This is a genomic window from Anoxybacillus thermarum (assembly GCF_000836725.1).
Classification (GTDB): Bacteria; Bacillota; Bacilli; order Bacillales; family Anoxybacillaceae; genus Anoxybacillus; species Anoxybacillus thermarum.
Genome location: NZ_JXTH01000005.1, coordinates 1 through 57671, shown reverse-complemented (window position 1 = coordinate 57671; position 57671 = coordinate 1). Strand labels below are relative to the sequence as shown.

Sequence of the window (57671 nt, the reverse complement as noted above, 5' to 3'; positions counted from 1 at the left end):
CAAACAATGGATCCCAGCCGATGTTTTTTAATTCATATTCTAGTCCGGCTTCTTTCATGACAGCTTTTAATAAATCGACATCAAAACCGACAATTTCCCCTTTATCCATGTATTCAAATGGGGCGAACGCCGCATCTGTGACGACAGTAATTTTCTTTTCTGTTGTCGCCGTTTTTTCTGTCGAACTGCCACATCCGACAAGCGCAAACATAAGCATAAAGACAAGCGTTGCAATCATCCCTTTTTTTATCATTGCTATTCCCCCTTACTATTTTCTGTGAAATAATAAATGCTTGTGTATAAACATGTTATGCTCCTCATGTTTCACATATTATCAGCTTTTTTGTTTTTATGCAACAAATTTTATAAAAATAATTTTTGGAAAAATCTTTATTTTAAAAAATGTTTTTGATCAACTTTTCACAAATTCTTCAATCCTTTATGCTCCTCACCTTGTCAAAAAGTAGTATTCTTTATATAGGGGATATTTTTATTATTCCTGAATGAATGGGAGGAGATTATAATGGCGCTACTGACTGTACATGAAGCATTAATGGACGCTTGGAGAACGTTTAAAGGTGATAAATGGAAAAAGGAAATTGACGTTCGCGATTTTATTTTAAATAACGTAACCGTTTACACAGGGGATGAATCGTTTTTACAAGGTCCAACGGAAGCGACGGAAAAGCTTTGGGAACGAGTGATGGAACTTTCTAAACTAGAACGCGAAAAAGGCGGCGTTCTCAACATGGATACGGAAATCGTATCGACCATTACGTCGCACGGACCTGGCTATTTGAATAAAGAACTTGAAAAAGTCGTCGGTTTTCAAACAGACGAACCGTTTAAGCGGGCGCTTATGCCATTTGGCGGTATTCGCATGGCCGAGCAAGCATGCGAAGCGTACGGCTACCAAGTAAGCGATGAAGTAAAGAAAATTTTCACTCAATATCGTAAAACGCATAACCAAGGCGTATTTGACGTATATACGGACGAAATGAAAGCGGCGCGCAAAGCAGGAATCATTACAGGACTTCCTGACGCGTATGGACGTGGTCGCATTATCGGTGACTATCGTCGCGTTGCCTTATACGGTGTTGATCGCTTAATTGAAGAGAAGAAAAAAGATTTACGCAACACAGGTGCGCGTACAATGAGTGAAGACATCATTCGTCTTCGTGAAGAATTAGCTGAACAAATTCGCGCCCTTCAAGAATTAAAAGAAATGGCCGCAAGTTATGGCTATGATATTTCTAAACCAGCGCGCAACGCACATGAGGCGTTCCAATGGCTATATTTCGCTTACCTTGCGGCGATTAAAGAACAAAACGGCGCAGCCATGAGCTTAGGCCGCGTCTCTACATTTTTAGATATTTATATTGAACGCGACTTGCAAGAAGGAACATTAACAGAACGCGAAGCACAAGAGCTTGTTGACCATTTCGTCATGAAATTGCGTCTCGTCAAATTCGCAAGAACGCCAGAATACAATGAGTTATTTAGCGGCGACCCAACATGGGTCACAGAGTCCATTGGCGGTGTCGCGATTGACGGTCGTCCGCTTGTGACGAAAAACTCATTCCGCTTCTTGCATACACTCGATAACCTAGGTCCGGCGCCAGAACCAAACTTAACGGTGCTTTGGTCAACACAGTTGCCAGAAGCGTTTAAGAAATATTGCGCGAAAATGTCGATTCAAACAAGCTCCATTCAATACGAAAATGACGATTTAATGCGGCCTGAGTTCGGCGACGACTACGGCATTGCATGCTGCGTATCCGCGATGCGCATCGGCAAACAAATGCAATTTTTTGGTGCGCGTGCAAACCTTGCAAAAGCATTATTATATGCGATCAATGGCGGCGTAGATGAGAAATTAAAAGTGCAAATCGGCCCAGAATTCGCGCCAATCACATCTGAATACTTAGACTACGATGAAGTGATGCGCAAATTTGACAACGTCATGGAATGGCTAGCAGAATTGTATATTAATACACTAAACGTCATCCATTACATGCATGATAAATATTGTTATGAAAGAATCGAAATGGCGCTTCACGATACGCACATTTTGCGCACGATGGCAACTGGTATCGCTGGGTTGTCCGTTGTCGCTGACTCATTAAGTGCCATTAAATATGCGAAAGTAAAAACGATTCGTGATGAAAATGGCTTAGCTGTCGACTTTGAAATTGAAGGCGACTTCCCGAAATACGGCAATAACGATGATCGCGTTGATGCGATTGCAGTCGATATTGTTGAACGCTTTATGACAAAATTGCGCAAACATAAAACGTACCGTGATTCGAAACATACGACATCCATTTTAACGATCACATCAAACGTTGTATACGGTAAAAAGACAGGAAATACACCAGACGGTCGTCGCGCTGGTGAACCGTTCGCCCCTGGTGCGAATCCATTACACGGTCGCGATACAAAAGGTGCGCTTGCATCGTTAAGCTCTGTCGCAAAATTGCCGTATGAATATGCATTAGACGGCATTTCGAACACGTTCTCAATCGTACCAAAAGCGCTTGGGAAAGATGAAGCGACACGCATTCAAAACCTTGTCGCGATTTTAGATGGCTATGCGCAAAAACGCGGTCATCATTTAAACGTCAACGTCTTTAACCGCGACACGTTGCTTGACGCGATGGAACATCCTGAAAAATATCCGCAATTGACTATTCGCGTATCGGGTTATGCGGTGAACTTTATTAAATTAACACGCGAACAACAAATTGACGTCATTAATCGGACGTTCCATGAAACAATGTAATGGAAGCTCCCACGCATCGTGGGAGCTTTCTACCTAGGAGGAAACAACATGAACGGATTTATTCATTCAATCGAATCGTGCGGAACGGTGGATGGTCCCGGCATTCGTTACGTCATCTTTACTCAAGGCTGTTTATTGCGCTGCCAATATTGTCACAACGCAGATACGTGGGAGATTGGCAAAGGAAAACAAATGTCTGTTGATGAAGTTATTGCTGATGCAAAGACGTACTTGCCTTTTATGCAAGCATCCGGCGGCGGAATAACGGTTAGTGGCGGAGAGCCGCTTTTACAAATCGATTTTTTAATTGAGCTATTTCGTCGTTGTAAACAGCTTGGCATTCATACAACGATTGATTCGTCTGGCGGATGTTATACGACGGAAGCATCATTTCAACAAAAATTAGATGAATTGCTTCAATACACAGATTTAATTTTGCTTGATTTAAAACATATCGACGACAAAAAACATCGTAAACTAACAGGAAAAACGAATGAACATATTTTAGCATTTGCGCGCCTATTATCAGATCGAAACGTACCTGTCTGGATTCGCCATGTGCTCGTTCCAACGGTCACAGACGATGAAGAAGATTTACGTCGCTTAGCTAACTTCATTCGCACGTTAAACAACGTCGAAAAAATTGAAGTTCTTCCGTATCATCAACTCGGTGTATACAAATGGAAAGCACTTGGACTTACGTATCCGCTTGAAGGCATCCCGACGCCATCAGAACAACTTGTTGAAAAAGCAAAACAAATATTAGGAGCAAAATAAGCTGGTCGTCATTGACCAGCTTTTTTCATAAATTTTACTTTCAACTCATCCCATGCCAATTGCTCCGTCCGTTGCACGAGCCAATCGGGAGATAAAGATGCCAAATGATTCCCGATACCGACGGAAAACATATTTGTTTGCTTAATCGCCTTCATCCCTGCCTCACCGTCTTCAATGGCAACACAAAAGCGCGGATTGACATAAAGATGTTTAGCGGCCGTTAAAAAGATTTCTGGATCGGGCTTCATGCGCGTAATTGTTTTTACGTCGACGATGACGTCGAAAAATGAACGCACACCAAGCCGCTCAACAACGACACGTGCGTTTGAGCTTGACGATGCGAGCGCCATCGGGACACCGTCGCGTTGAATGTCGCAAAGAAACTCCCTCATTCCCGGCAACACGTCACTGGGCGACAATTGCTCGATCAACTCGCGATAATATCGACCGCGCCGGTCGCCAAGGGCTCGTTTTTCTTCCTCCGACCATTCATGCGCCTTTTCCCCAAGAAGCGTCTCAACCATCGCCTGTCTGCTCATGCCTTGTAACTTCTGATTGAGCTGTCGATCAAAGGGCACTCCGATTTCATCAGCGACACGTTTTGTCGCGATATAATACAGTTCAACTGTATCAGCAATGACGCCATCTAAATCAAAAATTACTGCTTCAATCATTGCGTCCTCCCATTTTCCTTTCCACCATTTTTCTTAATCGTGGACTGAGCGAAAGCTTCATCCAATGTTCGTATATTTCTTTCTTTTCCGCTAGCGACAAATGATAACGCTCCCCTGCCACTTGTTTCGCCCGCTTCGTGATTTCGTAAAGGGAAATCGCTGCTGCGACAGAAATATTAAAACTTTGCACAAATCCGTTCATCGGAATGATAAACTTTCCGTCCGCTAAAGCTAGAGCCTCTTCAGATACTCCACGATGCTCATTTCCGAATAAAAGCACTGTCGGTTTCGATACGTCAATTTGTTCAAGCGGAATTGTTCCTTCTCCTAAATAGCTCGCATATACTTGATAGCCGTTTTGTTGGAGATGGCGAATTGCCCGCTCAATCGATGAATGTTTATGCACGGTTAACCATTTGTCCGCATGTCGCGTCACCCATTTATTCGGTTCAAACGGAGCCGCTCCGGTGACGACATGAACGTCTTGAATACCGAACGCTTCCGCCGAACGCAACACGGCTGCTTGATTGTGTGGGTCGTCTACCGCTTCCGTCAAAATGGTAATATACCTCGTCCGTTCGCTTAACACATCGTACATCCGCTTTAAGCGACTTGGCAAAATCATTTCCCAAAGCAAGCGATTGTCGTCAGTTAACAATCCTTCTTCTATACGTTGTGCTAACCATTGCTGTTCTTCCTCTTTTGCCATTCGCATGCGACAACCCTCCTACGCTTTAATGACATGTGCGGTTTTCCCATTTGTCAACTTTAATAAGTCTTGAACAGAAAGCTTCATTTGCATGCCAATTTTTCCTGCGCTCACAATGATTTGCTCGTGCGCAAGAGCTGATTCGTCAACATACGTGTCGTACATTTTTTTCATCCCAATTGGTGAACAACCGCCGCGCACATACCCTGTCATTTTTTCAATGTCTGCCACAGGCAACATATGCACGCTTTTTTCTCCAACAACAGCCGCCGCTTTTTTTACATGCAACTCCGCTGCGACAGGGATGACGAACACGTAAAGTTGTCCGCTCGTCCCTTTTGTCACAAGCGTTTTATATACAATCTCTTCACGTTGTCCAATTTTTTTCGCAACCGATCTCCCATCAATTTGCCCATCGGCATAGTCATAAGTGAGCAATTCATATGGCACACGTGCGCGATCGAGCATGCGCACAGCATTCGTCTTCGTTTGTTTCACCATCCGTCCCTCGCTTTCCCCTATTAGTGTACCATAAACAAAAAGAAGGGACATCCTTTACGGGACGCCCCTCATTCACTTACACTCCCTTATACGCTTGACGATAAATGTCAGCGAGGTCGCTCACTAACGGCAATTTTGGATTGGCTGTTGTACATTGATCTTCAAACGCTAATTCAGCGAGTTGTTCGACTTTGCTTTCAAACTCTTCTTTTTTCACACCTGTAGCTGCGATGCTTAGCGGCATATCGAGTTCTTTTGCTAGCTTAATGATTGCTTGAACAAGGCTTTCGACACCTTCTTCTGTCGTTTTTGCTGGCAAGCCAAGCAGACGAGCAATTTGAGCATAACGCTCATCAGCTACGAAATGTTCATACTTCGGAAACGCGGTAAACTTCTTCGGTTTTTGTGCATTGTAACGAATGACATGCGGCATTAAAATCGTATTCGCCCGTCCGTGTGGGATATGGAATTCTGCCCCAAGTTTATGCGCTAAGCTATGGTTAATTCCTAAAAATGCGTTCGCAAATGCCATACCAGCAATGGTTGATGCGTTATGCATTTTTTCGCGTGCGACTTCATCGTTTCCATTTTTATATGCACGTGGCAAGTATTCGAACACAAGTTGAATGGCTTTTAGTGCTAATCCGTCCGTGTAGTCGTTCGCCATGTTCGATACGTACGCCTCAATGGCATGTGTTAATACGTCCATACCTGTATCCGCTGTAATATGTTTTGGCATCGTCATCACAAATTGTGGGTCAACGATGGCGACATCCGGTGTTAATTCATAATCGGCAAGCGGGTATTTCACATTATTTTTCTTATCTGTAATAACCGCAAACGATGTCACTTCTGAACCTGTACCAGACGTTGTTGGAATCGCGACAAATTGCGCTTTTTGACCGAGTTTTGGATATTTGAATACACGCTTACGAATATCTAAAAACTTTTGTTTTAAGCCGTTAAAGTCTGTATTTGGATGCTCATAGAACAACCACATCGCTTTCGCCGCGTCCATCGCCGAACCACCACCGAGAGCGATGATGACGTCTGGTTGGAACGCATGCATCATATCGGCACCTTTCATGACTGTTTCAATCGATGGATCTGGCTCAACTTCTGAGAAAATTTCGCAATGCACATAATCTGGGCGTTTGCGTAAATAGTACAACACTTTATCAACATAGCCGAGCTTCACCATACCTGGGTCTGTAACGATAAAGGCACGCGAGATGTTTGGCATTTTCGCTAAATATTGTGTCGCATGTTTTTCAAAATAAATTTTTGGCGGAACTTTAAACCATTGCATGTTTACATTCCTTCTCGCTAATTTTTTGATGTTAATTAAATGTGTCGCCCCAACGTTTGTCGAAACAGAGTTGCCACCGAACGTACCGCAACCGAGCGTCAATGACGGAATGTATGCGTTGTAAATATCACCGATCGCTCCTTGTGAAGATGGGGCGTTCGAAATGATCCGTCCTGCTTTCATTCGCTTACCGAATTCAAGAATGACTTCTTGATTTTCTGAATGAATGACAGCCGAGTGACCAAGTCCACCGAATTCAAGCATTTCTTCTGCTCGTTTTAATCCTTCTTCTGTACTATTCACCTTATAGCACGCCAATACAGGGCTTAATTTTTCACGAGAAAGAGGCTCTTGCGGACCAACGCTTTTTAGTTCTGCCACAAGAATTTTCGTATCAACTGGCACATCGACGCCTGCCATTTTTGCGATTTCATATGCTGGTTTACCGACAATATTCGCATTGACTGCGCACGTATTTTCATTAATGACAAGCTTTTCAACTTTTTTCTTTTCTTCTTCATTTAAGAAATAACATTTGTTTGCGATCATTTCGTTTTTTACAGCATCATAAATTTCTTTATCAATAATGACCGCTTGTTCAGATGCACAAATCATACCGTTATCAAATGTTTTTGAAAGAATAAGATCGTTCACGGCACGTTTTATATTTGCGGTTTTCTCAATATAGCAAGGCACGTTACCAGGTCCAACCCCTAATGCTGGCTTTCCTGAGCTATATGCCGCTTTAACCATGCCTGCTCCACCTGTCGCAAGAATAAGCGAAACACCAGGATGATGCATCAATTGTTGCGTCGCTTCGACAGAAGGAGTTTCGATCCATTGAATACAATGCTCTGGCGCGCCAGCTGCAATGGCTGCATCGCGTAAAATGCGTGCTGCTTCGCTGCTACATTTTTGCGCAGATGGGTGGAACGCAAAAATGATTGGGTTGCGCGTTTTAATTGAAATAAGCGCCTTAAACATCGTTGTTGATGTTGGGTTTGTTACCGGTGTAACCCCAGCAATCACCCCAACAGGCTCGGCAATTTCAATGATCCCTTCTTGTTCATTTTCTCGGATGACGCCAACCGTTTTATCGTATTTAATGTTATGATAAATGTATTCTGTCGCGAAAATGTTTTTAATAATTTTATCTTCATACACGCCACGTTTTGTTTCTTCGATCGCTAATTTTGCTAAATACATATGCTTATCAAGTCCAGCTAACGCCATTTGTTTGACGATATGGTCAATCGTTTCTTGATCGTAATCGCGAAACGCTTTTAACGCCTTTTGCGCATTAGCCACAAGCGTGTCAATCATTTTCGTAACTTCTTTCTTTTGGTCTAATACTTTTTCATCAACAGCCATATAAGACCCTCCTATATTGTTCTTGTGAAATTTTTCACAAGTAAATTGAAAAAAATAAAATTGTGATTGTTTTCACATTTTCATTATAGCGAAAGGAATTTCGTTCGTGTGTGTCAACTTTGTGAAATATTGAGCAATTATGTTTTATAAGAGAACCGCTTCTTCATAAAGAAGGCGGTTACTCACATACTGGATTGCGCGGAATTTTCGTAAACGAAATATCGTTGTACATGCGCGTATTTCGTTTGACAATGACAACATAGTTTACTGTCCATATATAAGAAGGAATTTCTTGATCATCTTCAAACATCATCGCTTCAAATTCATCGCCAATCATTTCTTCAAATAGCTCTAGTGTATATGTTTCCGCATCTGTTGAAAAGTTTCTCCATTCGCATACAAGCATTGTTTATCACCTCAACTTTTCTTTTGTTACCATCATTGTAACATTCTTTTCTCTATTATAGATTGTGAAATATTGAACAAATCATGAATATTACTTATTCGTCATATATGCTTGTTTCGGATGATTTGGTTGTTCTGGATACTTTAACCTCATTTTTCCTTCTGCTAATAACTTTCCTAAATAGTTGTTTCGTAAACCGTCTGGCGTTCGATCTAATAAATACGCTAATTGTTTTAACATTAACGGTCGATGAGCGCATAGTTGCAAAATGATTTCTTCCATTTTAGTCGGTGCAAGCCTTTTTTTCTTACGTGCAATTTCAGCAATGTTCCATAGCTCCTGATCGACATTCATTTCTTCTTCCTCATCCGATTTATTTACGGAGTCGAAAGATATATTTACGGAGTTATCGTATTTATTTATGGAGCTTTCCTTATTATTTATGGAGCTTATCCGTTTGTTTACGGAGTTCAACTCACTATTCACGGAGTTCTCATCTTTATTTATGGACTTAATCTCTTTATTAATGGAGTTTTTTTCGATATTATAGAAGTTGTCATCTTTATTTACGGAGTCCGATAATGGCACATCTTCCGTCCAATCACTTACTGCCTCGATCTCCTCTATATGTTCGTGTCTTTCTGGAAAGGACACAATAGGCAATGTAACGACCGTTCGTTTTTGAAAATCATATTGCTCAACAGCAAGTTGTTGTAAGCAAATCGCCTCTATCGTTTTTAAACCGACTCCAGCACGTTTACAAAATTGAATGTAAATAAACATTTTAAACATATTCGGATTGCGCAAATGGCTAATTCCGCCGCCATACGCTTGTTCTAAAGGAATGCCGAAAAGCCCAGGATTAGAAAATTGTATATATGATCGCTGCCGTTCAACAATAATACCTCCATGACCGTTGTAATCAGCATGGACAATCGCGTTGATGAGCGCTTCATGCACAGCTTCTTTTTCAAATGTAGATACATCTTTAAACTCGTTCATCACTTTAAAATAAAAATCATAAATATTTCCCGACCACGTTCCGTCTTGTGAAGTGAAACGATTTGACCAATGCATATCATTGTCGTCATGCTCACGATATTCTAAAAAGTATTGTGGTAAAACTTCTGTAATCATTCGCTCTTCGCTGAACATAAGGAGCCCTGCTAATGTGAGCCCTTCTTTGTTTGTATCTCGTATTTTTCCCCATGCCCCAATTTTATATAAAAAATCTTTCGTTTCTAACCCGTTCCATGGATGGTTTGGCTTTGCTTTTGCAAATTGTTCGCGATAATGACGAACTGATTCTAAATGCAACTCATTAAGCCCATAATGTTCTAACACCACGTTATCTTGTAAACGAATGTTTGCATCTTTATTCACTTTCAATCTCCCTCTTACGTTATGTTATAAAAACGTTTCTATACTCGTCTATTTCCATTTTATCATCTTTGCAAATGTTCATCATAAACTTTTCGATTTGGGGAAAATTAAGAAAAACATGGGTATGGAGGAACAAAAACATGTCTTTACCAAAGTTATCTCAATCGTATTGGCTACAAACAACAACAATTCCGTCTTTTCCATCTTTGACACAACCGATTGAAACGGATGTAGCGATTATTGGTGGAGGAATAACAGGCATTACAACGGCTTATTTGCTTGCTAAACAAGGCGCGCGTGTCGCCGTCATCGAAGCAGACCGGCTATGTCACGGCACAACAGGGCATACAACCGCAAAAATAACTGCCCAACATGATCTCATTTATCATGAACTGATTGCCCACTTCGGTGAAGATAGCGCCCGTCAATATTACGAAGCAAATGAAGAAGCGCTGCAATCGATTTTGTATATCGTAAAAGAACACGATATTCATTGCGACGTATCTCTGGAAGATGCATACGTGTATACAACTGAAGAAACGCAATTACATAAGCTTGAGGCGGAATGGAAAGCGTATGAAACGCTCGGCATCGACGGGGCATATGTCGATCAACTATCGCTTCCTTTCTCTATCCAAGGTGCAGTCATGATGCGAAACCAAGCGCAATTTCATCCGCTCCATTATATAAAAACATTAGTCGAGCTTGCTGTAAAATATGGGGCATCTTTTTACGAACAAACTGTTGCACAACATATTGAGACAACGACGCAACCGATTGTACAAACGAAAAATGGAGCAACGATCACTTGTGACACTGTTGTCATTTGTACCCACTTTCCGTTTTTTGACCCTGCTTTTTACTTTGCACGCTTGCATGCAGAGCGATCTTACGTCATTGCGGTCGAAGCTCACGAACGATTGCAAGGCATGTATTTAAGCGCAAATGAACCAAAGCGGTCGCTGCGCTGTACAACGATGGACGGCAAACCGCTTCTTCTAATCGGTGGCGAGTCGCATAAAGTCGGACAAGGAATCAACATGATTCACCACTATGAAGCGTTACAATCGTTTTGCAAACATACGTTCGGACTATCACATGTGCTATATCGTTGGTCGGCGCAAGATCTCGTCACGTTAGACAATCTTCCATACATCGGTCCGATTCGCAAAAGTCTTCCGCACATTCTTGTCGCGACAGGGTATCGAAAATGGGGGATGACGACAAGTATGGTCGCTGCTCGTCTTTTGACAGATTTAGCGTTACAAAAAGAACATCGTTATGCGCATTTATTTGCTCCTTCACGATTTGTTGCTGATCCTTCGTTAAACAATTTGTTGACTGAAGGCATCGATGTCGCTAAACATTTTTTAACAGGAAAGGTTGAATACGCCCTTCGTACCCCTCGTGACATATCGCTAGGAGAAGGGGCAGTAGTCAATGTAGACGGAAAACGAGCAGGTGCCTACCGCGACGAACAAGGCACACTATATGTCGTCGATACAACGTGTACGCATATGGGTTGCGAGCTTGAGTGGAACAATAGTGAGCAGTCATGGGACTGCCCGTGCCACGGTTCACGCTTCTGTTTTACTGGAAAAGTACTAGAAGGACCAGCTATCGAACCACTTCAACAGCTTAAAGGGGATGAATGATGAACGGAATACAACAAACCGTCACGCACTCGCTCGATATGAACGAACAAACGTTGCGTGATTATTTTACAAAAACGCCTGATCTCATATATTGCCATCTATTTATTGGGGAACCAAAAAGGCGAGCGTTGCTTATTTATTTCAATACGCTCGTTGATAAAAACTCGATTAACAATAACATCATTGATCCACTTTTATTTGAAACGAGGCAAATTCACACGATTGCGGATATCCAACTGCCAATCGGCTCAAAATCATATACAACAAAATGGGAACATGTGATTCAACGGGTGTTTCAAGGAGAAACAGCACTATTCCTAGACGGCGATGACCACGTGTTACTGTTGGATACGCAAGGATGGCCGCAACGAGCAATCGCAGAACCGCAAATTGAGTCATCTCTGAAGGGATCACACCAAGGATTTATTGAAACGTGCGAAAAAAATATTGCGTTAATTCGCCGTTATTTGCCACATCAACAATTAAAAATTGAAGAAACGACGGTCGGCAGACGCGGCCATACGCCCATCTCTATTTTATATTTAGAAGATGTTGCTCACCCCGAGGTAGTACAAGAGCTGAAAGATCGCATCGAGCAAATCGACGTCGATACGATCATCAATACCGGGGAACTGATGCAACATATTGAAGATAATCCATTTTCACCGTTTCCACAATTTTTGTTGACGGAACGGCCAGATGCAGCAGTAAGCAACTTACTGCAAGGTCGCATCGTTATCGTTGTTGACCGTTCGCCTAGCGTGATGATTGGACCGATGACGTTTATTACGTTTTTCCAAACCGTTGATGATTACAGTACACGTTGGATGATCGCCTCGTTTTTGCGGCTTTTGCGCCTGCTTGCTTTTTTCATGGCGATTTTTCTACCGTCTACTTACATCGCAGCCCTTTCGTTTCATTACGAAATTATTCCGCTCAATTTATTGTTAACCGTTGGCGAATCGCGCGAACGCGTCCCGCTTCCACCGCTTTTAGAAGCCATTTTAATGGAACTTGCGATTGAAATGTTACGTGAAGCGGGGCTGCGTCTACCTGCCCCAATCGGTCAAACGGTCGGCATCGTTGGTGGTGTCGTGATCGGACAAGCAGCTGTTGAAGCTGGCATCGTCAGCAACATTATGGTTGTTATCGTTTCTTTAACAGCCATCGCATCGTTTATTATTCCGAACCCAGATATGTCCGAGTCCATTCGTTTATTACGGTTTCCAATGATGGTTGCTGCTTCTTTGTTTGGTTTAGTCGGCATGGTAATCGGGTTCATGCTGATTATCGGCCATTTGATTTCATTAGAGTCGCTTGGCACGCCTGCAGGAAGTCCATTTGCTCCTGCACGATTGCGCGATTGGAAAGATACACTTTTGCGTTTCCCGCTTTGGATGATGCGCACACGACCGCTATCTGCCCGCCCAACACAACTAAGGAGACAAAAAAAATTTCGTAAATAAGTGGTGTGTATGAAACGATATCAATTTAACGAAATCACAACGATGCAATATATTTTTCTTATTTCAGGTACACAAGTTGGCATCGGCATTTTATCGCTTCCAACCCAACTTGCCGATCTCGCCAATACAGACGGATGGATATCCATTATCATCGGCTGGATCATTTCGATTATCGCCAGTACGATCATTATAAAAACGATGGAAAAGCATGAACAGGATACGATTTTTGATCTTTCTCGTCGCTACTTTGGTCGTATATTTGGAGCGTTCATCCATATCGCTTTTGTCGCTTACGCTTCATTAGCGTCAACTACCGTCATTTTTACTGCCATTCACATCATACAAGTATGGGTTTTACCGAACACACCAAACTATCTCATTATGATGTTATTTATGCTGCCTGGCTTTTTAATTACACGAAACGGGGCACGTGTGCTTGGACGTTATGCTGAATTTGTCTTTTATTTGACGCTTTGGATGCCAGTTCTTATTGCTGTGCCGTTACAAAAAGGAACGATTTTGCATATGCTCCCTATGTTAAAGGAAGGATGGGCTCCGATTATTCAATCGGTGAAAACGACGGTTTTATCTTTTTTAGGATTTGAATTAGCGTTCGTGTTTTACCCGTTTTTAAAAGAAAAAAAGCATGCTGTGAAAGCGATGGTCATCGCCAACAGCATCTCAGCTTTTACATTTTTGCTTATTACAATCACATGTTTTATTTTCTTTAGTCCCGATGAAATACCTTCGCTCATTTGGCCGACGTTGTCACTACTGAAAACGATCGAATTTTCGTTTATCGAACGGTTTGAAGTGATTTTTTTATCGTTTTACTTGTTCGTGATGTCAACGACAGGCATCCCATATATTTTCACAACTGTTTTTGGCATTAGTCAACTCATTGGAAAAAAGGATCATACGATCATATTGCTCGTTGTCGTTTGTATATTTATTTTTACTTCCTTTTTATACACCCCACCTTTTTCCCATATTCAAATGATGGGATCGTGGTGGGAAAGATACGGTTTATGGGGAGCCTACTTTTTCCCTATCGGTTTATTTATTTACACCTCCATTGCACGATGGTTTCAAGGAGGGAAAAAGAAATGAAAAAGTGTATGTATGTCATACTTTGTTTTTTTATAGCTACCGGATGTGGCATAAGAACACAGCTCGATGAATTGACACTTGTATTGACGGTTGGCTTAGATGAAGGAAAAGATGGAAATTTACTCGTTTACTCGATTAGCCCTGTATTTAATAAAGAATCTAAAAACATTTACGAAGTCATTCGTACAGTTGGAATGACGCCGCGCAACGGACGGTCAAAAGCAAACGCGTTCGCGTCTGGAAAAATTGTTGGTGGAAAAGCGCAAAACATTATCGTCAGTAAAACGTTCGCGAAAAATCACGACATGTTTTCCTATTTGGATGTGTTTTTTCGCGATCCGAAAAATTCAACAACAGCGAATTTTATCGTTTTTGATGGTCCGTTAAAAGATTTAATGTACGTTCGTCTTGACGATAAACCGCGTTTATCTGTCGCTATTCGCGATGTGATATTAACAGCCCATGCGAACAAACAAACGACAAAAATCAATATGCTTGATTTTCGGCGTTCATCGCTTGATCGTGCCCAAACTCCATTTGCACCCATCTTAAAAGTGCATAAAGGGGATTTAGTAGCAGGTGGCATTGCTTTATTTAATCGACAACGAAAATATGTCGGTAGCCTTTCCCAAAAAGAGAGTCCGTATTTTGCGATATTGAAAAAAAATGTTAAACCTGCTACATCGCTTACGTTTCAAACGAAAGAATTGACTAAACAAAAAGAATACGTAAGCATTTCGATTGAACATGGTGATTTTTCATATAAACCGTCATTTCGAAACGGGGCGTTCCATTTTGACGTTCATATGAAACTCGGCGTGATCGTCACGGAGTTAACGACATACATCGATATGAAAAAAGAAAAGAAAAAAGTCGAGAAATGGCTTGCAAAGGAAATACAAAAACAGCTTGAGAGCATCGTCAAAAAAATGCAAAAGTACGAAGTCGATCCAGTCGGATTTGGTTTGTATGCCCGCGCTTACGAATACAAACTGTTTCAAAAACAAAAAAGCTGGCCGAAAGCTTTTGCGAAAGCAAAGATCAACATTCATCCAACGGTTGAAATTATTAGCTACGGCGTTCTTCAATAAAAAGTTGCTGAATACAGACAGATCGTTCATAATGAATTTAAAAAATAGCTAAATGAGGTGAGAGAAACAATATGGACGATCGCGTCATTATTCGCTTTGACCATGTGACAAAACAATACGATCATGATCTTCCTGTGCTCGATGATGTTAGTTTTGAAATCGAGCGCGGCAAATTTTATACGCTTCTCGGTCCATCCGGTTGCGGAAAAACGACCATTCTTCGTTTAATCGCTGGTTTTATCGAACCTACGAAAGGTGATATTTATTTTCATGAAAAACGAATAAACAATGTTCCAGCAAATAAACGGCAAGTAAATACGGTGTTCCAAGACTATGCGCTTTTTCCTCACTTAAACGTGTTTGAAAACGTTGCTTTTGGCTTGCGTATAAAAAAAATGCCAAAGGCAGACATTGAACGAAAAGTAAAAGAAGCGCTTCGTTTTGTCAACCTAGAAGGATACGAACAACGCGCCATTCATGAAATGTCAGGAGGACAACGGCAACGTGTCGCTATCGCCCGCGCGATCGTCAACGAACCAGACGTCCTTTTATTGGATGAACCGCTTTCTGCACTTGATTTAAAATTGAGAACAGAAATGCAATATGAGTTGCGCGAATTGCAACGACGACTTGGCATTACATTTATTTTCGTCACTCACGATCAAGAAGAAGCGCTTGCGATGTCAGATGAAATTTTTGTATTGAATAAAGGAAAAATCGAACAACGCGGCACGCCAAAAGATATTTATGACGAGCCTGTTAACCGTTTCGTTGCTGATTTTATCGGGGAGTCAAATATCATTTCCGGAACGATGATTGACGATTTTGTTGTAGAATTTGCCAATCAACAATTTACGTGCGTCGATCACGGTTTTGCAAAAAATGAACGGGTAGATATTGTCATTCGTCCTGAAGATTTAGAATTAACAACGATCGAGCATGGTAAATTGCATGTGCGCGTTGATTCTGTTTTATTCCGTGGTGTTCATTACGAACTTTGTTGCTATGATGCGTATGGGAACGAGTGGCTCGTCCACTCTACAAAAAAGGCGGAAATTGGAGACGAAATTGGCCTTCATTTTGAACCGGAAGCAATTCATGTCATGAAGCAGAGCGGAGGGGAATAACATGCGCCGTTATGCTTATGCTATCCCATATTGGCTATGGATCGGATTGTTCGTCATTGCACCAATTATTCTTATTGTTTATTACTCATTTTTCGATATTGAAGGCCATTTCTCGCTCGTCAACTATGAAACTTTTTTCACACCTGTGTATTTACGAATGACGTTCAATTCGTTTTGGTATGCATTTTTAATTACAGCCATTTCGCTTGTTATCGCTTATCCAACCGCCTATTTGTTAACGAAAACGAAACATAAACAACTATGGTTGTTGCTTATTATTTTACCGACATGGGTCAATTTATTGTTAAAAGCGTACGCTTTTCTCGGGCTGTTCGGCACGTATGGTGCTGTTAATGTACTATTGGAAACTATCGGGATCGGAACGAAACAATTATTGTTTACAGATTTTAGTTTTGTTTTCGTATCTGTTTATATTTTTATTCCGTTTATGATTTTGCCGATTTTTAATGCCCTTGAAAAATTGAATCCTTCTTTGATCGATGCGGCACGCGACTTAGGTGCAAGCGAATGGACGACATTTCGTCGCGTCATTTTCCCGCTTACACTCGATGGAGTAAAAGCAGGCTGTCAAGCGGTGTTCATTCCATCGCTTTCGCTCTTTATGTTGACAAGATTAATCGCTGGGAACCGCGTCATTACACTTGGCACCGCCGTCGAGCAACATTTCCTCGTGACGCAAAACTGGGGAATGGGAGCGACAATCGCCGTCTTCTTGATGATCGCTATGGCAGGAATTATGATATTGACGGGAAATAAAAAATGGGGGGTGAGACAATGAAGTTTTCTCGCCTCTATTTAGCGCTTGTGTTTTTTATACTATACATGCCTATTTTTTATTTAATCTACTATTCGTTTAATAGTGGTGGAACGATGCATCATTTCGAATCGTTTACGCTCGATTGGTATAAAGAAGTGTTTGATGATACGCGCTTGCTCATCATTGTGTTGCATACGATGATCATCGCATTATTATCGTCATCGCTTGCGACAATCATTGGCGTGTTCGGAGCGATCGCTATTTACTACGCAAAACATCGCTGGAAACAAACGTTGCTTACGTTAAATAATATCTTAATTGTCAGCCCTGACGTCATTATCGGGGCATCGTTTCTCATTTTATTTACGATCGCGGGTATTCAGCTCGGATTTACGTCCGTTCTCCTGTCACATATTGCTTTCAGCATTCCGATTGTCGTGCTAATGGTGTTGCCAAAGCTGCAAGAAATGAGCCCAACATTCATTGACGCGGCACGTGACTTAGGGGCAAATGAATGGAACGTATTTACAAAAGTCGTTCTCCCGTACATTACCCCTGGCATTTTCGCTGGTTTTTTCATGGCACTCACGTACTCGCTTGATGACTTTGCAGTTACGTTTTTCGTGACGGGAAACGGTTTTTCGACGTTGTCCGTTGAAATTTATTCGCTAGCACGACAAGGGATTTCGTTATCCGTTAACGCTTTATCTACCCTTCTTTTCTTATTTACGCTTTCCCTCGTCGTCGTGTATTACGTTATGACACAACGGGCGAGCGTCAAGGGGGGACAAAAATGAAAAAAATATTGTCACTTTTTTTACTTGTTTGGCTCGTTGCTTTTAGTTTGCTTTATGTTACAAAAACGATCGAATCGTCTGAAGGGTATGGAGGAGACAATACTGTCACGATTTATAACTGGGGGGACTACATTGATCCTGCACTCATTAAAAAATTTGAAAAAGAAACAGGCTTGAAAGTGATTTATCAAACGTTTGATTCGAACGAAGCAATGATGACGAAAATCGCTCAAGGTGGCACGACATTTGACGTCGCTGTCCCTTCGGAATACGCCATCAGCAAAATGAAAGAAGAAGGGCTGTTACTTCCGATCGATCATGCAAAAATCCCAAACTTACGCTATATTGATGAGCGCTTCCTTAACTTATCGTTTGATCCGGGCAATCGATATTCCATCCCTTACTTTTGGGGAACGGTCGGCATCGTCTACAATCCGGCCTTGCTTGGCGGAAAAGAAATAACAAGCTGGAACGATTTATGGGATCCATCGTTTAAAAATGAAATTTTGCTTGTCGATGGCGCGCGAGAAATTATAGGAATGGCGTTAAATAGTTTACATTACTCGCTCAACGATACGAATAAAACACATTTACAACAAGCAAAGCAAAAACTAGATGCCCTCACGCCAAACGTCAAAGCGATCGTCGGTGACGAAATAAAAATGCTTCTTGCAAATGAAGAAGCAGCGATCGGCATCGTTTGGTCAGGGGATGCGGCGGAAATTATGTGGGAAAACGAACGACTTGATTACGTCATCCCAGAAGAAGGAACAAACTTATGGTTTGATAATATGGTCATTCCAAAGACAGCAAAAAACATTGATGGTGCCCATCAATTTATTAACTTTATGCTTGATCCGGAAAATGCAGCCCAGAATGCCGAATACGTCGGCTACTCAACGCCAAATAAAAAAGCGCTCGAATATTTGCCGAAGGAAATTGTTGAAGATGAACGTTTTTACCCGAGCGAACAACTTGCCAATAAACTTGAAGTGTATGAAAACCTCGGGAAAAGCATGCTTGCATACTACAACGAATTATTTTTACAGTTTAAAATGCATCGCAAATAAGAGGATGGCGAAAAGCTATCCTCTTATTTTTACTTATGATACGGTTCACCCCGATTAATGCGAAAAGCGCGGTAAATTTGCTCGGTTAAAATGAGGCGCATGAGTTGATGCGGAAATGTCATTTTTGAAAATGAAAGCGATTCGTTTGCTCGTTTCATGACGTCATCGCTTAAGCCGAGAGACCCTCCGATGACAAAAGCCACTTTACTTTTTCCGTATGTCGCTAATCGATCGAGCGTTTGAGCAAATTGTTCAGAAGACATCATTTTCCCTTCAATTGCTAAAGCAATGACGTGCATATCGTCTGTCACTTTACCTAAAATACGCTCGCCTTCTTTCTTTTTTACGAGCTCCATTTGTTGTTCGCTTAATTGCTCTGGCGCTTTTTCATCCGCTACTTCAATGATGTCGATTTTTGCATAGGATGACAGTCGTTTCGTATATTCTTCGATTCCTTGTTTTAAATATTTTTCTTTCAACTTACCCACAGCAATAATATATATATTCACAAGTGATCCCCACTTTACAAACATAGTATCCACAGGTTTTATCCACATATCCACAACACAAACCTACATATTGTGTAGAAACATTAGTTCCCTACTATATATACCGCAAGTTGTTCACAAAAATCGCACATTTCTTCTTTTTTATCCACAGAAACTGTTGATATCTCAGGTGCTTGTTGTTTTTCATCCACATACATATCAATTGCAAGTTCGACATGTTGTTCACAACATTTCCACAAAACGTACCACTCCTCGTTTATGAATGAAACGACAGGGGATGCCCTGCCGTTTCATTATAATGATTGTTTGGCCAATTTTAATGTCACGGTTTGTTTTTTGCCATCGCGATAAAACGTTACTTTCATCGTATCGCCAATTTGTTTGCGATTATATAAATGCTTTCTTAAGGCGATGACATCTGGAATGTTTTCGTCATCTAACGCGACAATGACATCAAATTCACGTAAGCCAGCTTGGGCAGCTGGTGATCCCGGTACGACTTGTAAAATAGCAACCCCTTCTTTCACGTTTGCCGGCAAATGAAGCGTCTGTTGCCAATGATATGCTGGAATATCACTTAATGAACGTAACTCTACGCCCATATATGGTCGGCGAACTTGTCCAAACTTCTCTAAATCCGAAATGATCGGTTTTGCATAATTGATCGGAATAGATAATCCGATGCCTTCCACCGCTTCTTGCGCAATTTTCATCGAGTTAATTCCAATGACTTGACCTTCGATATTTACGAGCGCTCCTCCGCTGTTTCCTGGGTTAATCGCAGCGTCTGTTTGTAATACTTCTGCATGCCAATCAGGGATGCTATCTTGATCAATATCAATTGGAATTGTACGGTTTACCCCAGAAATAATTCCTTGCGTCACAGAACCTGCAAATTGTAACCCAAGCGGGTTCCCAACTGCAATCACTGGCTCCCCGACCTTGACGACATCTGAGTTACCGAATTCAGCTACGTTTGTGACATGTTTCGCATCAATTTCTAATACTGCTAAATCCGTCCATACATCACTTCCAAGGAGACGAGCTGGCACTTTTGTTCCGTCGCTTAAGCTCACTTCGACACGGCTCGCACCTTCAACAACGTGATGGTTAGTGACGATATATGCCTTATTGCCTTCTTTTTTATAAATAACACCGGAACCTGTTCCGGCTTCTCCGCCTTCTGACCAAAAACTTGCCTCTTGAATATTTACAATGCCGACAACCGCATTAGATACTTTGTCTACGGCTTTCGTTACTTGAGTGACGACATCTACTGCTACACTTTTATCTACTTTTGGCTGCTCTGTCACAGTCGTCTGTTTTTCTTCCGTTTGTTCAAGTGAATAAGGTAACACGTCCCATTTCACTAGCGAAGGAATAGAGACGATGACAAGCATTCCGCCTAAAACCGCTCCGACTAATCCTGCTAAAAACGTGCCCCCGCGGTTCCCTTTTTGTTTTTGACGAACATGTTCATAATGATCATCATAATAGCCCATTTTTCACCCGTCCTTTCTATCTCAAATATTGACCCATTTTCCATTATAACCTGTTTTTTCGCTCATCATCTAACAATATACATACGTCATGGTGGTGAAAAAACGGTGAAATTTATACGGAAACGAGCGCTGTCGGACGAACAGGATCCGTATCATACAATTGAAAACATTCTCCGACGATCATCCCTTTTTTCTCAAGCGTCTGAGCAACTGTCATTCGCGCTAATTCTTTCATATTGTTATCTTGGCTTAAATGAGCTAAATAAATGCGTTTTGTTTTGTCACCGATCACATCCGCTAAGGCGAGACCGGCATCTTCATTCGATACGTGTCCGACGTCACTTAAAATACGCCGCTTAATATTCCATGGATATTTCCCCATACGTAACATTTCTACATCATGGTTGCTTTCAAATACAAATACATCGGCATGACAAATGACACCTTTCATGCGCTCGCTAACATACCCTGTATCTGTGATAAGCGCTAACTTTTTTCCCTCGTAATGAAACACATAAAACATAGGCTCGGCGGCATCGTGCGACACGCCAAATGACTCAACATCTATATCTCCAAACGTGCGAACTGCACCAGTTGGAAAAATAAATTTTTGTTCAGATGGAATGTCACCAATGAGCCCATCCATCGCTTTCCACGTTTTTTCATTCGCATAAATCGGAAGGCGGTACTTCCGAGCAATGACGCCTAAACCTTTAATATGGTCGCTATGTTCATGCGTCACTAAAACACCTGTGACATCTTGAATACGGCGGTCAATATGAGCAAATAGTTGCTCTAATTGTTTTCCGCTTAACCCTGCATCAACAAGCAACCTTTCACGTTCCGTTTCTACGTAAAAGGCGTTACCCGTACTGCCGCTCGCCAAAACGCTAAACCTCATGTTATTCACTCCAACACTTTATTTTCATCGCTAATCACTTGTCCTTCAAATGCGTTTACATAATAATCTGTTTTTCCATTCACAACAACGTGCCATGTCGGTGTTAATACTTGCGAAGTAGTGAATTGGACAAGCGCGTAATAGCCAAGATCGATTTTCGTTACTTGATCACCTGGCTTTAAGTAATTTCGCTTATACAACGTCTCTAATGCTTTAATTGCTGGCAAAATTTCTTGTTTTTTCTCGTTTTTTTCTAAATCAATGAGCAACGTTTGTTCATAACCGACCATTTCATTTTGATCGTTCACATAAATAAGCAACATACTGCTTATGTTTTTATAAATCGTCTTGCCTTCGTATTGTTGAAAATAAATGAGCGCTCGTAAATCTTCGTCGTACTTCCAAAACGCATATTGATCACCCGCAATGATATTTTGCCTTAAAAACTCTGTTAAACGATAACCATCTTTTGGGTCTTGCAATGGAATAGGTTTAATAAAATGAGCTTGCAAAACAGTTTCATTTGCCGCTTCTACTTGTTGGTTTGGCAAATTTTTAACTTCTTCTTCCGTAAACGTTTTACTTTTCCCGCTGACATATGTCGCTTTCGTGATCTCCTTTGGCAAATCGACATATGTAATGCCATCCGCTTCAAGTTGTTCTTCAATTGTCGCTTCTAAAATGACATCAAGCTGGCTACTATTTTTTTTCTGAATAAATTGGTACCCTAAAAATATATCAAGAATGAAAAATGTAATAATAAAAATCGTCTTCGTTTTACTCCAATCCAATGATATCCCCTCTTCGTTCATCTGTCGTCATCACAATTTTGCGCCATGTTCCGTTATATAAACAGTACCAAGCTGGTTCTAACATGACGATATTTTCCCGCTCCGAATCACGAATGAGCTCATAACCGATTGCAATATCATCAATTAACTCATGTTGAATATTTTTTTGTTTTTTCAACTGATCAATGACTTCATATCCAGACGAAAGTGTAATTGGCAAGCTCACCCGGTCAGGAATAGCTAACGTAAATAACGGACGTTGATAATTGATAATCTCATTTTCTCCCCATATTTGTATAATTTCTGCCATACCGTAACGATTAAATACAGGATAACCATTGGCAAACAAACGAAAAGTTACTTTTCTACCGTTTTCCCCTAAGCGATCAAAATAATACGTATCCGTCCAGCCACCATGATCGTTCACAAAATCGATACTTTTTTGCAAGATCGTTGGATCAAGCGTTTGTGTTTCGCCACGAGCCGCGGGATTGACATACAATAGTAACTTTTTAGATAAATCGACATCCATTAACCGCGAGCCATCTGTATATTCTTCTCCGAAGTTGAGCACATCTTTTTTCACAAAACTCGGATCTGTAAATAGCGCATCTTTAAAACGATCTGCGCTTAATTCGTCCATATAGTATTGCAATCGGTTTAATACAAGTGGACGAGCTGGTAAAAATAGCGCTTTTGTTTCACTTATGTCGTACGATAAAAATGGGGTATAACGCTCTGCGCGTGCATAATATGTTTGTTTCAAATTCTCCATCGCCACATCTTGAGCGACCGCTTTATATATACGCTTTTCGTGGGCAGATACGAAATATACGTGAATTTCTTCTTCGTTTTCATTCATTGGAATAATGATGCGATCAAAGCGAACTTTTTCAACATCTGTATCCTCTATTTGAAAAATCGTACGATACATTTCAATCGGTATGTCGTCTGGATAAATAATTTCTATTTTTCCTTTCCCATGGATAAACGAAAGAAATTGTTCTTTTTTCACTATGTCTGATATATTTTCAAAATGATCGAACGTCCAATTTTTCATTTCCTTCATAAATTTATAAATGTCTGAATGATGCGTCATCCCGTAATGTTGTGCATCTTTATGAATAAAAATATAACGCGGCTGAACGACTGTGCCATAATCGACCGCAACATTGCTGACAGGGACGTTTTGAATGTATTTTGCGTTTTCAATGAAGTCATATTTCGGCTGATACGTCCATAAACTCCACGTTAAAAAAACGCTCGTACATACAAGAATCGTCAATACAATCGATTTAATCGTTTCGTATTTCATCGTTTTCATCCTTTTTTCTGTTGTTCAATCGGCAAAGTAAAGTAAATCGTTGTCCCTTTCCGTTCTTGACTTTCAGCCCAAATACGCCCACCATGTGCGACGACAACTTCTTTTGCAATAGCAAGACCTAGCCCTGTTCCACCGAGCTTCCGTGAGCGCGCCTTGTCGACACGGTAAAAGCGCTCGAAAATTTTTGATAAGTCTGCTTTTGGAATACCTACTCCCTCATCTTTCACGCTTACTCGAATATCGCTTTCTAGTTTTTCAACGCGAAACGTAATTGTTCCACCTTGTGGCGAGTATTTAAGGGCATTCGAAATAATATTATCGAGCACTTGGGTAATTTTATCTTCATCCATATGAACAATAATTTTTTCATCTGGAAAGTTACGAACAAATGAAACGTTTTCTTTTTTCGTTAATTCAAATCGGTCAATCACTCTATGGAAGTAAGGAACGAAATGCACACGTGTTTTTTTCAATTTATAGTCTTTGCTGTCGAGCTTAGAAAGTTGCAATAAGTCATTCACAAGACGAATCATTCGTTCCGTCTCGTTTTGGGTAACTTCAATAAATCGTGGAGCAATTTCCTCGTCGCGCCACGCTCCATCAGCGAGCGCCTCTAAATAACTGCGCATTGTCGTTAACGGGGTCCGTAGCTCGTGCGAAACATTAGCGACAAACTCGCGACGATCGCGATCAATTTTTTCATGTTCTGTAATATCGTGCAACACAACGATTAATCCGTTTACAAACCCTTTTTCTTTTTGAATAACAGATAAAGAAGCACGTAAAATGTACATTTCTTCTTCTGTACTAAAATCTAAAATTAACGTTTCACGCTCTTCAAGTAGCGTTTCAAACGTGTATTGTTCATCCAATCCTAATACGCTCACAATAGGGGCAGACAGCACTGTTTCACGTGAAACATTTAAAATATTTAGCGCTGCATCATTAATTAAAATAATTCTCCCTTTTCTATCTGTGGCGATCACACCATCTGTCATATGCGTCAATACTGATTCTAACTTACGGCGCTCTCCTTCAGTCGTCGCTTGCGCTTCTTGCAATTTTTTCGTTAAGTTATTAAAACTGAGCGCGAGCTGTCCAATTTCATCATACCCGTATACTTTTACTTTCCGTGAAAAATTACCTTTCGCCATCGCTAGTGCTTGTTTACGCATATCTGAAATTGGACGCGTAATCGTTTGCGCTAGTAAAATGCCTAACAACGCTGTAATGACTAAAGCGATTCCTGTTCCAGTCGCTAAAATGTTATTAATTTGCCTCATTTGTGCAAAAACATTTTCCATCGAGGCGATAACATAAATAGCCCCCTTCATTTCGTTCTTTACTTTAATTGGTGTCGAGGAAATATACATGCGGTGCCCTGTTTTCGGATCGACAAGCATTTTTTCCGTCATTTCGCCTGCAACTAACGTTCGTTTAATGAGTAAATCTGTCGTACGTTTTCCGACAATATTTTGATTGTATGGGTTCGATGTTCCTAATACTTTACTTTTATTATCAATAACGCGCACTTCTGAAATATCTTGTGAGACGAAATCTTGTAAAATCGAACGAATTTCCTCTTCGAGTGTAGGACTTTTTTTATCCCGTTCTTTATTCATTTCTTGTTCAATGTTATAGGCAAGTAAAATCACGCGCTCATTCAACGAGTTTTTAAAGTTTTCAACGAGTTGCGCTTCTAATTGGCGTACGAAATAAGCCCCGATAATTTGCATCGCAATTAAAATAAGCAAAATGTAAATTAGGGCAAATTTGACGTGAATCGATTGAAATATGCTTACTTTTTTCATGCTGTTACTCCTGTTCCGGGTTTCGTAAATAATACCCCACTCCGCGTCTTGTCACAATCCACGTCGGATGCGAAGGGTTGTCTTCAATTTTTTCACGCAAACGTCGAACCGTTACATCAACGGTACGCACATCGCCAAAATAATCGTACCCCCATACCGTTTGAAGTAAATGTTCACGTGTCATTACTTGACCGATATGTTTCGCTAAATAGTAAAGAAGTTCAAACTCGCGGTGGGTTAATTCAATTTCCTCGCCTCGTTTAGATACAATATAAGCGTCTGGATGAATGGTGAGCGAACCAATTTTTATTTCGCTCATTTCCTTTACATCTTGTTCTTGTCTTTGTTGATGGCGACGCAAATTAGCTTTCACGCGCGCCAGCAACTCGCGCGTGCTAAATGGTTTCGTGACATAATCGTCCGCACCGAGCTCTAGTCCAAGCACTTTATCAATTTCAGAATCTTTCGCTGTCAACATAATGATCGGCATATCGTATTTTTTACGAATTTCGCGGCATACTTCCATACCATCTTTTTGTGGAAGCATAATATCTAATAAAATTAAATCAGGTTGAATATCTTCTACTTTTTGTAGTGCCTCCATCCCGTCGTATGCACAATATACGTCATATCCTTCTTTTCTTAAATTAAATTGCAAAATGTCAGCAATCGGCTTTTCATCATCAACAACTAAAATTTTTTTCTCCATTTATGTTCACTCCCCCAAAAAGGCGTATTTACATATAGTGTACCATGTCACTATTATAAAATAAAAAAGCATAGACACATATATGTATCTATGCTTACAAGTGGCTCGGGACGGAATCGAACCGCCGACACAAGGATTTTCAGTCCTTTGCTCTACCGACTGAGCTACCGAGCCATATTAACTATAGCTTCACACTTTATTTATTCGAAGACCAAACGTCCTTCGTCCCGCTCTCGATTTGCTTACTCAAGATGCGGCTCGAGCGGTACGCTGGTGCCTGATCAATGAAGTCCATTCAGACGTGCTCTACCAACTGAGCTACCGAGCCATATTAACTATAGCTTCACACTTTATTTATTCGAAGACCAAATGTCCTTCGTCCCGCTCTCGATTTGCTTACTCAAGATGTGCGCCCATGATTATAAAAAAATGGCGGTTCCGACGGGATTCGAACCCGCGATCTCCTGCGTGACAGGCAGGCATGTTAACCCCTACACCACGGAACCGTATTCTAACAGACATCTATCATTTTATTATATAATTAGTAATAAGGCAATAGTTTTTTTAAAAAAACGTCGACGAACGAGTCATCGACGTTTTTTCTTATGCATATACGTTGCGGACAACATTCGTTTGGGAACGGTCTGGCCCGACAGAGAAAATAGAAAGTGGAATACCTGTCAATTGCGAAATGCGTTCAACGTAACGGCGTGCGTTAGCTGGAAGTTCGTCTAAGCTTTTTACGCCAGTAATATCTTCTGTCCACCCTGGCAATTCTTCATATACAGGTTCGCATTCCGCTAGCACTTTCAAGCTTGCAGGAAACTCTTCGATGATCTGTCCTTTATATCGATAAGCGACGCAAATTTTTAACGTCTCAATACCTGTTAATACGTCGATTGAGTTTAAAGATAAATCTGTAATTCCACTAACTCGGCGTGCATGGCGAACAACAACGCTATCAAACCAACCGACACGGCGTGGGCGCCCTGTCGTCGTTCCATACTCGCGGCCTACTTCGCGAATGCGGTCACCGATTTCATTGTTTAACTCCGTTGGAAACGGACCGTCACCGACGCGTGTTGTATATGCTTTAGCTACACCAACAACATGTTTAATTTTTGTCGGACCAACACCTGCACCAATCGTTACCCCACCGGCCACAGGGTTAGATGACGTAACGAACGGATACGTTCCTTGGTCAATATCTAACATGACGCCTTGGGCACCTTCAAATAAAACACGACGTCCTTCATCGAGCGCATCGTTTAATACGACAGACGTATCGCAAACATACTTTGCAATTTGTTGCCCATATTCATAATATTCATCAACAATGTGTTCTAGTTTAAATCCTTCAACACCGTACACTTTTTCAAAAAGTACGTTCTTCTCCGCTAAATTACGGGATAATTTTTCTTCAAATACTTCACGATCGAGCAAATCTGCGATGCGGATGCCGACACGTGCCGCTTTATCCATATAAGCAGGGCCAATTCCTTTTTTCGTCGTTCCGATTTTATTAGCCCCTTTTCGTTCTTCTTCTACTTCATCAAGCTTTAAATGATAAGGCAAAATCACGTGGGCACGGTTGCTGATACGTAAATTTTCCGTGCTTACACCACGCTCATGTAAATACGCTAATTCTTGCACAAGCGCTTTCGGATCAACAACCATTCCGTTTCCAATGACACAAATTTTATCTTTATAAAAAATGCCAGAAGGAATTAAATGTAATTTATACTTTTCGCCGTTAAATACAATCGTATGTCCGGCGTTATTTCCACCCTGATATCGTGCAATCACTTCTGCATGTTGTGATAAAAAGTCTGTAATTTTTCCCTTTCCTTCATCGCCCCATTGTGTTCCAACAACAACAACTGAAGACATGGTGAGCACCTCCGCTTCATCAATTCCAAACAAAGTAAGTGTACCAAATCAACTACGAAAAATCAATAAAAAACCGAACGTTTATATATGTTTTTATCATTTTTATTCGTATTCAATTAAGCTCCAGGCGGAACGTTTGCATCATCGAAGCGGCGCTCTAAGTTGACAAACTTGTTATACTCTTTAACAAAAGCAAGCTGTACAGTACCAACTGGACCGTTCCGTTGTTTTGCGATAATAATTTCAATGATGTTTTTGTTTTCCGATTCTTTATCGTAATAATCATCACGATATAAAAAAGCAACAATATCTGCATCTTGCTCAATACTTCCCGATTCACGCAAGTCAGACATCATCGGGCGTTTATCTTGGCGCTGCTCCACGCTACGAGAAAGCTGTGATAAAGCAATGACAGGAACATCTAATTCACGAGCTAACGCTTTTAATGAGCGAGAAATTTCCGATACTTCTTGTTGACGATTTTCGCGGTTTCGTCCACTTCCTTGGATAAGCTGTAAGTAGTCGATTAATACCATTCCAAGTCCGTGTTCTTGTTTTAGGCGACGACACTTGGCACGAATTTCACTTACGCGAATGTTCGGCGTATCATCAATAAAAATACCAGCATTCGAAAGGCTTCCCATCGCCATCGTCAACTTTCCCCAGTCTTCCGGTGTCAGTTTGCCCGTCCGCAAGTTTTGAGCGTTAATGTTTCCTTCCGCACAAAGCATACGCATCACAAGCTGTTGCGCTCCCATTTCTAAGCTGAAAATGGCCACATTCTCACTTGTACGCGTCGCTACATTTTGTGCAATATTTAATGCGAATGCCGTCTTTCCGACAGATGGACGAGCAGCAACAATAATAAAATCGCTTCGTTGAAATCCAGCCGTCATTCGATCTAGCTCAATAAAACCGGTTGGGATTCCGGTGATTTCACCTTTACGATTATGGAGCATTTCAATATTGTCATATGCTTGAACGAGCACATCTTTTATACTTTGAAATCCGCTCGTATTTTTTCGTTGCGATACTTCTAAAATTTTTCGCTCCGCTTCATTTAACACATCTTCTACTTCATCTTCCCGCGTATAACCGTCTTGAGCAATAGATGTAGCTGTACGAATTAAACGGCGTAAAATAGATTTTTCTTCTACAATTTTCGCATAATATTGTACGTTTGCCGCCGTCGGAACAGCGTTCGCTAGCTCGGTTAAGTATGAAACGCCCCCTATTTCTTCAAGGGCATTCGCATCTGCGAGTTCAGATGTAACGGTCACTAAATCGACTGGTTCACCACGATCAGATAGTTGCAACATCGTTCGGAAAATTTTTTGATGGGCAGCTCGATAAAAATCTTCGGGAATTAATATTTCTGAAGCGGTTGTGAGCGCGGATGGCTCCAATAAAATCGCTCCGAGCACAGCTTGCTCAGCTTCAATATTTTGTGGGGGGAGTCGATCAGCAAATACGTCGTTCATATACACTCACCATCCTTTCTCATAAGAAAAATGTGATTATATGCACGGAAAAGATCCGGCATAAAATCACATTTCATTACTTTTGCTCTTGCACATGTACTTTTAATGTTGCAGTCACTTCTGGATGAAGCTTAATTGGTACATTCGTATATCCTAGCGCTCGAATTGCATCATCTAATTCAATTTTCCGTTTATCAATCTTAATGTCATGTTGTTGCTGGAGCGCCTCAGCAATTTGTTTGCTTGTGATCGAACCGAATAAACGACCTCCCTCACCAGCTTTCGCAAACAACTCGACTGTCAACGTATCCATTTTTTCTTTTAATTGTTTTGCGCGGGCTAATTCTTCTTCCGCTTCTTTTTTTTGTTTATTTTTTTGCGCTTCTAACGCTTTTAAGTTCGCTGGAGTTGCTTCAATCGCAAGACCTTGTTTAAATAAAAAGTTTTGCGCATAACCATCTGCAACGTTTTTTACTTCTCCTTTTTTCCCTTTTCCTTTCACGTCTTTTAAAAAGATGACTTTCATGTTTCTTTACCTCCTTCAATATATTCTCGAATAGCTGCTCGCAATCGTTTTTCTGCTTCGTCAATCGTTACATTGGCAAGCTGAGTCGCCGCATTCGTTAAATGGCCTCCGCCATCGAGTTTTTCCATAATTAACTGAACGTTGACATCTCCCAATGAACGAGCACTAATTCCAATCGTTTGATCGTTTCGCTTCGAGATGACAAACGAAGCGACAACACCATGTAAAGATAATAACGTATCCGCTGCTTGAGCGATTAAAACAGGATCATACGTTTCGTTCATATTTCCTTTCGCAATCGCAAAACCGTGCTCATCAATGATAGCGTTCTCAATTATTTTAGCACGTTTAATGTAATGCTCAATATTTTCTTTTAACAATTTTTGGACAAGTGTTGTATCCGCCCCTTGCGCCCGTAAATATGAAGCGGCATCAAACGTTCGTGATCCTGTGCGCAACGTAAAACTCTTCGTATCAACGACAATCCCAGCTAATAAAGCTGTCGCCTCAAGCATAGAAAGCTTCGAACGTTTCGGTTGATATTCTAGCAATTCCGTCACTAACTCTGACGTTGATGACGCATACGGTTCCATATAAACGAGAATCGGATCTTGAATGAATTCTTCACCGCGACGATGATGATCAATGACTACAACCCGATCTAGTCGCAACAATAGCCGTTCTTCAATCACAAGAGAAGGTTTATGTGTATCGACGACAACAAGCAATGTATCTTCTGTTGCTAACTCTAATGCTTGTTCAGGGGAAATAAAGCGAGACCAAAGTTCCGTCTGCTTTTTGACCGCCTCAAGCAACCGTTGTACTCCAGAATCAATGTGGCTCGTATCAATAATAATAAACGCTTCTTTTTGATTCATTTGAGCCACTTTTAAAATACCGATGGCAGCACCAATGGCGTCCATATCGGGATATTTATGTCCCATAATAAACACTTGTTCACTTTCTAAAATGAGCTCTTTTAGCGCATGTGATATGACGCGGGCCCGAACCCTTGTCCGTTTTTCCATTGGATTTGTTTTCCCACCGTAAAATTTCACTTTGCCATTCGGTTGTTTAACCGCTACTTGGTCGCCACCACGTCCAAGCGCTAAATCTAAACTTGACTGAGCCAACGCCCCTAATTCCGGCAAAGAAGGAGAATTTGTTCCAATACCGATACTTAACGTTAACGGCACATGATTTTTCGCTGTTTGCTCACGCACTTCATCTAAAACAGAAAATTTATTTTTCTCTAGCTGTTGTAAAATATGTTCATTTAACACAGCGACAAATCGATCAGACGACGTACGTTTTAAAAATAACCCGTATTCGCTCGCCCATCTGTTTAAAATGGACGTCACTTGACTATTGAGCTGGCTTTTCGTTTGATCGTCCATTCCTTGCGTTACATCATCGTAATTGTCGAGAAAGATGACTCCTAATACGATTTTTTCTTGCTCGTATTTTTTCTCTAGTTCTGCTTGTTCAGTAATATCAAAAAAGTAAAGTAACCGTTCTTCTCGACGAATGATTACTTTAAACGTTCGATCATGTAAAGTAATGACTTCTTCGGTTGTCTCTTTTTTCATTAACGGAACGAGTTGCTCAGCAACATCATATAACGATCGGCTAACTAACGTATCCACTCCAAAGCAAGAAGATAAAAAAGTGTTTGTCCACTCAATTTCTAGCTCATCATTAATGAGCATGATGCCAATCGGCATACCCATTAACGCTTCTTCTCCAACTTTTTTAATGCGGTAAGAAAGGGTAGAAATATAATCTTCAATTTCCTCTTGAGCGACTTTATACGATCGAAATACGTGAAATAACGTCGGTCCAAGGAGCACAGCAGCAACTATCCCAATCACCCATTCAAAGTACGTTACGATAAATAGCAATATGAACGTAATACCAATTAAAACATACAAGGGATAGCGGTGCCTCTGCTTTTCATACAAACTGGACATGAACGTCAGCTCCTTGCGTCATTAATCTTTCAACCTCTTTCGCAAATCAAATCCTAAATCAATTATACCTAATATTCGCACGAGGTGAAGTAAAAAAGGGAAAAATAGCGATAGAACAACAATGGCAATGGCCCCTTTACGTCCCATATGTTTATGATGCGTCCAATAAAAAATGAACGAAAACCCTTGGATCATCATAAGCAACTGCAAAATTTGAAATAAGTTGATGAGTATAATGTAAAGAAATGAATCGTGTCCGATCGGAAAAAATAATAAAAGCATTGTCGCTAAATAGTACCACAATAAGCTTTTTGGTAAAACGAGTTCCCGAAATGGTTGCCAGTTGCCAATCGGCATATTTAATCGCTTTAAAATAGGCAAGGCAGCTTGTTGAGTAATCCAAGCAAAACATGCAGCAGCGAAAACGAACGCCGTCGGCAATAAATCGATGACAACGTCCATCGTTTGTTTCATCGTTTTTTCAAATTGTTCGTTTGCTGGTTGCCCGATTTTTTCTAATATGGTTTGTGCACTTTGAAATGATTGTTGCATAATTTCTTCAATTTGCTTGCCAATGTGAATGTCAAAAAACAAAACAGAACTCGCATAAATGATGATCATGCTGACTAAAAAAGAGAGCGTGCCAACGAGCAAAACGGCGTATTTTCCAACGTGTTTTCGCCACACATGCCCCATGGCTACTCCGCTACTTGCAAACATAAATGTCATCGGAACAGAGAAAAGTGAACCGAACCAAATGGATGGAATAAATGATGCAACAAGTAAAAACAAGCCATTTTTATATGTATGGCGCATCGTAAATAAAAGAAATGGAATGGCTAAAAAAAACGTAGCAAACATCCCGAATACAGGCATATACAAACTAAGTAAAAGGAGCACAGTAAAAATGGCGAGTTGCACAGCCCCTTCTGTTAATACACGCGCGTTTTTCACTTTTTTCCCTCCTCGAAAACAAAAAGCAGTAAGGCTCCGTCCCCCTTACTGCTTTTCTCTTTATTCGCCCGCAACGTATGGTAATAAAGCCATTTGACGAGCACGCTTGATTGCAATTGTTAATTTACGTTGATATTTTGCGCTCGTACCTGTTACGCGACGAGGTAAAATTTTACCACGCTCAGAAATAAATTTCTTTAATGTGTCTACATCTTTGTAGTCGATGTGCGTAATTCCGTTTGCTGTAAAGTAGCAAACTTTACGACGTTTTGTGCGTCCACCTTTACGTCCTGCCATCGTATATCCTCCTTTCATTGATCGTGTGTATATTAAAACGGCAAATCATCATCCGATATATCGATTGGTTGTCCATCGTTCGCAAATGGATCATCATCAATTCGACTGAATCCGCTGCTACGTCCTTGGTTCGGGTTCTGATTTGATCCAAATGGAAACGGCTCGCCATAGCTGCCTGATGCCGTGCCACGTTGCTCACCGCCACCTCGCGGCTCTAAAAACTGCACGCTATCGGCGACAACCTCTGTCACATACACTTTTTTTCCTTCTTGGTTTTCGTATGATCTCGTTTGAATTCGACCTTCTACTCCAGCTAAACTACCCTTTTTTAAGTAGTTTGCCACATTTTCAGCTTGCCGGCGCCAAACGATACAGTTAATGAAATCTGCTTCACGTTCACCTTGCTGGTTCGTATATGTTCGGTTCACCGCTAGCGTAAACGTGGCAACAGCAACTCCATTTGGAGTATAGCGTAATTCTGGATCTTTTGTCAGTCTTCCGACGAGAATTACGCGATTAATCATCAGAACCACTCCTATTCATGAGGAAATTATTCTTCTTCCTTCACGACGATATGACGAATGATATCTTCGCTGATGCGTGCTAAACGGTCAAATTCTTGAACCGCTGCTGGTTTCGCAACAACGTTCAAAATCATGTAGTAACCGTCACGGAATTTTTCAATTTCATAAGCGAGACGACGCTTACCCCATTCTTTTACGTTTGTAATTTCCGCACCGTTTTCAGTTAACACGTTATTAAAGCGCTCAACAACTGCTTTTCTCGCTTCTTCTTCCATGTTCGGACGGATAATGTACATAATTTCGTACTTTCTCATCACAGTCACCTCCTTTTGGTCTACACGGCTCTGTACAGAGCAAGGAGCAATATATCATTACTCACATTTGATGATTATATCACGAACATCTTTCATATGCAAGATTAGACGTTGAAGCGGAAATGAATAATATCGCCATCTTGCACTTCGTAATCTTTGCCTTCTAATCTTACTTTTCCTGCCTCACGAGCAGCAGACATCGATCCTGCTGCAACTAAGTCTTCATACGATACTGTTTCTGCACGAATAAATCCTCGTTCAAAATCAGAGTGAATAATGCCTGCGCATTGCGGTGCTTTCATTCCTTTACGGAACGTCCATGCACGCACTTCTTGCTCACCCGCTGTAAAATATGTTGCTAGTCCAAGCAAGCTATATGATGCACGAATAAGTTGGTCTAAACCGGATTGTTCGATGCCAAGCTCTTGTAAAAACATTTCTTTTTCTTCATCGTCTAACTCCGCCATCTCGGCCTCAACTTTTGCGCAAACAACGATCACTTCTGCGTTATCCTCTTTTGCGAATGCTTTTACTTGTTGGACGTACTCATTGTTGTTCGGATCAGCTAAATCTTCTTCCCCAACGTTAGCAACATACAACATCGGTTTAATTGTTAGTAAATGCAATTGCTTTACGACTTTCATTTCTTCTTCTTTAAACGAAAGCGTTCTAGCTGGTTTTCCTGCTTCAAACGTTTCTTTTAGACGACTTAAAATGTCGTATTCGAATACCGCCTCTTTATCTTTTTGTTTAGCCATTTTGCCAACGCGATCGATTCGCTTATCGACTGTTTCTAAATCGGCAAAAATAAGCTCTAAATTAATCGTTTCAATATCGGCAATCGGATCGACTTTTCCAGCCACATGGGTAATATTTTCATCAGAAAAACAACGAACAACTTGGCAAATCGCATCGACTTGACGAATGTGAGATAAAAACTTATTCCCTAACCCTTCACCTTTGCTTGCACCTTTTACAATTCCGGCAATATCTGTAAACTCAAATACCGTTGGAACAGTACGTTTTGGATTAAATAGTTTCGTCAACGTTTTTAGCCGCTCATCTGGCACTTCAACGATCCCGACGTTTGGTTCAATCGTACAAAACGGATAGTTGGCAGATTCGGCACCTGCTTTTGTAATCGCATTAAACAACGTTGATTTTCCGACGTTTGGAAGACCAACAATTCCTGCTGTTAAACCCATCATCATACTCCTCTCTTCATCTACTCCTCATGTTTGACAAGCACTTTTTTCATTTTTCGCTCGAATTCTTTCCGCGGTAACAAAACGCTGTGCCCGCATCCTTCACATTTAATGCGAATATCCATGCCCATTCGAATGATTTTCCAACGATTTGTCCCGCAAGGATGCTCCTTTTTCATTTCGACAATATCATGCATGCCATACTCTTTATTCAATATAGCACACTCCTTTCCGATGTTTAAGCACGTTCCGCTTGTTGTTCACGATTATAAAGCACTAAACGAGGAAACGGAATTTCAATGCCACGCTCGTCCAAACGAAGTTTAATTTCTTTTCGCAAGGCGCGAGCAATATGCCAATGGCGCATCGGCTTCGTTTCGCACGTAATGCGCATGACGACTTCAGACGGTCCTAAATTTTGTACGCCTAACAATTCTGGCGGGCTCACAATATCTTCATATTTGCTTGTCATTTCTTGTAATACTTCGCGAATCACAGCTTCCGCCTTCTCTAAATCACCTTCATAAGCAATACTTACATCAACAACCGCCACGCTATTATTTAAAGAAAAGTTTGTCACTTGCGTAATCGTCCCGTTCGGCAAAATATGCACTTCACCCGTAAAGCTTTTCAGTTTCGTTGTACGCAAACCGATTTCTTCTACATGTCCTTCGAATGTCCCGATACGTACATAATCTCCAACCGCAAACTGATCTTCAAGAATAATAAAAAACCCCGTGATAATATCGCGAACAAGGTTTTGTGCTCCGAAACCAACAGCAAGTCCAACGATGCCAGCGCCAGCTAAAATGGCACGAATATCGACGCCAACAGCATCTAAAATCATCATAAACGTAATAAAGTAAATGCTATACGTAGCCATATTGTTCAATAGGCGCATCAATGTTGCTTCTCTTCGTTCAGATAACCGAATCGGCGCTTTTTGCCGGACGACAAAAAACTTCGCGATCGTTAATTTGACAATCTTCAGCAAAATTGATGCTACGAGAATGATCGCTATAATTTTAAACAAACTGACACCGACTGTGACGAGCCAGTCACCTTCCAATATTTCCCCAACAACACGAACGTATATTTTTTTGATTTGCTCCATTTAAACACCTCCACCGTGGCAAAATGACCTATACAAGCTCCCTTGTTTACGCATAAGTTATTGTAACAGTATTTTGCTTACATTTGTAGCGCGTGAACTTTCTAGGACGTTCAATGTATATATATTCACATTTTTCCGTATACTGTTACCATGTCATTTAATCGGAGGAGGGAACGGACGTATGCAAAACAAATTTTTTTACGATGAACCGAATGCAGTATCTCAACTTGCATCATCGATTTTATATTTACTTCCAACTTCTACACATACACCTGTTGTCATCGTTTGCATCGGTACCGATCGTTCGACTGGCGATTCGCTTGGTCCACTTGTCGGTACAATGCTCGAGCAAAAAGGATCGTTGCCGTTTTATGTGTATGGAACGTTAAAAGATCCAATTCATGCCGTTAATTTAGAAGATAAACTAAAAGACATTCAACAAAAACATAAACATGCATTTATTATCGCTGTCGATGCTTGTCTCGGGCGTGTAAAAAACATTGGGATGATTTCAATTGAAAAAGGTCCATTAAAACCAGGAGCGGCTGTCAATAAAAATCTCCCTTCTGTCGGTGATGCCCACATTACCGGAATTGTCAATGTGAGCGGATTTATGGAATTTTTCGTGCTACAAAACACCCGACTTCATTTAGTAATGAATATGGCTGAAATGATTGCAACAGGCATTTATGAAGCTGGAATGCAACTGAAAAAACAACAACGGTTTGCGTCGTTGAAAGTGAACGAACTGAAATATAAACTATCAGAATAACATATGCATGAAAGCAACAATTAACGCATTGATTAAAATACTTGGTAATAAGTTTGCGACACGAACAGATGTAAGATTTAACATGTTTAACCCAATCGCAATAATTAAAATTCCACCTGTTGCGGTCGATTCAGCAATAAATGCTTCAAGGGCGCTTGATGGAATGAACTGATTAATTTGCGTAGCCAGTAAGGCAATCGATCCTTGATAAACGACAACGGGAATGGCTGAAAAAAGAACGCCGATGCCAAACGTAGCGGTTAAGATGATGCTCGCAAAGCCGTCTAAAATCGATTTTGTATATAGTACAAGATGATCGCCTCTTAACCCGCTATGTAGCGCACCGACTATAGCCATCGAACCAACGACAAACAGAAGCGTGGCACTAACAAATCCTTTAGAGATTGCCCCTTCTGCTCCGTATCCTATTTTTCTTTCCGTCCACTTTCCTAACCTTTCAATCTTTTCTTCAATATCCCATATTTCCCCTAGCACTCCACCAAAAACTAAACTAATAATGACAATTAAAAATTGATCACTTTCTAATCCCATTTTTACACCGAGCACAACGACGGAAAGCCCAATTCCGTTCATTACCGTTGATTTTACGCGCTCTGGGATATTTTTGAACATAGCACCTAACAGAGATCCAATAATAATACATATTCCGTTAACAAGCGTACCGAGTAAAGCCAACTAATTTCACATCCTATTCGTCCATTTGTTCATCATCGTACGCATTTAACAGCTGCAAAATACGCGTCAAATCTTCTTCTGAGAAAAATTCGATTTCAATTTTCCCTTTTTTTCGATGCTTTTTAATACATACCGCTGTTCCTAAACGCTCGCGCAATAACGCTTCACTTTGCGCTAAAAATACACTTTTTTCCTCTTTCTTTTTCGATGTTTCACGTGGAACATTTTTGTTTAGCTGTTGAATAAGCGCCTCTAGTTGTCGGACATTAAGCGATTCTTGAATGACCCGTTGAATAACAGCTACAAGTTTTTGTTTGTTTTTTAATGCAAGTAACGCCCGACCGTGCCCCATCGATAATGTACCTTCTTCAATCATTTGCTGCACATCACTTGGAAGTGAAAGAAGACGAAGGTGATTAGCAATATGCGGACGGCTCTTTCCTAATCTTTTCGCTAGCTCTTCTTGCGTTAGTTTGCATCTCGTAAGCAATAATTGATATGCTGTTGCTTCTTCAATTGGGTTTAAATCCTCACGTTGTAAATTTTCAAGTAATGCAATCTCCATCATTTTTTCATCCGAAAGTTCACGCACAACCGCTGGAACAGTTTTCATTCCTGCTAATTGCGCTGCCCGAAAGCGCCGCTCACCGACGACAATTTCATACCCTTTGATCGTCTGGCGAACGATGAGCGGTTGGACGATTCCATGTTCCATGATCGATTGCTTTAATTCTTCTAGCGCTTGCTCATCAAACGTTTTGCGCGGTTGATATGGATTCGGACGAAGTTGTTGAATATCAATTTCTTGAACCGTTTCCCCTTTTTCCGCTTCTAAATTAGTAAAAAGAGCATGAATGCCTTTTCCGAGCCCTTTAGCCATTTGCGATCACCTCTTTCGCAAAGTCTGCGTATACTTCCGCTCCCCGCGATTTTGCATCGTACAAAATAATTGGCTTCCCATGGCTTGGTGCCTCACTTAGTCGTACATTGCGTGGGATAATCGTTTCATACACTTTTTCACGGAAATACTTCTTGACTTCTTGAATCACTTGAATACCAAGGTTTGTGCGCGCATCAAACATTGTGAGCAATACACCTTCAATACGTAAATTCGAATTTAAATGTTTTTGCACAAGACGAATCGTATTTAATAGTTGACTCAATCCTTCTAATGCGTAATATTCACATTGTACAGGAATTAATACTGTATCTGCTGAAGTTAACGCATTAATCGTCAACAATCCGAGGGAAGGTGGACAGTCGATAATAATAAAATCATACATATCTTTCAACGGACTTAATGCTTTTTGTAAGCGCACTTCCCTTGAAACGATTGGAACGAGCTCAATCTCTGCTCCTGCTAATTGAATGGTGGCAGGAATAATATGCAATCGCTCAATATTTGTCGGGCGAATGACTTGACGTACATCCACTTCCTCAACTAATAAGTCATATGCACATTGTTCAATTTCATGTTTTTCCACACCAATGCCACTTGTCGCATTTCCTTGCGGATCAATATCGACAAGTAACGTTTTCTTTCCCATATGAGCTAAACACGCCGATAAATTTACCGCCGTTGTCGTTTTGCCAACACCGCCTTTTTGATTAGCAATCGCAATAATTTTCCCCACAACGCTCCCCATCCTTTACCTATAATACTTTTATTGTATCATGAATTTTTCAATATTTTCATAATACAAAAAGAAAACCTCATCGTCGTTTTTGATGAGGTGTTATTTTTGTCTTTTCGGGATGCGGATTGTAATTTGATAATAGTCTTCAAACTCTTCTTCTTCTGAATCAATAGCAACACCACTATCAGCGACCATCGTTAACGACTGACGAATCGTATTGACAGCGATGCGCATATCTTTACTTAACGATTTTCGCTTCGGTTTCGGACGTTTTTCATTCTCATCTTCTAACATTTTTGCGACTCGATCTTCTGTTTGCTTCACGTTTAATTGCTTTTGGATAATTTCCTCAAGCAATTTTAACTGTTTATTATAGTCTTTTAGAACAATCAAAGCGCGAGCATGTCGCTCTGTAATTTGACGTTGCAATAATGCATCTTGTACTTCTTGAGGCAGCTTTAATAACCGAAGTTTGTTGGCAATCGTCGATTGTCCTTTCCCGAGCCGCTGCGCTAACGCTTCTTGCGTTAAATGATGCAATTCTAGCAAGCGAGCGTAAGCCATCGCTTCTTCAATGGGCGTCAATTCTTCCCGCTGTAAGTTTTCAATTAAAGCAACAGAGGCTGTTTCCGTATCGTTTAAATTTTTAATAATGGCAGGGATATCCGTCCAGCCAAGCTTTTGTGCCGCCCGCCATCTTCGTTCTCCCGCAATAATTTCAAACTTCCCATCTTCACATTCTCGAACGACAATTGGCTGAATCATTCCATGTGTTCGAATTGTTTGTGCTAGTTCGTCAATTTTATCTTCAACAAAAATGGTCCGCGGCTGAAAACGGTTTGGGACAATTTGTGAAATAGCGATTCGCTTTATTTCTTCATTTTGTACAACGATTTCTTCTTGCTCTTTCTCACCAAAGCTAAAAAAGCGCGAAAAAGGATGCTTCATTTCCCCCTAACACCACCTTTGAGAACTCAAAACATTCATTCAATTGGAAGTTTATTTGGTACCCCTGGTTTGCGTGGATATTTCTTCGGTGTTTTTCGTCTCTTTTCAACAAAAATAATCGCTCGTTCGCTTTCCTCAATCGGCAATAAAAATTTTTCTACTTTTGTCACTTCGCCGCCTAGCACGCGGATCGCTGTGCTCCCTTGCTCAAGCTCTTCGTGTGCTGATGCTCCTTTCATCGCGATAAACGTCCCGCCTACTTTTACAAGCGGTAAACAAAGTTCACTTAGCACAGACAGACGAGCAACCGCACGAGCCATGACGACATCAAACGACTCACGGATCGTCTTTTGTCCAAACGTTTCAGCACGATCATGATAAAAAGCTACTCCTTCAAGCTGAAGGTGCGCAGCTAAATGATTTAGAAACGTAATTCTTTTTTGCAATGAATCGACAATTGATACATGTAGGTGAGGAAAGCAAATTTTTAACGGTATGCTCGGAAACCCTGCCCCCGCCCCAACATCGCAAATAGATAACGGCCGCGAGAAGTCGTAATAAAAAGCAGGTGTAATGGAATCAAAAAAATGTTTTAAATATACGCCTTCTTTGTCTGTAATACCCGTTAAATTCATTTTTTCATTCCATTCGACAAGCAATTGATAATATGTTTCAAACTGAGTGAGTTGTTGAGAAGAAAGCAAAATTCCTCTCTCCTCTAGCATTTGTTTAAATACATTTACATCCATCGTTCATCCCTCTTTATTCATTTGACACGCGGGCGATTTTTCCCTGCTCTAAATAAACTAATAAAATTGAAATATCCGCTGGATTGACTCCTGAAATGCGCGATGCTTGCGCAATAGAAAGCGGGCGAACTTGTTTTAATTTTTGTCGAGCCTCTGTCGCCAACCCTGTAATCGCATCGTAATCAATGTCTTCTGGAATTTTTTTATTCTCCATTTTCTTTAATTTTTCAACTTGTTGTAGCGATTTTTCAATATACCCTTCGTACTTAATTTGAATTTCTACTTGTTCCGCTACTTCGGGATCAATCGGTTGTTCCGCCGGTGCAATCATTTGAATATGCTCATACGTCATTTCTGGACGCTTTAACAAGTCGGCTGCTCGAATGCCGTCTTTTAATTCACTTCCCCCGACGTTACGAATCATTTCTTGCACTTGCGACGTCGGTTTAATAATGTACGATTTTAAACGTTTCTTTTCCGCTTCGATCGCTTCTTTTTTCGCTATAAACTTTTCATATCGCTCTTGTGAAATTAAACCGAGTTTGTAACCAATTTCTGTTAAACGTAAATCTGCATTGTCATGACGCAATAAAAGGCGATATTCCGCACGAGATGTTAACAAGCGATACGGCTCGTTCGTTCCCTTTGTAACAAGATCGTCAATTAAAACGCCAATATATGCTTCTGAGCGGCTTAAAATTAACTCCTCTTTTCCAAGCGCTTTGCATGCCGCATTAATGCCGGCAATAAGCCCTTGGCCAGCCGCCTCTTCATATCCTGATGTCCCATTAATTTGTCCTGCTGTATATAGCCGTTGAACGATCTTTGTTTCTAACGTTGGCCATAGTTGCGTTGGAACGATGGCATCATATTCAATGGCATAGCCAGCCCGCATGAGCTGCGCTTTTTCTAACCCTGGTATTGTCGCTAACATTTGGCGTTGAATATGCTCTGGCAAGCTTGTAGACAAACCTTGCACATACACTTCTTGCGTATGTCTTCCTTCTGGTTCAAGGAAAATTTGGTGACGCGGCTTGTCATGGAAACGAACGATTTTATCTTCAATCGATGGGCAGTAACGCGGACCTGTCCCTTTAATCATCCCTGAATACATCGGCGACAAATGTAAATTTTCATCGATAATTCGGTGCGTCTCCTCTGTCGTATAAGTGAGCCAACAAGGGAGTTGATCGGTAATATATTGTTTCGTTTCATATGAAAATGCGCGCGGCACTTCATCGCCTGGCTGAATTTCTGTTTTGCTGTAATCAATCGTATGGCTATTAACCCGCGGTGGCGTACCTGTTTTAAAACGAACAAGTTCAAAACCGAGTTCCTCTAAATGTTCTGAAAGCTTAATCGATGGCTGTTGGTTGTTTGGGCCACTTGAATATTTAATGTCTCCGATAATAATTTCACCGCGTAAAAACGTTCCTGTCGTAATGACGACAGCCTTGGCATAATAACGGGCACCTGTATGCGTTATTACTCCTTTACATACACTATCTTCTACGATTAATTTTTCTACTTTTCCTTGCAATAATGTTAAATTCTCTTGATTTTCGAGCGTTTTTTTCATTTCTTGTTGATATAAAAATTTATCTGCTTGTGCACGTAACGCTCGTACAGCAGGTCCTTTTCCTGTATTCAACATACGCATTTGAATATGCGTTTTGTCAATATTTTTCCCCATTTCCCCGCCTAGTGCATCAATTTCGCGAACGACGATGCCTTTTGCAGGGCCGCCGATAGATGGGTTACATGGCATAAAAGCAATCATATCAAGATTCAGTGTGATCACTAATGTACTCGCTCCCATGCGCGCAGCAGCAAGCGCTGCTTCACATCCCGCATGACCGGCACCTACGACGATGACATCATAAGATCCTGCCTCGTAATGCATAAATACACCCTCCTTATTTTCCTAGACAAAATTGTGCAAACAATTGATCAATTAGGCTTTCATGCACTGTATCTCCAATGATTTCACCTAACAATTCCCACGCTCTCGTTAAATCAATTTGCACGATATCAATTGGCATACTTGCTTCAATGCCGTCAATCGCTTCTTCAATCGCTTTTTTCGCTTGCGTCAATAACGCAATATGGCGCGAGTTTGATACATACGTTAAATCGCGCGCCTCGACATCTCCGCTGAAAAATAATGAGGCAATCGCCTCTTCTAGTTGGTCTATTCCTCTTTCTTCCAACAACGATGTAGTAATGATCGGTGCGCCTTTCGCCAATTGTTTCACTCGCTCCATATCGATTCGTTTCGGCAAATCCGTTTTATTGACAATGACAATCGCGTCCATTCCTTTGACCGCTTCGAACAATCGTTCATCTTCTTCCGTTAACGGTTCGTTGTAGTTGAGGACAAGTAAAATTAAGTCTGCCTCTTTCAACACTTTCCGTGACCGCTCAACGCCAATTCGCTCAACAATATCTTCTGTTTCACGAATACCTGCCGTATCTAATAGACGGAGCGGCACACCTCGAACGTTGACGTACTCCTCAATGACATCTCTTGTTGTCCCTGGAATATCGGTGACAATCGCTCGGTTTTCGTGGGCTAAGCTGTTTAATAGCGATGATTTGCCAACGTTCGGTCGTCCGACAATGACTGTCGCTAATCCGTCCCGCAACACTTTTCCTTGCTGTGCCGTTTGTAACAGTCGCTCAATTTCATTTTTCACTTCTGTTGCCTTTTCAAGCAACAACCGATGCGTCATTTCCTCGACATCGTCGTATTCGGGGTAATCAATATTTACTTCGACATGCGCTAACGTCTCTAAAATCGTTTGACGTAATCGACGAATAAGTTTCGATAAACGTCCTTCCATCTGGTTCAATGCGACAGCCATCGCTCGATCGGTTTTTGCACGAATTAAATCCATTACCGCTTCTGCTTGTGATAAATCGATACGCCCGTTTAAAAAAGCTCTTTTTGTAAATTCTCCGGGTTGTGCTAGACGAGCCCCATGCGCTAACACGAGTTGAAGCACGCGGTTAACAGAAACAAGTCCCCCATGACAATTAATTTCAACAACATCTTCACGTGTAAACGTTTTTGGAGCTCTCATTACTGTTACCATCACTTCTTCAACTGTTTCTTTCGTCTCTGGATGCACAATATGCCCGTAATGGATCGTATGAGTTGAGACGTCTTTTAGCTTCTTCCCCCCAACACCGACAAACAGTTGATCAACAATTTTTATCGCTTCATCCCCACTTAAACGGACGATCGCAATTGCTCCTTCACCCATCGGAGTTGAAATCGCCGCAATTGTATCAAATTCCATCTTGTTCACCTTCTTTCATAAACAAAAATATCCACAATCTATATCATGTATGTTTTCCTCGCAATGATAATCAAATAAATTTTAACTTATCCACATGTGAATAACAACATACACGTAACGTTTCCATTGACAAAAAAAATTCTCTAGGAACGACTTCCCCTAGAGAATGTTTATCGTTTTAGTGAAATAACGACATGACGATACGGCTCCACCCCAACTGAAAACGTTTGTATCCTTTCATCATCGCTTAACGCTGTATGAATGACTTTCCGTTCCCATGCACTCATTGGCTCTAACGAAATATCTTGTCCCGCTTGGATTGCTTTTTTCGCCATATTTTTCGCTAAACGAACGAGCGTCTCTTCTCTTCGTTTTCGATACCCTTCCGCATCAATCACAACATGAAGCGGACGATCGGTGTAACGGTTTAAAACTCCTTGCGCCAATAATTGTAAAGCATTAAGTGTTTGACCATGTCTTCCGATTACTCGTGCTACATCTTGCCCCGAAAGCGAGACAACGAAACGGTCTCCTTCCGCTTGACAAGAAAGATTGACACGTACATTCATTTGTTCAATCACATGTTTTAAAAACGATTCCACACAAAAAAACGGGTTGCTAATCGTTACTTCAACGACCGCTTCTTTTCCACCGAACAAGCCAAGAAACGGCCTTTTTTCTTGTTGAACAACGACAATATCGACCGCTTCTTTCGGCACATGTAATTGCGCTAACGCTTTTTCTACTGCCTCTTCTACCGTTTGGCCACCCATCGTCACTCGTTTCACTTTCCTGATCCCCCAGCTTGTTTCGTTGCTTTTAAGTCTGGTCCTTTAATGAAATACGTTTGTGCAATCATAAACAAGTTTCCGACAACCCAATAAAGTGAGAGGGCAGCTGGAAAGTTAATGGCAAATACAACGACCATAATTGGCATTAACCAAAGCATCATTGCCATTTGCGGATTTTGTTGTTCCGTGCCCGCCATCATCATCTTTTGTTGGATAAATGTTGTTACCCCTGCGACAAGCGGCAGGATAAAGAACGGGTCTTTTTCCCCTAAGTCAAACCATAAAAAGTTATGGCGTGCAATTTCTTCTGTACGCATAATAGCGTGGTAAAATCCAATTAAAATCGGCATTTGAATGAATAGCGGCAAACACCCTGCTAACGGATTCACACCGTGCTTTTGGAAAAGCAACATCGTTTCTTGTTGCAGTTTTTGTTGCGTTTGCGCATCTTTTGAACTATATTTTTCACGAAGTTTTTGTAGTTCTGGTTGTAACGCTTGCATTGCTTTGGAACTTCTCGTTTGTTGAATCATCAACGGCAAGATAGCTAAGCGAATTAAAATCGTAACGACAATAATACCTAAACCGTAATTGGAGCCAAACAACTCAGACATGTATGTGATTAACCAAGATAGTGGGTAAACGATGTACTCGTTCCAAAATCCTTTACTTTCTGCAGTAATTGGCTGGTTAATTTCTGAACATCCTGCTAACACAATAGCAAGAAGTAAAAACAGCCATGCGACTTGCCTTTTTTTCACTCGTTTTTCCCCCTTACTTTATACGTTCCACGAAATATTTTAACATATCGCTCGTCCAAACATTTAATGAAAAACGTTCGCCCGCCTCAAAACATGCAATAAACTTTTTTTTACCTCTTCATACCCCATCGTAGCTACTGGCATTCGCGCAATAATGACATAATCTTTTCCCGCTTCGATCCGATCACGTTCTTCGTGAAACGCTTGGCGAATATAACGTTTCACGCGATTTCGAACGACTGCTTTTCCAATTTTTTTGCTAACAGATAATCCGATACGAAAATAACATTGTCCCGGTTGATCTAAAACGTATACGACAAACTGCCGATTCGCTACCGATGTTCCTCGTTGAAATACTTCTTGAAATTCATCATTTTTTTTTATGCGATATTTTTTTTTCATGTGTCCCTATCACACCTCGATCGTAACTCCCGTTAGAAAAAAGACCACTGATCGTTCAGTGGCCTATGCAGATAATACTTTTCTTCCTTTACGACGACGGCGAGCAAGAACTTTTCTTCCGTTCTTTGTGCTCATGCGCGCACGGAAACCGTGTACTTTACTACGCTTCCGCTTATTTGGTTGATACGTTCTTTTCATATATGACACCTCCCTGAGGAATAACTGTTAAAAGACAGTCTTTCTAATTATAGTGAGAAATTTAGAGAAATGTCAACTACTCCAGGAGTATCTTTTTTTGACTATGTTGTGATTATTGTTGTGGATAAATTTTTTGTCATCTTTTTCGTATCCACAACATTTATCGACAAGTTTTTCACATCTTATAACCTTGTGGATAAAATTTTTTCACATCTTTTTTGTTTTGTGGATAATCTTTTAAACCCATTGCAACATAAGTATTTATCTGCTATTATATTGTTGTTTTTACTCTGGATAATTCTATAAGTTTTTTTCATTATCCACAAAATGTGGATAATGTGTGGACAGTTCCGTCCACATCCTGTGTAAATATTTGTCCACAATCGGTGAAAACTGTCGAAAAAATTTTTTTTATAGACAAAGTTATACAAATGTTGAACACCCGCGCGGAGAAGGAGGGAGAGCGGCGTGGAAAATATTTCGGACTTATGGAATAAAGCATTAGCCGAGATTGAGAAAAAAATTAGCAAACCGAGCTTTGAAACGTGGTTAAAATCGACATCTGCTCATTCGCTAAAAGGCGACATACTTATTATTACCGTTCCAAACGAATTCACAAAAGATTGGCTTGAATCGCGCTACACGCGGCTCATTGAGCAAACGCTCTATGACATTACCGGAGAAGAGTTAAAAATTAAATGCACGATCCCTAATCATCAAACACTAGAGGAATTTGATCTAAAACCATCGAGCAAACCGCGAAAACACGATGACGAACAAACAGAATTTCCACAAAGTATGCTGAATCCAAAGTATACATTCGATACTTTTGTCATTGGATCTGGCAATCGCTTTGCCCACGCTGCATCTTTAGCGGTAGCAGAAGCACCGGCCAAAGCATACAACCCCCTTTTCATTTATGGTGGTGTAGGCCTAGGCAAGACGCACCTCATGCACGCAATCGGCCATTACGTTCTTGAACATAATCCGTCAGCAAAAGTAGTTTATTTATCTTCGGAAAAGTTTACAAATGAATTTATTAATGCCATTCGCGATAATCGGCCAGACGATTTTCGCAACAAATATCGTAACGTGGACGTACTGTTAATAGATGATATTCAATTTCTTGCGGGAAAAGAACAGACGCAAGAGGAGTTTTTCCATACGTTTAATACATTACATGAAGAAAGTAAGCAAATTGTCATATCGAGTGACCGACCTCCAAAAGAAATTCCGACGTTAGAAGATCGCCTTCGTTCTCGTTTTGAATGGGGATTAATTACGGACATCACTCCTCCTGATTTAGAAACGAGAATTGCCATTTTACGTAAAAAAGCAAAGGCAGAAGGCTTCGACATCCCGAACGAAGTGATGTTGTACATCGCCAATCAAATCGATTCAAACATTCGTGAATTGGAAGGTGCGCTCATTCGCGTCGTTGCTTACTCCTCTTTAATTAACAAAGAAATTAACGCAGATTTAGCAGCAGAAGCATTAAAAGATATCATTCCAAGCTCCAAACCAAGAGTCATTACAATCCAAGACATTCAACGCGTTGTTGGGGAGCATTTTAACTTGAAACTCGAAGATTTTAAGGCAAAGAAACGGACAAAATCGGTTGCATTTCCGCGCCAAATTGCAATGTATCTTTCGCGCGAGCTGACGGACTGCTCACTTCCGAAGATTGGTGAGGAATTTGGAGGGCGTGATCATACGACTGTCATCCATGCTCACGAGAAAATTTCAGCACTCATCCAAACAGACGTTCAATTACAAAAACAGCTGAAAGAAATTATGGAGAAACTGAAATAATGTGAATAACTGCTTTATGTTTGTGCACAGTCTGTCCACATGTGGATAGTCTGTGCTTCCTTTGTTTTATTCACTTATCCACATAATCACAACGCCTAGTACTATGATTAATAGTTTTTTAAAAAAATATAATAAATAAATTAGGGAGGTTTTCTTTGTGAAAGTTATTATTGATCGCGATCACTTAGTGAGAAGTGTACAAGATGTGATGAAAGCTGTATCATCCCGAACAACGATTCCGATTTTAACTGGAATTAAAATTGTTGCCTCGAAACAAGGCGTTACTTTAACAGGAAGTGATTCGGATATTTCGATCGAATCATTCATTCCTGCTGAGGAAGAAGATCGAGTCATTGTAGACGTCATTACCCAAGGTAGCGTTGTCTTACAAGCACGATTTTTTAGTGAAATTGTTCGTAAGTTACCGAAAGAAACGATAGAAATCGAAGTAAAAGACAAATTTGTCACGACGATCCGCTCCGGAAAAACCGAATTTCATTTGAATGGATTAGATCCAGAAGAATATCCACGGCTACCACAAATTCAAGAGGAAAACATGTTTAAAGTACCAGCTGATTTACTAAAACATGTCATTCGACAAACGGTATTTGCGGTGTCTACCTCAGAAACACGCCCGATCTTAACAGGTGTAAACTGGCGGATTGAAAATAATGAACTGGTGTGTACTGCAACAGATAGTCATCGACTTGCAATGCGGAAAGCAAAAGTAGAAACGGAATCAGAAGCGTATTACAACATTGTCATTCCAGGCAAAAGCTTAAATGAGTTAAATAAAATTCTTGAAGAATCAAATGAGCCTGTTCATATCGTCGTAACGGAAAACCAAGTGTTATTCAAAACAAAACATTTATTGTTTTTCTCAAGGTTGTTAGACGGAAACTATCCAGATACATCTCGGCTAATTCCAACAGAAAGCCAAACAGATATGATTGTCAAAACAAAAGAGTTTTTACAAGCAATCGATCGAGCGTCATTGCTCGCACGTGAAGGAAGAAATAACGTTGTTCGTTTATCGACATTGTCTGACGAAGTCGTTGAAATTTCGTCGAACTCACCTGAAATCGGAAAGGTGGTCGAAGAAGTACAATGTGAGCAGGTAGAAGGTGAAGAATTAAAAATTTCTTTCAGCGCAAAATATATGATGGATGCATTAAAAGCGTTAGAAGGGGCGGAAATTAAAATTAGTTTTACTGGTGCCATGAGGCCGTTTGTCATTCGACCACTTCATGACGACTCTATGCTCCAGTTAATTTTGCCTGTACGCACATACTAAAAAAGCTGCTAGATCTGCTAGCAGCTTTCCTTTTCTTCCCCCTTCTTTTTTAGTACAATGAAAAAATGGACACTTTTACAGAAAGTGAGCGGATGATGCATGAAAGAAATAAAAATTTCAACGGAAACAATTACGCTTGGACAATTTTTAAAACTAGCAAACATCATTTCAACAGGTGGAATGGCGAAATGGTTTTTACAAACAAACGATGTGCTCGTTAATGGTGAAAGGGAACAACGCCGCGGTCGGAAGTTGAAAGTAGGAGATGTTGTTCATATTGAAACAATTGGTATATTTACGATTCGTTCGTAAAGGCGGGGGGCACCTTTGTTTTTAGAGCAATTAACTTTAAAAAATTATCGGAACTATGAGCAAGGTTGTTGGCGATTTCGAAATAATGTAAACGTCATTTTAGGAGAAAACGCTCAAGGTAAGACGAATATTATGGAATCCATTTACGTTTTGTCGATGGCGAAATCACACCGAACAACAAACGATAAAGATTTAATTCGTTGGGAAGAAGATTATGCTAAAATAGAGGGGAAAGTAGAAAAGAAAAACGGTCAAATTTTTTTACAGTTGATCGTGTCGAAGAGAGGAAAAAAAGCAAAATTAAACTATATTGAACAGGCAAAATTAAGCAGCTACGTTGGCCATATGAACGTTGTCATGTTTGCCCCTGAAGATTTAAACCTTGTCAAAGGGAGCCCACAAATTCGAAGACGCTTTATCGATATGGAAATTGGTCAAGTATCACCTGTTTATATGCACGAGCTCGGACAATATCAAAAAGTGTTGCAACAAAGAAATCAATATTTGAAACTGCTTCAGTCGAAAAAACAGACGGACGAAACGTTTCTTGATGTGCTTACGGAACAGCTTGTAGAGCTCGCTGCAAAAATCACTCTAAAAAGATATGAATTTATTGAATTGTTACAAACGTGGGCAAAACCAATCCATGCTGAAATTAGCCGGGGCAATGAACAATTACGGATTCATTATTGTCCTTCAGTTGATGTATTAGACGAACAACAATGGTCGAGAATAGTAGAAGTGTATAACGAAAAGTTCGCAAAAATAAAAACAAAAGAAATAGAACGAGGTACAACACTTATTGGGCCACATCGAGATGATTTATCGTTTACGATTAACGGGAAAGATGTGCAAACGTTCGGTTCACAAGGTCAACAACGAACGACAGCCCTTTCATTGAAACTAGCTGAAATCGATTTAATTTTTTCAGAAATTGGGGAGTACCCGATTCTTTTACTTGATGATGTACTATCAGAGCTTGATGATTTTCGCCAAACGCATTTGTTAAATGCTATCCAAGGAAAAGTACAAACATTTGTAACGACAACGAGCATAGACGGGATCGAGCATCGCGTCATTCGCGAGGCAGATGTGTATGAAGTTGTCTCTGGACAAATGATGAAACGATAGTTTTTCTATAAACCTCGAACGTATTGTTCGAAAAGGAAAGCGTAGGTGATCAATAATGACGATGGAACAAAGAGAACAAGTCGTTTATGATGAAAGCCAAATTCAAGTTCTCGAAGGATTAGAAGCGGTACGAAAAAGACCAGGGATGTATATCGGATCAACCGGTCCAAAAGGATTACACCATCTCGTTTGGGAAATCGTTGATAACAGCATTGATGAAGCGTTAGCTGGATTTTGTACGGAAATTAACGTCATTGTTGAAGAAGATAACAGCATTACAGTAATCGATAACGGCCGTGGGATTCCTGTTGGCATCCATGAAAAAATGGGGAGACCAGCTGTTGAAGTAATTATGACCGTGTTACACGCCGGTGGAAAATTCGGCGGCGGTGGATATAAAGTGTCTGGCGGTTTACACGGAGTTGGGGCATCTGTTGTAAATGCGTTGTCAGAAGAATTAGAAGTATATGTGCATCGTGATGGGAAAATTCACTATCAAAAATATACGCGCGGCGTGCCTTGTTCTGATTTGCAAGTTGTAGGAGAGACAGATCGGACAGGGACAACCATTCATTTTAAACCAGATCCAGAAATTTTTGTAGAAACGACTGAGTATGATTATGATACGCTCGCACATCGCTTACGAGAGCTTGCTTTTTTAAATAAAGGGATTCGCATTACGCTAGAAGATCGACGTGGCGAAAAGCGGCGTAACGAATATTATTACGAAGGTGGAATTTCTTCATACGTCAAACATTTAAATCGGACGAAAGAAACACTTCACGAGGAACCGATTTACGTTGAGGGAGAAAAAGACGGGATCCAAGTCGAAATCGCCTTGCAATATAACGATGGCTATACGAGTAATATATACTCATTTGCTAATAACATTCATACGCATGAGGGCGGTACGCATGAATTAGGTTTTAAAACGGCGTTAACGCGAATCATTAATGATTATGGTCGAAAAAACAATATGTTTAAAGAACAAGATGCTAATTTAACAGGGGAAGATGTGCGGGAAGGATTAACAGCAATCATTTCCGTAAAACATCCGTCTCCACAGTTTGAAGGACAAACGAAAACAAAACTCGGAAATAGCGATGCTCGCACCGCGACAGAGTCTATTTTTGCGGAACAATTTGAAAAGTTTTTACTTGAAAATCCATCAGTCGCCAAAAAAATTGTTGAAAAAGGAATTTTAGCTTCACGGGCACGTCTAGCAGCTAAACGGGCGCGGGAATTGACAAGAAGGAAAAATGCTCTTGAAGTATCAAGTTTGCCTGGGAAATTAGCGGATTGTTCTTCGAAGGATCCATCGTTATGTGAACTGTATGTCGTTGAGGGAGACTCAGCGGGTGGTTCTGCAAAACAAGGACGTGATCGTCATTTTCAAGCGATTTTACCGTTACGTGGAAAAATTATTAACGTTGAAAAATCAAGATTAGATAAAATTTTATCAAACAATGAAGTGCGTGCCATTATTACAGCTCTCGGTACAGGAATTGGAGAAGAATTTGATATTACAAAAGCTCGTTACCATAAAATTATTATTATGACAGACGCTGATGTCGATGGAGCGCATATTCGTACACTTTTGCTGACATTTTTCTACCGCTATATGCGCGAGGTCATTGAACAAGGTTATGTTTATATCGCTCAACCACCTTTATATAAAATTCAGCAAGGGAAACGAATTGAGTATGCATATAGTGATCGACAACTTGAGGAAATATTAGGACGTTTACCAGAACAACCAAAACCGATTATTCAACGTTACAAAGGTCTTGGAGAAATGAACCCAGAACAACTTTGGGAAACGACGATGAATCCAGAAACGAGAACGTTGCTAAAAGTGAGTTTGCAAGATGCGATGGAAGCAGACGAAACATTTGAGATTTTAATGGGAGATAAAGTAGAACCACGTAGACAGTTTATCGAAGAAAACGCGAAGTATGTAAAAAATCTTGATATTTAAGTATGTCGGAGAGTGTTTGTTCACCCTCCCCTTGTTTTATTATTTTGTTAAGTAAGGGAGGTTCGTCTATATGTCTGAACGTGTAAAAGAAATAAGTATTAGTCAAGAAATGCGTGCATCGTTTCTCGACTATGCTATGAGCGTCATCGTATCGCGTGCACTTCCTGATGTGCGTGACGGACTAAAACCGGTACATCGCCGAATTTTATATGCGATGCACGATTTAGGTATGACAGCGGACAAGCCTTACAAAAAGTCCGCACGTATTGTCGGTGAAGTGATCGGGAAGTACCATCCACATGGCGATGCAGCGGTGTACGATACGATGGTGCGGATGGCGCAAGATTTTAACTATCGATATATGCTCGTTGATGGTCACGGAAACTTTGGATCAATTGATGGAGATGCCGCAGCAGCTATGCGTTATACAGAAGCGAGAATGTCGAAAATTTCGATGGAGCTGTTGCGGGATATTAATAAAGATACGATTGATTACCAAGATAACTACGACGGTTCAGAACGTGAGCCCATTGTGTTGCCGGCTCGTTTTCCAAATTTACTCGTAAATGGGTCTTCAGGTATTGCGGTCGGGATGGCGACAAACATTCCGCCGCATCAACTTGGGGAAGTCATTGACGCTTTATTAGAACTAATGAAAGATCCAGATATGACCATTGCTGAACTAATGGAGTATTTGCCTGGTCCAGACTTTCCGACAGGCGCGCAAATTATCGGAAGAGGCGGTATACGAAAAGCGTATGAAACAGGACGAGGTTCGATTACATTGCGCGCCAAAGCAGAGATTGAACAAAAAGAAAACGGAAAAGAAACAATTATCGTCCGAGAATTGCCTTATCAAGTAAATAAAGCAAAGTTGATTGAAAAAATTGCTGAACTTGTACGTGAAAAGAAAATAGAGGGCATTACGGATTTGCGCGATGAATCTGACCGGAGCGGCATGCGCATCGTTATTGAAGTAAGAAGAGATGTAAGTGCCCATGTGGTGCTCAACAATTTATACAAACAAACAGCATTACAAACAAGCTTTGGTATTAATATGCTTGCCCTTGTTGACGGTCAACCAAAAGTGTTGAACTTAAAACAATGTTTACAGCATTATTTAGATCATCAAAAGATTGTTATTCGTCGTCGGACGCAGTTTGAATTGAACAAAGCGGAAGCTCGCGCTCATATTTTAGAAGGATTACGTATTGCCCTTGATCATTTAGACGAGGTGATTGAGCTTATTCGTCAATCTGCGACTGTAGACGTAGCTAAAGAAGGATTAATGACAAAGTTCCAGTTAAGTGAAAAACAAGCGCAAGCCATTTTAGATATGCGTCTGCAACGTTTAACAGGATTAGAACGTGAAAAAATCGAACAAGAATATGCGGAGCTAGTGAAGCTCATTGCGCATTTAAAAGCCATTTTAGCTGATGAACAAAAAGTTTTACAAATTATTCGTGACGAATTACTTGAAATTAAAGAGAAGTTCAACGATGATCGCCGTACAGAAATTGTAAATGGCGGTTTAGAAACAATTGATGATGAAGATTTAATTACTCGCGAAAATATTGTTGTTACATTAACGCATAGAGGGTATATTAAACGTCTCCCTGTTTCAACATACCGAAGCCAACGCCGAGGTGGACGCGGCATTCAAGGAATGAATACGAATGAAGACGATTTTGTTGAACATTTAGTCATTACATCTACACATGATATTGTTCTATTTTTTACGAACAAAGGGAAAGTGTATAAAGCAAAAGGATATGAAATTCCGGAGTTTAGCCGAACAGCGAAAGGAATTCCGATTGTTAACTTATTAAACATTGAAAAAGATGAAGTGATTAATACAGTTATTGCCATTGATCAATTTCGTGAAGATGCATTTTTATTTTTCACAACAAAGCAAGGAATTGCAAAACGATCACCGCTATCGTCATTTGCTAACATTCGCAACCACGGTTTAATTGCTATTCATTTGCATGAAGGGGATGAATTAATATCCGTAAAGCTGACAGATGGTCATAAACATATCATTGTAGGGACGAAAAATGGGATGTTAATTCGTTTCCCTGAGACAGATGTTCGTTCGATGGGACGAACAGCTGCAGGTGTGAAAGCAATTACGTTATGTCCGGGTGATGAAGTAGTTGGTATGGAGAGTTTGAATGGGAATGAGGAAATTTTAATTGTGACGAAAAATGGATACGGGAAACGGACACCAGCTCCAGAATATCGTATCCAAAGCCGTGGAGGAAAAGGGATTAAAACGTGTAACATTACTGAAAAAAATGGTGAAGTTGTGTCGGTAAAAACAGTTACAGGTGAAGAAGATTTAATGTTAATGACTGCAAGTGGTGTGATGATTCGTATGGCGGTAAGTGATATTTCTGTCATGGGACGAAACACTCAAGGAGTCAGGTTAATGCGTCTTGATGGAGAAAACGAGCAAGAGTATGTTGCGACAGTAGCCAAAGTGCCGAAAGAAGAAGAAAAAGAACAAGAACAATTGCAAGAAGAATAGAGGGGAAATTCCCCCTCTACGTTCTTACAAAGGCGGGGAGAAAGACGTGTTGTTAGTAAAAACAGCTCAATTGCAAGAAGGATGCATCTTGGCGGAAGATGTTATCGGGAAATCGAATCGTGTCATTGTTCCGAAAAACACTGTGTTAACTCCGAAACTTTTAACTGTATTACAAAAGTTTCTCGTTACTCAAGTGCGTGTACAGTCAGTTCTTGTCGATGGGAGTACATTTCGACCAAGTGAAATTATTCAAGAAGATGTGCCAAAAACAAAAGTAACTGATAACAAAGATATATTGACATTATATTTAGAAGCTGTTCAGCAGTATAAACAAATGTTTCAAGGTTGGCAGTCTGGGTTGCCGATCGACATTGGCAAAGTTCGTCACATGTTTATGCCTTTATTCGAAAAAGTATTGGAATCGGAAAAAGAATTGCTCTTTTTTCACCACTACTCTACAAAATCAGAGTATTTATTCCATCATGCAGTGACAGTCGGCCTTCTCTCGGGTGTATTGGCGAAAAAATTGCAATATGCAAAAGGAGACTATTATCAAGTCGCAATTGCTGGATTATTGAGCGATTGCGGTATGGCTAAAGTCGATCCGAAAATACTTTACAAAAGCACAGCCCTTACACCAATGGAATATAAAGATATGCGCCAACATACCGTTTATGGATATAAAATGGTTCAAAAAATTACCGCGCTACAAGAAGGAGTGAAGCTCGCTATTTTGCAACATCATGAGCGCAACGACGGCAGCGGGTATTTACTTAGTGTTCAAGAAGAAAAAATTCACCCGTATAGCAAAATTGTTGCTGTGGCTGATGTTTACCATGCGATGATTTCTGAGCGGCCTTATCGTAATAAACAATCTCCTTTTAAAGTATTTGAACAAATTCATAAAGATTGCTTTGGAAAATTTGATCTTTCTGTTGTTCGAGCGTTGGCTTCTCTTTTAATGACTCTTTCAATCGGGGCAAGAGTGAAATTATCAAATGAACAAATCGGGGAAATCATCTTTTTTGAACAAGATTCACCAAATCATCCGATGGTTAAGATAATTGAAACAAACAAAATTATTTCACTCAAAGATAAAAAGGATTTGTTCATTGAAGATATTATAAAATGACAATGGTTATTGCCGTTGTCATTTAATTTTTTAATGAAAAATAGCATAAAAAGTGTTGACAATAAAAAAAGCATCTTGTATGATATATCTTGTGCTTGATGTTCTTTGAAAACTGAACAAAACAGCAGCGTAAAAGCTAAGGATAACTTTTCTATGGAGAGTTTGATCCTGGCTCAGGACGAACGCTGGCGGCGTGCCTAATACATGCAAGTCGAGCGGACGATTCAAAAGCTTGCTTTTGAATCGTTAGCGGCGGACGGGTGAGTAACACGTGGGCAACCTGCCCTGTAGACGGGGATAACACCGAGAAATCGGTGCTAATACCGGATAACACGAAAGATCGCATGATCTTTCGTTGAAAGGCGGCGCAAGCTGTCGCTACAGGATGGGCCCGCGGC

The 57671-nt window shown here is 40.6% G+C and carries 55 protein-coding genes, 2 tRNA genes and 1 rRNA gene (1 of these 58 running past the window's edge); 19 read left to right on the top strand and 39 right to left on the bottom strand.

The window, feature by feature from the left end:
• On the bottom strand, positions 1-253 hold the 5' portion of the coding sequence (locus LH47_RS02205; protein ID WP_009361030.1) for a basic amino acid ABC transporter substrate-binding protein. 548 nt of this gene lie to the left of the window's left edge; the window shows 253 of its 801 coding nt (coding positions 1-253); the start codon lies at positions 251-253; its stop codon lies beyond the left edge, outside the window.
• Between the two features lie 300 nt (positions 254-553).
• On the opposite strand from LH47_RS02205, the gene pflB reads away from it, so the two are divergent.
• Positions 554-2782, top strand: coding sequence for a formate C-acetyltransferase (pflB, locus tag LH47_RS02200; protein ID WP_407637134.1), 2229 nt, complete (start codon positions 554-556; stop codon positions 2780-2782).
• 48 nt (positions 2783-2830) lie between these two features.
• A complete protein-coding gene (gene pflA / locus LH47_RS02195) occupies positions 2831-3559 on the top strand; it encodes a pyruvate formate-lyase-activating protein (RefSeq protein ID WP_043964409.1) in 729 nt (242 codons plus the stop codon).
• Between the two features lie 8 nt (positions 3560-3567).
• Here pflA and pgmB read toward each other — a convergent pair whose 3' ends face one another.
• The 6 genes from pgmB to LH47_RS02165 form a co-directional block, all read right to left on the bottom strand.
• On the bottom strand, positions 3568-4233 hold the full coding sequence (gene pgmB / locus LH47_RS02190) for a beta-phosphoglucomutase (protein ID WP_043964407.1): 666 nt from the start codon (positions 4231-4233) through the stop codon (positions 3568-3570).
• A complete protein-coding gene (locus LH47_RS02185; RefSeq protein ID WP_043964446.1) occupies positions 4226-4942 on the bottom strand; it encodes a TrmH family RNA methyltransferase in 717 nt (238 codons plus the stop codon). The genes pgmB and LH47_RS02185 overlap by 8 nt, the downstream gene beginning before the upstream one ends.
• An 18-nt stretch (positions 4943-4960) precedes the next feature.
• Positions 4961-5443 carry a Cys-tRNA(Pro) deacylase gene (ybaK, locus tag LH47_RS02180; protein ID WP_003397138.1) on the bottom strand — a complete coding sequence of 161 codons (483 nt, stop codon included), beginning with the start codon at positions 5441-5443 and terminating at the stop codon, positions 4961-4963.
• Between the two features lie 76 nt (positions 5444-5519).
• Entirely contained in the window at positions 5520-8123 is a 2604-nt protein-coding gene (adhE, locus tag LH47_RS02175; RefSeq protein ID WP_043964404.1) for a bifunctional acetaldehyde-CoA/alcohol dehydrogenase, read from the bottom strand.
• 178 nt (positions 8124-8301) lie between these two features.
• Positions 8302-8529: a hypothetical protein gene (locus LH47_RS02170; protein WP_021094383.1), complete on the bottom strand. Its 228-nt coding sequence runs from the start codon at positions 8527-8529 to the stop codon at positions 8302-8304.
• Positions 8530-8619: 90 nt separating this feature from the next.
• Complete coding sequence (locus LH47_RS02165) at positions 8620-9912, bottom strand: transcriptional regulator (RefSeq protein WP_043964401.1); 1293 nt, start codon at positions 9910-9912, stop codon at positions 8620-8622.
• Positions 9913-10052: 140 nt separating this feature from the next.
• On the opposite strand from LH47_RS02165, the gene LH47_RS02160 reads away from it, so the two are divergent.
• From LH47_RS02160 to LH47_RS02125, 8 genes are all read left to right on the top strand, one after another.
• Positions 10053-11567 (top strand): FAD-dependent oxidoreductase, encoded by a 1515-nt coding sequence (locus LH47_RS02160; RefSeq protein ID WP_043964399.1) that lies wholly within the window; start codon positions 10053-10055, stop codon positions 11565-11567.
• A complete protein-coding gene (locus LH47_RS02155) occupies positions 11564-13033 on the top strand; it encodes a spore germination protein (RefSeq protein ID WP_043964397.1) in 1470 nt (489 codons plus the stop codon). The genes LH47_RS02160 and LH47_RS02155 overlap by 4 nt, the downstream gene beginning before the upstream one ends.
• A gap of 9 nt (positions 13034-13042) precedes the next feature.
• Positions 13043-14143, top strand: a complete 1101-nt coding sequence (locus tag LH47_RS02150; protein ID WP_043964395.1) for a GerAB/ArcD/ProY family transporter — start codon at positions 13043-13045, stop codon at positions 14141-14143.
• Positions 14140-15234 (top strand): Ger(x)C family spore germination protein, encoded by a 1095-nt coding sequence (locus LH47_RS02145; RefSeq protein WP_043964393.1) that lies wholly within the window; start codon positions 14140-14142, stop codon positions 15232-15234. Before LH47_RS02150 ends, LH47_RS02145 begins: the two co-directional genes overlap by 4 nt.
• 71 nt (positions 15235-15305) lie before the next feature.
• Positions 15306-16361 (top strand): ABC transporter ATP-binding protein, encoded by a 1056-nt coding sequence (locus LH47_RS02140; protein ID WP_043964391.1) that lies wholly within the window; start codon positions 15306-15308, stop codon positions 16359-16361.
• Position 16362: 1 nt separating this feature from the next.
• The gene (locus tag LH47_RS02135) at positions 16363-17160 is read left to right on the top strand and encodes an ABC transporter permease (RefSeq protein ID WP_043964389.1); all 798 of its coding nucleotides are present in this window, start codon (positions 16363-16365) and stop codon (positions 17158-17160) included.
• Positions 17157-17936 carry an ABC transporter permease gene (locus LH47_RS02130; RefSeq protein ID WP_235341022.1) on the top strand — a complete coding sequence of 260 codons (780 nt, stop codon included), beginning with the start codon at positions 17157-17159 and terminating at the stop codon, positions 17934-17936. The genes LH47_RS02135 and LH47_RS02130 overlap by 4 nt, the downstream gene beginning before the upstream one ends.
• On the top strand, positions 17933-19006 hold the full coding sequence (locus LH47_RS02125) for an ABC transporter substrate-binding protein (protein ID WP_043964385.1): 1074 nt from the start codon (positions 17933-17935) through the stop codon (positions 19004-19006). Before LH47_RS02130 ends, LH47_RS02125 begins: the two co-directional genes overlap by 4 nt.
• A 29-nt stretch (positions 19007-19035) precedes the next feature.
• Here the strand turns inward: LH47_RS02125 and rlmH are convergent, their stop codons facing one another.
• The 21 genes from rlmH to LH47_RS02025 form a co-directional block, all read right to left on the bottom strand.
• A complete protein-coding gene (gene rlmH / locus LH47_RS02120; RefSeq protein ID WP_039938461.1) occupies positions 19036-19515 on the bottom strand; it encodes a 23S rRNA (pseudouridine(1915)-N(3))-methyltransferase RlmH in 480 nt (159 codons plus the stop codon).
• Between the two features lie 83 nt (positions 19516-19598).
• A complete protein-coding gene (locus tag LH47_RS14985; RefSeq protein WP_084221228.1) occupies positions 19599-19754 on the bottom strand; it encodes a CxxH/CxxC protein in 156 nt (51 codons plus the stop codon).
• 54 nt (positions 19755-19808) lie between these two features.
• A complete protein-coding gene (locus LH47_RS02115; protein ID WP_043964382.1) occupies positions 19809-21017 on the bottom strand; it encodes a S1C family serine protease in 1209 nt (402 codons plus the stop codon).
• 112 nt (positions 21018-21129) lie between these two features.
• Positions 21130-21918: an MBL fold metallo-hydrolase gene (locus LH47_RS02110; RefSeq protein WP_043964380.1), complete on the bottom strand. Its 789-nt coding sequence runs from the start codon at positions 21916-21918 to the stop codon at positions 21130-21132.
• 5 nt (positions 21919-21923) lie between these two features.
• A complete protein-coding gene (locus LH47_RS02105) occupies positions 21924-22709 on the bottom strand; it encodes a two-component system regulatory protein YycI (protein WP_043964378.1) in 786 nt (261 codons plus the stop codon).
• Entirely contained in the window at positions 22696-24024 is a 1329-nt protein-coding gene (locus tag LH47_RS02100; RefSeq protein WP_043964445.1) for a YycH family regulatory protein, read from the bottom strand. Before LH47_RS02100 ends, LH47_RS02105 begins: the two co-directional genes overlap by 14 nt.
• A gap of 5 nt (positions 24025-24029) precedes the next feature.
• Entirely contained in the window at positions 24030-25844 is a 1815-nt protein-coding gene (walK, locus tag LH47_RS02095; RefSeq protein ID WP_043964376.1) for a cell wall metabolism sensor histidine kinase WalK, read from the bottom strand.
• Between the two features lie 4 nt (positions 25845-25848).
• Entirely contained in the window at positions 25849-26553 is a 705-nt protein-coding gene (yycF, locus tag LH47_RS02090) for a response regulator YycF (RefSeq protein ID WP_043964375.1), read from the bottom strand.
• A gap of 101 nt (positions 26554-26654) precedes the next feature.
• Positions 26655-26727, bottom strand: a tRNA-Phe gene (locus tag LH47_RS02085).
• A 256-nt stretch (positions 26728-26983) separates the two neighbouring features.
• Positions 26984-27059 (bottom strand) — tRNA-Asp (locus LH47_RS02080).
• 97 nt (positions 27060-27156) lie between these two features.
• On the bottom strand, positions 27157-28443 hold the full coding sequence (locus LH47_RS02075) for an adenylosuccinate synthase (protein WP_043964373.1): 1287 nt from the start codon (positions 28441-28443) through the stop codon (positions 27157-27159).
• Positions 28444-28559: 116 nt separating this feature from the next.
• A complete protein-coding gene (dnaB, locus tag LH47_RS02070; RefSeq protein ID WP_043964443.1) occupies positions 28560-29924 on the bottom strand; it encodes a replicative DNA helicase in 1365 nt (454 codons plus the stop codon).
• Between the two features lie 76 nt (positions 29925-30000).
• Complete coding sequence (gene rplI / locus LH47_RS02065; protein ID WP_021094400.1) at positions 30001-30450, bottom strand: 50S ribosomal protein L9; 450 nt, start codon at positions 30448-30450, stop codon at positions 30001-30003.
• The gene (locus LH47_RS02060) at positions 30447-32420 is read right to left on the bottom strand and encodes a DHH family phosphoesterase (RefSeq protein ID WP_043964370.1); all 1974 of its coding nucleotides are present in this window, start codon (positions 32418-32420) and stop codon (positions 30447-30449) included. The genes rplI and LH47_RS02060 overlap by 4 nt, the downstream gene beginning before the upstream one ends.
• 21 nt (positions 32421-32441) lie before the next feature.
• Positions 32442-33374 carry a YybS family protein gene (locus tag LH47_RS02055; RefSeq protein WP_043964368.1) on the bottom strand — a complete coding sequence of 311 codons (933 nt, stop codon included), beginning with the start codon at positions 33372-33374 and terminating at the stop codon, positions 32442-32444.
• A gap of 60 nt (positions 33375-33434) precedes the next feature.
• Entirely contained in the window at positions 33435-33671 is a 237-nt protein-coding gene (rpsR, locus tag LH47_RS02050) for a 30S ribosomal protein S18 (RefSeq protein WP_003397568.1), read from the bottom strand.
• A gap of 32 nt (positions 33672-33703) precedes the next feature.
• A complete protein-coding gene (gene ssb, locus LH47_RS02045; protein ID WP_043964367.1) occupies positions 33704-34195 on the bottom strand; it encodes a single-stranded DNA-binding protein in 492 nt (163 codons plus the stop codon).
• Positions 34196-34221: 26 nt separating this feature from the next.
• Positions 34222-34509 (bottom strand): 30S ribosomal protein S6, encoded by a 288-nt coding sequence (rpsF, locus tag LH47_RS02040; RefSeq protein WP_009361077.1) that lies wholly within the window; start codon positions 34507-34509, stop codon positions 34222-34224.
• A 104-nt stretch (positions 34510-34613) separates the two neighbouring features.
• Positions 34614-35714, bottom strand: a complete 1101-nt coding sequence (gene ychF / locus LH47_RS02035) for a redox-regulated ATPase YchF (protein WP_043964364.1) — start codon at positions 35712-35714, stop codon at positions 34614-34616.
• Between the two features lie 20 nt (positions 35715-35734).
• Positions 35735-35911 (bottom strand): DUF951 domain-containing protein, encoded by a 177-nt coding sequence (locus LH47_RS02030; protein ID WP_216367525.1) that lies wholly within the window; start codon positions 35909-35911, stop codon positions 35735-35737.
• Between the two features lie 41 nt (positions 35912-35952).
• On the bottom strand, positions 35953-36828 hold the full coding sequence (locus LH47_RS02025; protein WP_043964358.1) for a mechanosensitive ion channel family protein: 876 nt from the start codon (positions 36826-36828) through the stop codon (positions 35953-35955).
• Positions 36829-37009: 181 nt separating this feature from the next.
• Here LH47_RS02025 and yyaC point away from each other — a divergent pair, with 181 nt between their 5' ends.
• Positions 37010-37600, top strand: coding sequence for a spore protease YyaC (gene yyaC / locus LH47_RS02020; protein WP_043964356.1), 591 nt, complete (start codon positions 37010-37012; stop codon positions 37598-37600).
• On the opposite strand, the gene LH47_RS02015 is transcribed toward yyaC, so the two are convergent.
• From LH47_RS02015 to rpmH, 11 genes are all read right to left on the bottom strand, one after another.
• Positions 37592-38296 carry a DUF554 domain-containing protein gene (locus LH47_RS02015; RefSeq protein WP_043964354.1) on the bottom strand — a complete coding sequence of 235 codons (705 nt, stop codon included), beginning with the start codon at positions 38294-38296 and terminating at the stop codon, positions 37592-37594. The two genes, yyaC and LH47_RS02015, sit on opposite strands and share 9 nt — an antisense overlap.
• A 13-nt stretch (positions 38297-38309) precedes the next feature.
• Positions 38310-39176, bottom strand: a complete 867-nt coding sequence (locus LH47_RS02010) for a ParB/RepB/Spo0J family partition protein (RefSeq protein ID WP_043964352.1) — start codon at positions 39174-39176, stop codon at positions 38310-38312.
• Positions 39169-39930, bottom strand: coding sequence for a ParA family protein (locus LH47_RS02005; protein WP_043964350.1), 762 nt, complete (start codon positions 39928-39930; stop codon positions 39169-39171). The genes LH47_RS02010 and LH47_RS02005 overlap by 8 nt, the downstream gene beginning before the upstream one ends.
• Before the next feature lie 102 nt (positions 39931-40032).
• The gene (gene noc / locus LH47_RS02000) at positions 40033-40881 is read right to left on the bottom strand and encodes a nucleoid occlusion protein (RefSeq protein ID WP_043964348.1); all 849 of its coding nucleotides are present in this window, start codon (positions 40879-40881) and stop codon (positions 40033-40035) included.
• Positions 40882-40916: 35 nt separating this feature from the next.
• Positions 40917-41630, bottom strand: coding sequence for a 16S rRNA (guanine(527)-N(7))-methyltransferase RsmG (gene rsmG / locus LH47_RS01995; protein WP_043964346.1), 714 nt, complete (start codon positions 41628-41630; stop codon positions 40917-40919).
• Between the two features lie 13 nt (positions 41631-41643).
• On the bottom strand, positions 41644-43533 hold the full coding sequence (gene mnmG / locus LH47_RS01990; protein WP_043964344.1) for a tRNA uridine-5-carboxymethylaminomethyl(34) synthesis enzyme MnmG: 1890 nt from the start codon (positions 43531-43533) through the stop codon (positions 41644-41646).
• Positions 43534-43546: 13 nt separating this feature from the next.
• Positions 43547-44932 carry a tRNA uridine-5-carboxymethylaminomethyl(34) synthesis GTPase MnmE gene (gene mnmE / locus LH47_RS01985; protein ID WP_043964342.1) on the bottom strand — a complete coding sequence of 462 codons (1386 nt, stop codon included), beginning with the start codon at positions 44930-44932 and terminating at the stop codon, positions 43547-43549.
• A 170-nt stretch (positions 44933-45102) separates the two neighbouring features.
• Complete coding sequence (gene jag / locus LH47_RS01980; protein ID WP_043964340.1) at positions 45103-45720, bottom strand: RNA-binding cell elongation regulator Jag/EloR; 618 nt, start codon at positions 45718-45720, stop codon at positions 45103-45105.
• Positions 45717-46484, bottom strand: coding sequence for a YidC family membrane integrase SpoIIIJ (gene spoIIIJ / locus LH47_RS01975; RefSeq protein WP_043964338.1), 768 nt, complete (start codon positions 46482-46484; stop codon positions 45717-45719). Before spoIIIJ ends, jag begins: the two co-directional genes overlap by 4 nt.
• A 63-nt stretch (positions 46485-46547) precedes the next feature.
• Entirely contained in the window at positions 46548-46886 is a 339-nt protein-coding gene (gene rnpA, locus LH47_RS01970; RefSeq protein WP_043964336.1) for a ribonuclease P protein component, read from the bottom strand.
• Between the two features lie 63 nt (positions 46887-46949).
• Entirely contained in the window at positions 46950-47084 is a 135-nt protein-coding gene (rpmH, locus tag LH47_RS01965; protein ID WP_003397591.1) for a 50S ribosomal protein L34, read from the bottom strand.
• 468 nt (positions 47085-47552) lie between these two features.
• Here rpmH and dnaA point away from each other — a divergent pair, with 468 nt between their 5' ends.
• The 8 genes from dnaA to LH47_RS01925 all read left to right on the top strand — a co-directional run.
• A complete protein-coding gene (gene dnaA / locus LH47_RS01960) occupies positions 47553-48896 on the top strand; it encodes a chromosomal replication initiator protein DnaA (RefSeq protein ID WP_042536410.1) in 1344 nt (447 codons plus the stop codon).
• 157 nt (positions 48897-49053) lie between these two features.
• Complete coding sequence (dnaN, locus tag LH47_RS01955) at positions 49054-50190, top strand: DNA polymerase III subunit beta (RefSeq protein WP_043964327.1); 1137 nt, start codon at positions 49054-49056, stop codon at positions 50188-50190.
• A gap of 99 nt (positions 50191-50289) precedes the next feature.
• Positions 50290-50502: a S4 domain-containing protein YaaA gene (gene yaaA / locus LH47_RS01950; RefSeq protein ID WP_043964324.1), complete on the top strand. Its 213-nt coding sequence runs from the start codon at positions 50290-50292 to the stop codon at positions 50500-50502.
• Positions 50503-50517: 15 nt separating this feature from the next.
• A complete protein-coding gene (gene recF / locus LH47_RS01945) occupies positions 50518-51633 on the top strand; it encodes a DNA replication/repair protein RecF (RefSeq protein ID WP_043964322.1) in 1116 nt (371 codons plus the stop codon).
• A 61-nt stretch (positions 51634-51694) separates the two neighbouring features.
• The gene (gene gyrB / locus LH47_RS01940) at positions 51695-53611 is read left to right on the top strand and encodes a DNA topoisomerase (ATP-hydrolyzing) subunit B (RefSeq protein ID WP_407637133.1); all 1917 of its coding nucleotides are present in this window, start codon (positions 51695-51697) and stop codon (positions 53609-53611) included.
• A 70-nt stretch (positions 53612-53681) separates the two neighbouring features.
• Positions 53682-56141: a DNA gyrase subunit A gene (gyrA, locus tag LH47_RS01935; RefSeq protein WP_043964318.1), complete on the top strand. Its 2460-nt coding sequence runs from the start codon at positions 53682-53684 to the stop codon at positions 56139-56141.
• A gap of 46 nt (positions 56142-56187) precedes the next feature.
• Positions 56188-57273 (top strand): HD-GYP domain-containing protein, encoded by a 1086-nt coding sequence (locus LH47_RS01930; protein ID WP_043964317.1) that lies wholly within the window; start codon positions 56188-56190, stop codon positions 57271-57273.
• 150 nt (positions 57274-57423) lie between these two features.
• Positions 57424-57671, top strand: a 16S ribosomal RNA gene (locus tag LH47_RS01925); the annotation flags it as partial.

Bases quoted from the DNA above. Each gene is read 5' to 3' on its own strand.
- pflB (WP_407637134.1), top strand. From the start codon at position 554: ATGGACGCTTGGAGAACGTTTAAAGGTGATAAATGGAAAAAGGAAATT.
- pflA (WP_043964409.1), top strand. From the start codon at position 2,831: ATGAACGGATTTATTCATTCAATCGAATCGTGCGGAACGGTGGATGGT.
- pgmB (WP_043964407.1), bottom strand. From the start codon at position 4,233: ATGATTGAAGCAGTAATTTTTGATTTAGATGGCGTCATTGCTGATACA.
- LH47_RS02185 (WP_043964446.1), bottom strand. From the start codon at position 4,942: ATGGCAAAAGAGGAAGAACAGCAATGGTTAGCACAACGTATAGAAGAA.
- ybaK (WP_003397138.1), bottom strand. From the start codon at position 5,443: ATGGTGAAACAAACGAAGACGAATGCTGTGCGCATGCTCGATCGCGCA.
- adhE (WP_043964404.1), bottom strand. From the start codon at position 8,123: ATGGCTGTTGATGAAAAAGTATTAGACCAAAAGAAAGAAGTTACGAAA.
- LH47_RS02170 (WP_021094383.1), bottom strand. From the start codon at position 8,529: ATGCTTGTATGCGAATGGAGAAACTTTTCAACAGATGCGGAAACATAT.
- LH47_RS02160 (WP_043964399.1), top strand. From the start codon at position 10,053: ATGTCTTTACCAAAGTTATCTCAATCGTATTGGCTACAAACAACAACA.
- LH47_RS02155 (WP_043964397.1), top strand. From the start codon at position 11,564: ATGATGAACGGAATACAACAAACCGTCACGCACTCGCTCGATATGAAC.
- LH47_RS02150 (WP_043964395.1), top strand. From the start codon at position 13,043: ATGAAACGATATCAATTTAACGAAATCACAACGATGCAATATATTTTT.
- LH47_RS02145 (WP_043964393.1), top strand. From the start codon at position 14,140: ATGAAAAAGTGTATGTATGTCATACTTTGTTTTTTTATAGCTACCGGA.
- LH47_RS02140 (WP_043964391.1), top strand. From the start codon at position 15,306: ATGGACGATCGCGTCATTATTCGCTTTGACCATGTGACAAAACAATAC.
- LH47_RS02135 (WP_043964389.1), top strand. From the start codon at position 16,363: ATGCGCCGTTATGCTTATGCTATCCCATATTGGCTATGGATCGGATTG.
- LH47_RS02130 (WP_235341022.1), top strand. From the start codon at position 17,157: ATGAAGTTTTCTCGCCTCTATTTAGCGCTTGTGTTTTTTATACTATAC.
- LH47_RS02125 (WP_043964385.1), top strand. From the start codon at position 17,933: ATGAAAAAAATATTGTCACTTTTTTTACTTGTTTGGCTCGTTGCTTTT.
- LH47_RS02115 (WP_043964382.1), bottom strand. From the start codon at position 21,017: ATGGGCTATTATGATGATCATTATGAACATGTTCGTCAAAAACAAAAA.
- LH47_RS02110 (WP_043964380.1), bottom strand. From the start codon at position 21,918: ATGAGGTTTAGCGTTTTGGCGAGCGGCAGTACGGGTAACGCCTTTTAC.
- LH47_RS02100 (WP_043964445.1), bottom strand. From the start codon at position 24,024: ATGAAATACGAAACGATTAAATCGATTGTATTGACGATTCTTGTATGT.
- walK (WP_043964376.1), bottom strand. From the start codon at position 25,844: ATGAAAAAAGTAAGCATATTTCAATCGATTCACGTCAAATTTGCCCTA.
- yycF (WP_043964375.1), bottom strand. From the start codon at position 26,553: ATGGAGAAAAAAATTTTAGTTGTTGATGATGAAAAGCCGATTGCTGAC.
- LH47_RS02075 (WP_043964373.1), bottom strand. From the start codon at position 28,443: ATGTCTTCAGTTGTTGTTGTTGGAACACAATGGGGCGATGAAGGAAAG.
- dnaB (WP_043964443.1), bottom strand. From the start codon at position 29,924: ATGAACGACGTATTTGCTGATCGACTCCCCCCACAAAATATTGAAGCT.
- rplI (WP_021094400.1), bottom strand. From the start codon at position 30,450: ATGAAAGTCATCTTTTTAAAAGACGTGAAAGGAAAAGGGAAAAAAGGA.
- LH47_RS02060 (WP_043964370.1), bottom strand. From the start codon at position 32,420: ATGTCCAGTTTGTATGAAAAGCAGAGGCACCGCTATCCCTTGTATGTT.
- rpsR (WP_003397568.1), bottom strand. From the start codon at position 33,671: ATGGCAGGACGTAAAGGTGGACGCACAAAACGTCGTAAAGTTTGCTAC.
- ssb (WP_043964367.1), bottom strand. From the start codon at position 34,195: ATGATTAATCGCGTAATTCTCGTCGGAAGACTGACAAAAGATCCAGAA.
- rpsF (WP_009361077.1), bottom strand. From the start codon at position 34,509: ATGAGAAAGTACGAAATTATGTACATTATCCGTCCGAACATGGAAGAA.
- ychF (WP_043964364.1), bottom strand. From the start codon at position 35,714: ATGGGTTTAACAGCAGGAATTGTTGGTCTTCCAAACGTCGGAAAATCA.
- LH47_RS02030 (WP_216367525.1), bottom strand. From the start codon at position 35,911: ATGCATGATATTGTCGAAATGAAAAAGGAGCATCCTTGCGGGACAAAT.
- LH47_RS02025 (WP_043964358.1), bottom strand. From the start codon at position 36,828: ATGGAGCAAATCAAAAAAATATACGTTCGTGTTGTTGGGGAAATATTG.
- yyaC (WP_043964356.1), top strand. From the start codon at position 37,010: ATGCAAAACAAATTTTTTTACGATGAACCGAATGCAGTATCTCAACTT.
- LH47_RS02010 (WP_043964352.1), bottom strand. From the start codon at position 39,176: ATGGCTAAAGGGCTCGGAAAAGGCATTCATGCTCTTTTTACTAATTTA.
- noc (WP_043964348.1), bottom strand. From the start codon at position 40,881: ATGAAGCATCCTTTTTCGCGCTTTTTTAGCTTTGGTGAGAAAGAGCAA.
- rsmG (WP_043964346.1), bottom strand. From the start codon at position 41,630: ATGGATGTAAATGTATTTAAACAAATGCTAGAGGAGAGAGGAATTTTG.
- mnmG (WP_043964344.1), bottom strand. From the start codon at position 43,533: ATGCATTACGAGGCAGGATCTTATGATGTCATCGTCGTAGGTGCCGGT.
- mnmE (WP_043964342.1), bottom strand. From the start codon at position 44,932: ATGGAATTTGATACAATTGCGGCGATTTCAACTCCGATGGGTGAAGGA.
- rnpA (WP_043964336.1), bottom strand. From the start codon at position 46,886: ATGAAAAAAAAATATCGCATAAAAAAAAATGATGAATTTCAAGAAGTA.
- rpmH (WP_003397591.1), bottom strand. From the start codon at position 47,084: ATGAAAAGAACGTATCAACCAAATAAGCGGAAGCGTAGTAAAGTACAC.
- yaaA (WP_043964324.1), top strand. From the start codon at position 50,290: ATGAAAGAAATAAAAATTTCAACGGAAACAATTACGCTTGGACAATTT.
- gyrB (WP_407637133.1), top strand. From the start codon at position 51,695: ATGGAACAAAGAGAACAAGTCGTTTATGATGAAAGCCAAATTCAAGTT.
- gyrA (WP_043964318.1), top strand. From the start codon at position 53,682: ATGTCTGAACGTGTAAAAGAAATAAGTATTAGTCAAGAAATGCGTGCA.